Below are 57671 nucleotides of genomic sequence, written 5' to 3'. Positions count from 1 at the left end.
ACCTGCGTGCGCGTGCCGGTCTTCTCCGGCCACTCCCTCCAGGTCAATGCCCGCTTCGCGAACCCGATCAGCGTGGAGCGCGCGTACGAGCTGCTGAAGGACGCCCCGGGCGTCGAGCTCTCGGAGATCCCGACCCCCCTGCAGGCGGCGGGCAAGGACGCCTCGTACGTCGGCCGCATCCGCGTCGACGAGACGGTCGAGAACGGCCTCGCGCTGTTCCTGTCGAACGACAACCTGCGCAAGGGCGCGGCCCTGAACGCGGTCCAGATCGCCGAGCTCGTCGCCGAGGAACTGCGCGGCTGAGCCTTCGACCACGCGTAAAGGGCGGCACCGGTCGGTGCCGCCCTTTACGCGTTCCCGCCGGCCGTCAGGGCCTGCGGGCCTCGAAGAGGAAGCAGCCGAACTCGGTTGCACGGACGTGCACGAGGGCGACCTCCGGGTCGGCGAAGGCCTCCGCCAGCGCCTCCTCCAGTACTGCGTCCGGTTCCTCGCCGAGGGACAGGGCGCGCCCGCCGAGGATCCGGCCCCCGGCGTCGTAGCGGCGCGCCGTGCGCAGTGCGCCGGGGGAGGCGAAGGGGTATCCGGGGGCCCCGGCAGGGCCGCCGCAGTCGGCGGCGTGGATGAACACCGGGCCCTGCTCGTCGTACGCGCCCGGGTCGGCGCCGGTCTCGGCGGCCCAGCGGCGCAGCGGCGCGTACGCGACGAGGGCGATCAGCTCCCCGGGGTGGCTGCGGCGCAGGCAGCAGCGCAGCGGGGCTCCGCCCTCGGGGTCCTCGTAGGGCAGGCAGGGCCGGCCGGCGTCGTCACGGACGCGCAGGCCGGCGAGGACGGCGGGGGCGAGGGGGCGTACGGCGTGGAGCGCCGGTCGGGGCGCCGGTTGCGTGGTCATGCCGTCCAGGGTGCCCGCCCGGACCCGGCGAAGCTGGCGGAAATCGGACGCCGCGTTTCGCCCGTGGATTACTCCAGGGCACCTGGTCTGCGCCACGTGGAAGGATGGCGGGGCAACGTCACCATCGAAGGAGATGAACGCGTGCCTGGCACGAATCTGACCCGTGAAGAGGCTCAGCAGCGGGCGAAGCTGCTCAGCGTCGACTCGTACGAGATCGACCTCGACCTGAGCGGGGCGCAGGAGGGCGGCACGTACCCCTCCGTGACCACCGTGCGCTTCCAGTCCGCCGAGGCGGGCGCGGAGACCTTCATCGACCTGGTCGCTCCGGCCGTGCACGAGGTCGTCCTGAACGGCGAGTCGCTGGACGTGGCCGAGGTCTTCCGGGACTCGCGCATCGCGCTGCACCACCTCGCGGCCGGGGCCAACGAGCTGAAGGTCGTCGCGGACTGCGCGTACACCAACACGGGCGAGGGCCTGCACCGCTTCGTCGACCCGGTCGACGAGCAGGCCTACCTGTACACCCAGTTCGAGGTGCCGGACGCGCGGCGCGTGTTCGCCAGCTTCGAGCAGCCCGACCTGAAGGCGACGTTCCGGTTCACCGTGACGGCCCCCGAGGGCTGGACGGTCATCTCGAACTCCCCGACGCCGGAGGCTGCGGACGTCAAGGACAACGTCTGGCGCTTCGAGCCGACGCCGCGCATCTCCACGTACATCACGGCGCTGATCGTCGGCCCGTACCACGCGGTGCACAGCTCGTACGAGGGCCCGAACGGCCAGTCGGTGCCGCTCGGCATCTACTGCCGGCCGTCGCTCGCCGAGTTCCTGGACGCCGACGCGATCTTCGCCGTCACGCGTCAGGGTTTCGACTGGTTCCAGGAGAAGTTCGCGTACGACTACCCGTTCGCGAAGTACGACCAGCTCTTCGTCCCCGAGTTCAACGCGGGCGCGATGGAGAACGCGGGCGCGGTCACCATCCGCGACCAGTACGTCTTCCGCTCGAAGGTGACGGACGCGGCGTACGAGGGCCGTGCCGAGACGATCCTCCACGAGCTCGCGCACATGTGGTTCGGCGACCTGGTCACCATGGAGTGGTGGAACGACCTGTGGCTGAACGAGTCGTTCGCGACGTACACCTCGATCGCCTGCCAGGCGTACGCCGAGGGCACGAAGTGGCCGCATGCGTGGACGAGCTTCGCCAACTCGATGAAGACCTGGGCGTACCGGCAGGACCAGCTGCCGTCCACCCACCCGATCATGGCCGACATCCGTGACCTGGACGACGTCCTGGTCAACTTCGACGGCATCACGTACGCCAAGGGCGCCTCGGTGCTCAAGCAGCTCGTCGCCTACGTGGGCACGGAGGCCTTCTTCAAGGGCGTGCAGGCGTACTTCAAGGCCCACGCGTTCGGGAACACGCGCCTGTCGGACCTGCTGGGCGCCCTCGAGGAGACCTCGGGCCGCGACCTGACCACCTGGTCGAAGGCATGGCTGGAGACGGCCGGCATCAACATCCTGCGCCCCGCGATCGAGACCGACGCGGCCGGGAACATCACCGCGTTCGCGGTCCGCCAGGAGGCCCCGGCGCTGCCCGCGGGCGCCAAGGGCGAGCCGACCCTTCGGCCGCACCGGATCGCGATCGGCCTGTACGACCTGGACGGCGGCAAGCTCGTCCGTACGGACCGGATCGAGCTGGACATCGACGGCGCGCTGACGGAGGTGGCGGAGCTGGTCGGCCGGACCCGTCCGGCGGTCGTCCTGCTGAACGACGACGACCTGTCGTACGCCAAGGTCCGCCTGGACGAGGTCTCCCTCGCCAACGTCACCGCGCACCTGGGCGACTTCACCGAGTCGCTGCCGCGGGCGCTGTGCTGGGCCTCGGCGTGGGACATGACCCGCGACGGCGAACTGGCCACGCGCGACTACCTCGCCCTCGTCCTGTCGGGCATCGGCAAGGAGTCGGACATCGGCGTCGTCCAGTCGCTGCACCGGCAGGTGAAGCTGGCCGTCGACCTGTACGCCGACCCGGCGTGGCGCGAGCAGGGCCTGGCGACCTGGACCGACGCGACGCTGGAGCACCTGCGCGGCGCCGAGCCGGGCAGCGACCACCAGCTGGCGTGGGCCCGCGCGTTCGCGGCCACGGCCCGCACCGAGGGGCAGCTGACCTACCTGTCCGCGCTGCTGGACGGTTCGGCGGAGATCGAGGGCCTGGTCGTCGACACCGAGCTGCGGTGGGCGTTCCTGGAGCGCCTGGTCGCCACGGGTGTGCTGGACGAGCCGGCCATCGCGGCGGAGCTGGAGCGCGACCGTACGGCGGCGGGCGAGCGCCACGCGGCCACCGCGCGGGCCGCGCGTCCGACGGCGGAGGCCAAGGCCGGGGCGTGGGCCTCGGTGGTGGACTCGGCGGACCTGCCGAACGCCGTGCAGGAGGCCGTGATCGGCGGCTTCGTGCAGACCGACCAGCGCGAGCTGCTGGCCCCGTACACCGAGAAGTACTTCGCGGTGATCAAGGGGATCTGGGAGAACCGCAGCCACGAGATCGCCCAGCAGATCGCGGTGGGCCTGTACCCGTCCCTGCAGGTCTCCCCGGAGACCCTGGCGGCGACGGACGCGTGGCTGGCCTCGGCGGAGCCGAACGCGGCCCTGCGCCGCCTGGTCTCGGAGTCCCGCTCGGGCGTGGAGCGCGCCCTGAAGGCCCAGGCAGCAGACGCAGCCTCCGCCTGACCCCACCCCTGGCGGGCCCGGCCGAGCACGTTCGGCCGGGCCCGCCGGGCACCGGGCTCCGCGCAGCGGGGCCCGAAGGGCTAAGGGCTGTCCGCGGCTTCGCGGAGAGCGGCCAGTGCATGGGCCACCGCCGGCGCGGATTCCGAGCCCCGGCGCGTGGCCGCGATGACGTGCCGGGTCGGGCGGTCATGGGTCAGGACCCGCACCGTCACCCCCGAGGCCCGGCTCGACACCATGCGCGGGACCAGCGCCACGCCCATCCCGGCCTCCACCATCGCCAGGATCGCGGTCCAGCCGGATGCCGAGTGCGCCTGTTCCGGGACGAAGCCGGCCGCCTCGCAGGCATTGCGGGCGATCTCCTGCCACGGCCCGCTGCCCCCGTAGATCCACGGATCGCCGGACAGGTCCGCCAGCCGCAGGACCGCCGCCGCCGCCAGCGGATGCCCCGGCGGCAGCGCGACGTCGAGCGGGTCCTCCATCAGCGTCAGCCGGGTGAACCGCGGGTCCCGGGCGGTAGGGGCGTGCGCCGCCAGAGAGAGGGCCAGGTCGACCGCCCCGGCCGACAGCAGCTCGTACGACTCCGCCGCCTCGGTCTCCCGTACCCGCACCTCCACCCCCGGGTGGCTCCGCCGCAGCGCCGCCACCGCCGGGACCACCAGCACCGGCACGGCGGTGGAGAACGCCCCGATCCGGACCTCCCCCGCATCCCCGGCCAGGTACCCGGCCAGCTCGGCGTCCGCCCGCTCCAGCTGCGCGAACACCGCCTCCGCATGGCGCAGTACGAGGTGCGCGGCATCCGTGAGCCGGACCCGGCGCCCCTGCGCCTCCAGCAGCGGAACCCCCAACTGCCGTGCGAGATTGGTCAGCTGCTGCGAAACGGCCGAGGGCGTCATGTGCAGCGCCTCGGCCGTCGCGGTCACGGTCCCCCGGTCTGCCAGGGTCCGCAGGATCCGCAGCTTCTTGATGTCCCACTCGGTCATGGGGCCGAACCTACCGCCGGGCTCCCAGGCTCACGCCGCCGAGGATCAGCGCCATGCAGAGCAGCTGCGCCGGGCCCGTCCGCTCGTCCAGCAGCAGGAGGCCGAGGCCGGCGACGCACACCGGCTGGATGTAGTAGACGACTCCCGCCCGGGCCGCGCCGATCAGCGAGATGGCCTTGTTCCAGGCGAAGAAGGCGACCGCGGAGGACATGACGCCGACGTAGAGCAGCATGCCGCCGGTGCCCGCGGTGACCTCGAAGCCGCCCTGGACGGTGACGGACACGGCGTACGCGGGGGCCAGCATCAGCGCGCCGATCACGAAGGTGGTGATCAGGAAGGCCAGTCCGCCGAGTTCGGCGGGCTTGCGCTTGAGCAGTGCGCTGTACGTGGCGAACGACAGGGCGGCGGCGAACATCCACAGGTCGCCGGCCCCGAAGTCGAAGCCGAGCGAGCCGTCCCCGACGAGCAGCAGCACGCCGAACGCGGCGAACAGCAGTCCGACGGTGCGCCGGGCGCCGAGCCGTTCGCCGCCGAGGCGGGCGTACAGCGCCATGACGACCGGCGAGGCGGCCATGATCATGCCCATGTTGGAGGCGGAGGTGGTCAGTCCGGCCTGGTGCACGAGCGTGTTGTACAGGGCGACGCCGAACAGCGAGGCGAGGGCGATGAAGCCGAGGTGCCGGCGGATCAGCTCCCGCTGCTGCCAGGCCTGCCGGGCCGCGAAGGGGGCCACGGCGAGGGCGGCGATGATCCAGCGCCAGAACACGGCCTGGACGGGCGGGACGGCGTCGGCCATCCCCCGGGTGGCGACGAAGCTGCCGGACCAGACGACCGTGGCGACCAGGGCGAGGAGTACGCCGAGTCCGGCGGACCCCTTCTTCACCTGGATGCCCGGCTTGTGCTGCGCAACGGTACGGACCCGGTCCATGACGGCCACGGTGTATCTCCCCCTCGGGTGCTGGTCCGACGGTCCGTCCGTCCGACGCGGGTCTACCGTCGCACCGGGCCATCCGTCAGGTCCATCGAAATGTTTCGATGATTCTGTTCAGCAGAACTGAACGATTCTTCGGAGGCGGGGGCGGGGGCGGCGAACAGCTGGCCCGCGACGGTGGCGCCGAAGGCGACCCCCATGCCCACCAGCTGCACGGGCGACAGCGCCTGCCCGAGGGCCGCCCAGCCGATGACGGCCGCGCTGAGCGGGGAGAGCGGGCCGAGCAGGGTGACCGAGGTGGCGGTGAGCCGGCCGATGCCGCGGAACCAGAGCCAGTACGCGATACCGGTGTTGATCAGCATCATGTAGCCGTAGCCGAGGAGGGCGTTGCCGTCGAGCGCGGGCGGCGCCCCCTCGATCAGGGCCGCGACGGGGATGATGACCAGCCCGCCCGCGGTGAGCTGCCAGCCGGCCACGGCCAGCGGGCCGACCCCGTCCGGGCGCCCCCAGCGCTTGGTCATGACCGTGCCCGCAGCCATGGAGGCGGAGGAGACGACACCGGCGACGATGCCGACGAGGTCCAGCCGGGCCTCGGCGGTCAGGACGACCATGCTCACGCCGAACGCCCCCGCGACGGCGGCGAGGACGGTCCGCAGCCGCGCCCGCTCCCCCAGGACGAGGGCGGCGAGTCCGACGACGAACAGCGGGCCGGCGGAGCCGAGGACGGCCGCCACCCCGCCGGGCAGCCGGTACGCGGAGAGGAACAGCAGCGGGAAGAAGGCACCGATGTTGAGCGTGCCCAGGACGGCGGACTTCCACCACCACTGCCCGCTCGGGAGTCTGCGGGACAGGGCCGTGAGCAGCAGCCCGGCGGGCAGGGCCCGCATCACCGCGGTGAACAGGGGCCGGTCGGGCGGAAGCAGTTCGGTGGTCACGGCGTAGGTCGAGCCCCAGGAGACCGGGGCGAGTGCGGTCAGGGCGACGGTGGCGAGACGGTTCATGACAGGGGACTCCTCGGGCGGGCGGGTGAGGAACTCGGGACGGGGCGGAGCCGGACCACCGGCAGACGGCTCAGGCAGGCGGCTCAGGCAGCCGGGGCCTGCGCCTCGGCGGCCGGGGTCCGCGCCCCGGCGGCGGCCACCACGACCGGCGGCTGCACGTACACGGCCTCGATCGGCAGCCGCCGCTCGAGCCGGACCAGCGCCAGGGCGGCGCCGCCCGCGGCGGCGGCGAGGACGGCCCAGGGCAGGCGGCCGTCGACGGCGAGCAGGGCGGTGAAGAGGGACGGGGCCAGCGCGGTGGCCAGCGAGTAGGACAGCTGGTAGGTGGCCAGGTAGCGGCCGCGTACGGCTGCCGGGGCGGCGGAGACCGACAGGGCCCCGCCGGACGGGCTGTGCACGAGCTCGCCGAGCGTGTAGACGACGACGATGGCCAGCAGGGCGACCAGGGTCGCGGTCCGCCCGGGGCGCAGGGTGCCGAGCACGATCTGCCCGACGAAGGCGGCGGCGAAGAGCAGTGCGCCGAGGGCCGCCGAGCGGGTGCGGCGGGCCCCCGAGCGGCGGACCCGGCTCGCGACGAGCACGCCGATCCCGGCGCACAGGGCGGTGTTGACGGTGAACGCGGCTCCGGTGAGGGAGTCGGGCCCGTGCAGCCAGGTGGCGATGTAGAGCGGGAAGAGCACGGACAGGGCCGCGTAGCCCAGTGCGGTCAGGAAGTTGGCGGCGGTCAGCGCGAGGAAGGGCCGGTCGCGCAGGACCATCCGGTATCCGGCGGGCGGCCGTTCGGCGGTGGCGTCCTGCCCGCCCTGCACCGGGCGGACCCGGCGCACGAGCAGTCCGGCGAGCCCGAAGGCCAGCGCGTTGCCCCAGGCGGTGTACGTGAAGGCGGGCGTCCCCCACAGCGCCAGTACCCCGGAGACGATCAGGGCCCCGGCGCCCATCCCGGCGTTCTGCAGGGCCCGCAGCGAGGCCTGGAGCCGGTCCCGGGCGGCGCCGCGCGCCACCTCCCCGATCAGGGACTGCTGGACGGCGGGGAAGGACCGGTCGGCCAGGGCGGTGACGAGCGCGACGGCGGCGAAGGCGGGCAGCGAGCCGGCGAACGGGTAGAGCGCGAAGCCGAGCGCCCGCAGCGCGTAGAGGACCAGGACGATCCGCCGGGCGCCGAACCGGTCGACGGCCGAGCCGGCCAGCGGCATGAACGCCAGTCCGGCCAGGCCGGTGGCGGTCATGACCACACCGACGAGGGCGAAGGAGAGCCCGGTGACGTGGTGGAAGAAGACGAGCGAGAACGGGATGTACATGCCGATCCCGACCGCGCTGACACCGACGCCGACGAGCAGGGACCGCTCCCCCGCCACCCTTGCTTCCTTGGCCATGGCCATGGCTCCTCCCCCAAGTAGGTTGCTGGGAAGTAGCTTAGCTCTAAGCTACTTTCCGTCAAGCAACTTTCTTGCGAACGATCGGAGGAAGACCGGATACTGCGCGCATGACCGAGGCCAGCAAGGACGCCGTCGACGCGATCATCGACCAGTGGGCTGCAGTACGGCCCGACCTGGAAACCGCCCCCATGGCCGTCTTCGGCCGCATCTACCGGATCGCCCGGGCCATGGGCGATGCGATGGAGAAGGCCTACGCCCGCTACGGGATCTCACGCGGCGAGTTCGACGTCGTCGGCACCCTGCGCCGCTCCGGCGCCCCGTACACGCTCTCGCCGCGCCAGCTGTCGGCCACGCTCATGCTCACGACGGGCGGCATGACCGGGCGCCTGGACAAGCTGGAGAAGGCCGGCCTGCTCTGCCGCAAGCCCGATCCGCACGACCGGCGGGGGCTGCAGGTGACGATCACCGACCGCGGGCTCGCCCTCGTCGACGAGGCCGTCGCCGCCGGCCTGGAAGTGCAGCGCGCCGCGCTCACGGGGCTGGGAGACGAGGAGGTCGCCGTCCTGACCGGCCTGCTCCGCAAGCTGATGTCCGGCGTCCCGACGGCCTAGCGCACATCGAAAGCGCCCGGCCGGCGTCCGGAACGCACAACGGGGCGCCGGGGGTCCGCACCGACGCCGACACGGCGTCGATCTGCGGACCCCCGGCGCCCCGGAAGTCTCTGACGGGTACTACCCCCGCGGGGTCAGCCCTGCGTCTGCGGCTTGTCCGACTTGTCGAGGACCATGACGAGGCCCGCGATGATCAGGAACAGCACGATCGGCGTGGCCACGTACAGGCCCAAGGTCTGGGCGACGCTCAGGCCCGGGCCCGGGTCGTCGCCGTCGTCGCGGGTCACCGCGAGCGCGGGAGACGTCATCAGCAGCATCATCAGCGTCGATCCGGCCGTGACGGCGCCGGCGCGCAGAGCGTTCTTCTTGTCCACGGTGCAAACGTAGCGAACACCTAAACGACGCGCGCGCCCGGGGGTGCCGTACGGGCACGCGCCCCCTCCCGCACCGCGCCCAGCAGGGCGTTCGCCCGGGGCGAGGCGGCCAGCGCCTCCAGGGTCAGCGGCCGTCCCGCCGCGTCGGCGACCGGCAGCCGCCAATTGGGGTACTGGTCCCAGGTTCCCGGCAGGTTCTGCGGCCGCCGGTCCCCGACCGCGTCCGGCAGCCATACACCGACCAGCCGGGCGGGGGTGCGCAGCAGGAAGCCGTACAGGGCCCGTACGGCGGCCTCCTCGCCCTTGGTGTCCAGGCCGAGCACCTCCAGCACGTCCAGCCACTGGGCGGTGTCCGCGGCGTCCTGGGCCCGCTCCTGCTCCACCGCTTGGGTCAGCAGGCCGAGCCGGTCGCGCAGTTCCACATGGCCGCCGGCCAGCTTGGCGGCAGTGGGCGGCAGGTCGTGGGTGGTGGCGGTGGCCAGGCAGTCGGCCCGCCAGGCCTCGGGGGCGAGCGGCTGCCCGTCGCCCGCCCAGTCCCGTTCGAACCAGAGCACGGAGGTGCCGAGCACCCCGCGCCGGGCCAGTGCCCGGCGGACCCGCGGCTCCACCGTCCCGAGGTCCTCGCCGATGACCAGGGCCCCGGCCCGGTGGGCCTCGAGCACCAGGACGGCGAGCATCGCCTCACCGTCGTAGGAGACGTACGCGCCGTCGGCGGGCGGGGCGCCCTCCGGGATCCACCAGAGCCGGAACAGGCCCATGACGTGGTCGATGCGCAGGGCGCCGGCGTAGCGGAACACCCCGCGCAGCAGGGCCCGGAACGGCGCGTACCCGGTGGCCTCGAGCCGGTCGGGCCGCCACGGCGGCAGCCCCCAGTCCTGGCCGCGCGCGTTGAAGGCGTCCGGCGGGGCGCCGACGCACACGCCGTTCGCGTAGAGGGGCGGGCCGGAGGTGTCCGAGCCGTTCGGGTGCACCCCGACGGCCAGGTCGTGCACGATGCCGACCGCCATCCCGGCCTCGCGAGCGGTGCTCTGGGCCGCCGCGAGCTGGGTGACCGTCAGCCAGACCAGCCAGCGGTGGAAGTCGGCCCCGCTTCCCGGGTCGTCGCCGGCGTGCCCGGCGCACCACGTGGCGTGCCGGTCCAGCGCCTCGCCCTGCTCGGCGCAGAACTCCCGGTAGGCGGCGTCCCGTTCGGGCGTGCGCGGGACGGCGTACAGCAGTTCCAGGGCGGCGCGCTTGAGTGCCCAGACGGCGTCGCGGTCGATCAGCGCGCCCTTCTCCAGGACCTCGCGGCGCAGCTCCCCGCCCCGGGCGGCGAGTTCGGCGAGGGCGCCCGGATCGGGGCAGTCGGCGTACTCGGGGACGTCCTCGATCCGCAGGTGCACCGGGTCGGGGAAGCGGCGCGTGGAGGGCCGGTACGGGGAGGGGTCGGTCGGGGTTCCGGGCACGGCCGCGTGCAGTGGGTTGACCTGGATGAACCCGACTCCGTGGGTACGGCCGGCCCAGCGGGCGAGCGCGGCCAGGTCGCCGAGGTCACCCATGCCCCAGGAGTGCTCGGAGAGCAGGGAGTACAGCTGGACGAGCAGCCCGTGGGCCCGCTCGGGCGCGGCCGGGGCCCGCTCCGGGGCCACGATCAGGGTGGCGGCCCCGGTGCGGCCGTCCGGAGCCTCGGCGGCGAGCCGGTGCACGCCGAGCGGGAGTCCGGGGCCCCACGCGAGCTCCTCCCCCGTCTCGTCTGCGGCCACCCGCACCCGGGTGCCCGGCGGCAGCCCGGCGGGCTCCGGCGGTACGGGCTCCCCCTGCCAGAGCACCACCGTCCGCGGCAGCAGCCGCTCGGCCGCCTCCCGTACGGCGTCCTCGGCGCACACCCGGACGTCCTCCGCGTCGTCGGCGACGACCCCCAGCAGCCCGAGGAGGGCCTTGACGGTGGCCTCCGGGACCCGGACGGTGACGTCCTCGGCGGGCCGGTAGGTGGTGGCGATGCCGTGCAGGGCCGCGAGCCGGGCGAGGTCGTCCATGTGAATACCTGTGTCCCTGTGTCTAGTCGCCTGCGGCAGCGGCCGCAGCGGGTGGGGTCGGCTCGCTCGTCAGCGGGGCCTCGTCGGTGAGCGGGGGCTCGCTGGTCAGCGGCGCGTGGGCGGCACCGGCGAGCGGGGGCTCGCTGGTGAGGGGTCCTTCGGCGGGCCCGGCCTGCGCGGGCAGGTGGGCGAGCAGCGGGGTGTGCGGCGGGGCGGCGGGGGTGTGCGGGGTGCCGGTTGCGGTGTTCACGCGCGGTTGCTCCTTCATCCGTAAGAGGTGTGAGGGTGGGTCAGGAGTCATGGAACACCGCCGGGAACATCGCAGCCATACCCCGCGGGCAGCGCCGCAATTCCTGCGTATCCAGGTCAGAACGCCCGCCCGCATTGACACTCCGGCCGCACGGGTGGTGGGCTCGGGGTCATTCGTACGGGCGGGTGACGACTCGGGACGGGGAGGCTCCGTGCAGCTCAGGGGCAGGAAGCGGGCGACGGCAGCGGCGGTGGCGGTCATCGGGACGCTGCTGGGCGGCGGGGTGTTCGCCGGTCCGCCCGCCGCGTTCGCGGTGCCGAGCGCGCCGGCCCTCCCGGGACCGGACCCCGCTGCCGGGACCGCGGCCGGACATGCGAACGGACCTGCTGCAGGGCCTGCGACCAGGTCCGCCGCCGCGCCGGGATCCGACCCCGCGACGGGACTGGCTCCTGGGCCCGCGTTCGACCCCGGCTCCGACGCTCCGCGAGCGGCCGCCGAGGGACCGGCCGTGTGGCCGCGGCCGCAGTCGATGACCGCCGACGCCGCGCGCGAGGTCCCGCTGGGCGCCGAGGCCGTGCTGGTGGCGGCGCCGGACGCCGATCCGTACGCGGTCGGGCTGGTCCGCACCGCCCTGCGCGCGGCTGGCGTACGGACCCTGCACGAACCGGCCCCCGGGGCGCCGCTGCCCGAACGGGGCACCGTCGTACGGCTGCAGGGCCCCGACGCGCAGGAGGCCCTGCGGGCGCTGGGCGCGGCCCCGGCGGCGGGGGCTGCGGAGCTGCCGAACGGGGGCTACCGGCTGGCCGTCGGCAAGGCCGCGGGCCGGGACACGGTCGCGCTGGCCGGCGTGGGTGAGGACGGGCTGTTCCACGCGGCGCAGACGCTGCGCCAGCTGCTGGCCCCGGTCGGAGCGGGCGGCGGGAAGGTGCCCGGGGTCGTGGTGCGGGACTGGCCGACCGCGCCCGTACGCGGGATCACCGAGGGGTTCTACGGGCAGCCGTGGACGCAGGACCAGCGGCTCGCACAGCTGGACTTCATGGGCCGGACCAAGCAGAACCGGCTGCTGCTCGCGCCCGGCGACGACCCGTACCGTACGACCGGCTGGCGCGAGGACTACCCGGCGGCGCAGCAGGCGGAGTTCCGGGCCCTGGCCGAGCGGGCCCGCGCCAACCGGGTGGTGCTGGCCTGGGCGGTGGCCCCCGGGCAGTCGATGTGCCTGGCCTCGGCGGCCGACCGGGCGGCGCTGGCGCGCAAGCTGGACGCGATGTGGGACCTGGGCTTCCGGGCGTTCCAGGTGCAGTTCCAGGACGTCAGCTACACCGAGTGGGGCTGCCGGGCGGACCGGGTGCGCTACGGGACGGGCCCGGCGGCGGCCGCGAAGGCGCACGCGGAGGTCGCGGACGAGCTGGCGGCGCACCTCGCCGCGCGGCATCCGGGCGCGGCGCCGCTGTCGCTGATGCCGACGGAGTACCACCAGAAGGGCGCGACCGCGTACCGGACCGCCCTGGCGAGCCGGCTCGACGGGCGGGTGGAGGTCGCCTGGACGGGCGTGGGCGTGGTGCCGCGCTCGATCACCGGGAAGGAACTCGACGGGGCGCGCAGCGCCTTCGGGCAGCACCCGCTCGTCACCATGGACAACTACCCGGTCAACGACTGGGACCCGGGCCGGGTCTTCCTCGGCCCGTACACCGGCCGGGAGCCGGCGGTGGCGGGCGGCTCGGCGGCCCTGCTGGCCAATGCGATGCAGCAGGGCACCCTGGCGCGGATCCCGCTGTTCACGGCCGCCGATTTCGCGTGGAACGCGAACGGCTACCGGCCGGGCGAGTCCTGGGCGGCGGCGGTCTCCGACCTGGCCGGGCCGGACCAGGCCGCCCGCCGGTCCCTGGCCGCGCTGGCCGGGAACACGGCCTCCTCGGGCCTCGGCCACCAGGAGTCGGCGTACCTGCGCCCGCTGGTCGACGAGTTCTGGCGCAGCCGCGGCTCGGGCGACCCGGCGGCCGGTGACCGGCTGCGGGCGGCCTTCACGGCCCTGCGGGAGGCGCCTGCGCGGCTGCCCGGGCTGTCGGCCGAGGCGGGGCCGTGGCTGGCGCGGCTGTCGGCGTACGGAACGGCGGGCGAGCTGGCGGTGGATCTCCTGCGGGCCCAGTCCCGCGGGGACGGGGCGGCGGCGTGGAAGGCCTCGCAGGACCTGTCGGCTGCCCGCAAGGCACTGGCCGAGCCGGGCGCCGCCCGGCTGGACCAGACCGTGCTGGACCCCTTCCTCGCGCAGGCGGTGGCGGAGGCGGACGCGTGGACGGGAGCGGCCCGCCGGCCGGGCACGGTGTCCCAGGAGCGGGACTCGTACACGGTCCGGCTGGACACGGTGCGGCCGGTGTCGGTGGTGACCGTGATGACGGACCCGCTGCCGCCGGGCGTCCGGGGCGCGGCGGTGGAGGCGCATGTGCCGGGCGAGGGCTGGCGCAAGGTCGCGGAGGCCTCGGCGTCGGGCTGGACGCAGGCGGACGTCGGCGGCCTGGGCGCGGACGCGGTACGGCTGTCGTGGGCGGGGCCGGCTCCGGCGGTGCACCAGGTGGTGCCGTGGCTGGCGGACGGGCCCTCGGCCTCGTTCGAGCTGCCGGAGACCGTGGAGGTGGAGATCGGCGGGGCCGCGCAGGTGGTGCCGGGCCGGCTGTCGGCGCTGAGCCCCGGCGGAGTCCGGGGACCGCTCTCGGCGGCGCCGCCGCAGGGGGTCGATGTGAAACTCCCTGCGGAGGCCGCTGCTCCGCGGGGTACGCAGGTCACCGTCCCGGTGTCGGTGACGGTCCCGGCGGGCACCCCGGCGGGCAGCTACCCGGTGCCGGTCACGTTCGCGGGGCAGACCCGGACGCTGACCGTCCGGGCGGTCCCGCGTACGGGCGGGCCGGACCTGTTCCGCTCGGCGCGGGCCTCGTCGTCGGGGGACGAGACCCCGGCGTTCCCGGCCTCGGCGGCGGTGGACGGCTCCCCGACCACGCGCTGGTCGTCCAAGCCGGTCGACGGCGCATGGTGGCAGGCGGAGCTCCCGGCGGCGGCCCGGATCGGCAAGCTGGTCCTGCACTGGCAGGAGGCGTACCCGTCGGCGTACCGGGTGGAGACCTCCCCGGACGGCGTCACCTGGCACCCGGCGGCGACGGTCCCGGCATCCCGCGGCGGCCTGGAGACGGTCCGTCTGGACGCGTCGGCCCCGGCCCGCTTCGTCCGCGTCACCTGCGAGAAGCGCGCAACCCGGTTCGGCTGCAGCCTCTTCGCGGCGGAGGCCTACGCGGTCGCCCCGTAGCCCCGGCCGGGGGCCGGGGCTACGGGGCGAGGAGTCAGGAGGCTGCCGCGCCGATGCGGTCCAGGGCGTCCTCCGCGCCGTACGGCTGGAGGTACGGCATCCAGCGCGGATCCCGGTGGCCCGTGCCGATGATCCGCCAGGCCAGCCCCGACGGCGGAGCCGGCTGGTGCCGCAGCCGCCAGCCCAGCTCCAGCAGGTGCCGGTCCGCCTTGACGTGGTTGCACCGCCGGCATGCGGCGACCACGTTGTCCCATGCGTGCTGCCCACCCCGGCTGCGCGGGATCACGTGGTCGACGCTCGTGGCGACCCCGCCGCAGTACATGCAGCGGCCGCCGTCGCGGGCGAACAGCGCGCGGCGGGTGAGTGGAACGGGCCCCCGGTAGGGGACCCGCACGAAGCGCTTGAGCCGGACCACGCTGGGCGCGGGGACGACTCTCGTCGCGCTGTGCAGAAAGGCGCCGGATTCCTCCAGGGAGACAGCTTTGTTCTCCAGTACGAGGACGAGCGCGCGGCGGAGCGGTACGACGCCGAGCGGCTCGTACGACGCATTGAGGACCAGGACGTGCGGCACGGACTGCCTCCTTGTACGTCGGCGGCGCGTGGCTCGCGCCGGGACGATCTGCTCTCCAGTCTCTCCTTACGGCTGGTCGAAGCGCCACCACGCGCCCGTAACGGGTCCGAGGTGTTTTCAACCACACCCGGTTCATCCCCAGGTGAGTCTGGTCTCTCCCTCGAACACGGCAACGGGGTCACACGAATGCCCCGTTAGTGTGGTTGGTCTGTCCCGCACACCCGCACACCCTCCCCCGGACTCCGTCCGGGGGTACCCCCATCCGCGGGCAGACCGCTACACCTGGAGGTTCCCGTCGTGCCCTGGCCTGCCGCCCTGCTGCCCCTGGCTGCCGACAACCCGGACCCGGCCGCTTCGGTCAAGGAAGCCCACGAGAGCGTCACGAACGCCGCCAGTTTCATCGAGGAGAACTGGGCCGGATGGCTGTACCTCGGCCTGAAGATCCTGCTGATCCTGGTGATCGCGGCAGCCCTGCGCTCGCTGGTCCGCAAGTCGCTGACCAAGCTGATAACGCGGATGAACCGGGGCGCCGAGGCCGTTGAGGGCATGGCGCTCGGCGGGCTCCTCGTCAACGCGGAGCGCCGGCGGCAGCGCTCCGAGGCGATCGGTTCGGTCCTGCGTTCGGTCGCTTCCTTCCTGATCCTCGGCACGGCCGGGCTGATGGTGCTCGGCGCCCTGGGCATCAACCTCGGCCCGCTGCTCGCGAGTGCCGGTGTGGCCGGTGTGGCGATCGGTTTCGGTGCGCGGAACCTGGTGACGGACTTCCTGTCCGGCGTGTTCATGATCCTCGAGGACCAGTACGGCGTCGGCGACAAGATCGACGCGGGGGTGGCCTCCGGCGAGGTCGTCGAGGTCGGCCTGCGCGTGACCAAGCTGCGCGGGGACAACGGCGAGATCTGGTACGTCCGCAACGGCGAGATCAAGCGGATCGGCAACCTCAGCCAGGGCTGGGCGACCGCGGGCGTGGCCGTCCAGGTCAAGCCGTCGGAGAGCCTGACCCACGTCCGCGAGGTGGTCAAGCACGTCGCCGACGGCATGGCGAAGGAGTCCCCGTGGGACGAGCGCCTGTGGGGCCCGGTGGAGGTGCTGGGCCTGGACGAGGTACTGCTGGCGTCGATGACGGTGAAGATCTCCGCGAAGACGATGCCGGGCCAGCAGTTCGCCGTGGAGCGCGAGCTGCGCTGGCGGATCAAGGAGGCCTTCGACGAGGCCGGCATCCGGATCATCGGCGGTCTGCCGGCCGCCGACGCCGAGGAGGACGAGGCCCCGGCCGACCCGTCGGCCGCCGTGGCGGCGCCGTCGGCGCTCGCGAACCCGGCTTCCCCGCAGTCCCTGGCCACCGCCCCGATCCCGGCGCCGGCCGCCGGCGGCCCCCGGATCAGCAAGTAGCCCGTTCCCCCTTCTCCCTCACCGCTGCCCCCGCAGGTTCATTTCTGCGGGGGCAGCGGCATTGACACAGCTCAAACACCGATAGGAAACTTACCTAACAGTTCCTGACCACGGCGTGAGCCGATGACGGAGAGAGCGCTCATGACCGGCACCACCCCCGGAACGCCCAGCCTGCTGCGCGTCATGAACGACCGCGCAGCGCTGGACCTGCTGCTGGAGCACGGGCCCCTGTCCCGCACCCGGATCGGCCGGCTCACCGGGCTCTCCAAGCCCACCGCCTCCCAGCTGCTGGCCCGCCTCGAAGCCGCCGGGCTGGTCGTGGCCACCGGCACCGCCGGCGGCCGCCCCGGACCCAACGCCCAGCTGTACGGGGTCAACCCGCGCGCCGCCCACGTCGCCGGACTGGACGTCACCCCGAGCGGCATCGTCGCGGCCGTCGCCGATCTCACCGGCGAGGTGATCGGCAGCCACGAGCTCCCGTACGCCGAGGGCGCCGGGGCCGTCGACCGGGTCACCCGGGCCCTCGGCGGGGCCGTCAAGGACGCCGGGCTCGAGCGGTCCGCCGTCCACCGCGTCGTCATCGCCACCCCGGGATCCTTCGATCCGCACACCGGGGCGCTGCGCTACGCCGAGCACCTGCCCGGCTGGCACTCCCCCACCCTCCTCGAGGAGCTGGCGGCGGCCCTGCCGATGCCGGTCGGGTACGAGAACGACGTGAACCTCGCCGCGGTCGCCGAGCAGCGCCTCGGCGCGGCCCGCGGCCACGGGGACTTCGTCCTGCTGTGGAACGAGGAGGGCCTCGGCGCCGCCCTGGTGCTCGGCGGCCGGCTGCACCGCGGCTGGACCGGCGGCGCGGGCGAGGTCGGGTTCCTGCCCGTGCCGGGCCACCCCCTGGTCCGGCAGGTCACCCGGGTCAACTCCGGCGGCTACCAGGCGCTGGCCGGCGTCGAGGTGGTGCCCGGGATGGCGGCCGCGCTGGGCATCGGGATGCCGCCCGGGGCCGAGGCGGGGACGCCGGTCGCCGCGGCGGTCTCGCTGCTGGCGCGGGCCGCCGGGCATCCCGAGGGGGCGAACCTGCGGCTCCTGCAGCAGTACGCCACCGCGCTGGCCACCGGACTCGCCGCGCTGGTCGCCGTACTGGACCCCGAGATCGTGGTCCTCTCCGGCGCGGTGACCGCCGCCGGCGGGGACGTGCTGCGCGAGCTCGTCGAGGCCGAGCTCGCCGATCTCGCCCCCTCCCGGCCCCGCCTCGTGTCGGGCACGGTGCGCGAGCGGCCCGTACTGCGCGGCGCACTGGAGAGCGCCCTCGCCGCCACCCGCGACGAGGTCTTCGACACCTCGCGCCGCTGACCGGCCCGGCCCGGCCCCCGTACGTACGACCAGCGCCTCCCACCCCTGCCGGCTCCCCCGGCGTCGCCGGCCCCACCCGCGTCACCGAACCCGTCGTCGCACCCCCTGGCACACCTCCGGAAGTTCCTCCTGCAGAGAGCGAGCACCGTCATGCCCAGAAACCGCCGTCTGACCGTCGTGGCCACCGCCGTCGCCGCGATATCCGTCCTGGCCACCGCGTGTACGGGCCAGAGCGGCAACGCGGCCGCCGACGACCCGGACAAGGAGGTCACGCTCAACTTCTGGCACGGCTGGTCCGCGCCGAGCGAGGCCAAGGCGATCGAGGAGAACATCGCCCGGTTCGAGAAGGCGCACCCGAACATCAAGGTCAAGGTCACGGGCAACATGACCGACGACAAGATCAACCAGGCGCTCCGGGCAGGCGGGGACAAGGCCCCCGACGTGGTCTCCTCCTTCACCACCGACAGCGTCGGCAAGTTCTGCAACTCCGGCGCCTTCGCCGACCTGAACCCCTTCCTGCAGAAGTCGGGCGTCGACAAGGCGAAGGTCTTCCCCAAGACCCTGCTGGAGTACACCCAGTTCAACGGCAACCAGTGCACGCTGCCGCTACTGAACGACGCGTACGGCCTCGTCTACAACAAGGACGCCTTCAAGGCCGCGGGCATCACCGAACCGCCCAGGACCTGGAGCCAGTTCACCGAGGTCGCGCAGAAGCTGACCAAGTCCGACGGGGACTCGTACGACCAGCTCGGCATCATGCCGACGTACCACGGCTACGAGACCGTCCCCATGCGCCTGGCCGCGCAGTGGAGCCCGAAGTACTTCGGCGCCGACGGGAAGTCGAACCTGGCCAGGGACCCGGGCTTCGCGAGCATGCTGAGCGCGCAGAAGGACCTGGTTGCCAAGCTCGGCGGCTACGAGAAGCTCGAGAAGTTCCGCAGCACCTTCGGCGACGAGTGGAGCGCCGAGCACCCCTTCCACAAGGGCCGGGTCGCCATGCAGATCGACGGCGAGTGGCGGGCCGCGATGGCCAAGGAGGCCGGGGTCACGTTCGAGATCGGGACCGCGCCGCTGCCGGTGCCGGACGACCAGGTCGCCGACTACGGCAAGGGCTACCTCTCCGGCACGATCATGGGCATCGCCTCGGGCAGCAAGAAGCAGAACGCCTCCTGGGAGCTGGTGAAGTACATGACCACCGACACCGAGGCGGTCGTGGCATTCGCCAACGCCATCCACAACGTGCCCTCCACCCTGGCCGCCCTGGAGTCCCCGAACCTCCAGGTCACACCGGAGTTCAAGACCTTCCTCGACATCGCCCGGCACCCGAAGTCGAACACCACCCCCGCCCAGGCGGACGGCGGCACCTACCAGCTGACCTTCCAGGACCTCGCGTACGCGGTCGAGAAGGGCGACGTCGCCGACATCCCGGCCGGCCTCGCCAAGGCCGACCAGCAGATCGACACGGACATCGCGAAGGCGAAGTAGCCTCCGATGACCGCCGCGATGCCGAGCACAGGCACCATCCCCACCGCACGCGCCCTGCGGGCGAAGCGACGGCGGTCCGCCCTGCGGACCGCGGCCTTCATGTCGCCCTGGCTGATCGGGTTCGCCGTCTTCTTCGCGTACCCGCTCCTCTCCACCGTGTACTTCTCCTTCACGAAGTACGACGGCTTCCGCCCGCCCGTCTTCAACGGCCTGGACAACTGGACGTACGTCTTCACGGACTATCCGCTGTTCTGGCCGGCCATGCGCAACACCCTGTGGCTGGTCGTGGTGATGGTCGTCAGCCGGGTCGTCTTCGGCCTCGGCATCGGCCTGCTCATCACGAAGATCAAGACGGGGGCGGGGATCTTCCGGACCCTGTTCTACCTGCCCTACCTGGCCCCGCCGGTGGCAGCGACGCTGGCCTTCGTCTTCCTGCTCAACCCCGGCACCGGCCCGGTCAACACCCTGCTGGAGGGGGCCGGCCTGCCCGCCCCCGGCTGGTTCACCGACGCCGACTGGTCCAAGCCCGCGCTGACGCTCCTCGCCCTGTGGGGGATCGGCGACCTGATGGTCATCTTCATGGCCGCGCTGCTCGACGTACCGAAGGAGCAGTACGAGGCCGCCGAGCTGGACGGGGCCGGCGCCTGGCAGCGGTTCCGGCACATCACGCTGCCGAACATCTCGCCGATCATCCTGTTCGCGGTGGTCACCGGGGTCATCCAGGCCATGCAGTCCTACACGCAGCCCCTGGTGGCGGGGAAGGTCGCCGCGGGTGTCATCGGCGGCTCGGGCCAGCAGTTCGAGCCGGGCTACCCCGACAAGTCCACGCTGACCCTCCCCCAGGTCGTCTACAACGTCGGCTTCCAGCGCTTCGACTACGGCACCGCATGTGTCGTCGCGCTGGTCCTCTTCGCCCTCTCCATGGCCTTCACCGCACTCCTGATGCGCCGCCGTGGCGGGCTGATCGGAGCAGGTGACTGAGCATGCGCCGAAACCGCAAGGCCGTCCTGCACTGGGTCGGGGTGCACGCCCTCGGCGTCGCGGCCGCCCTGTTCTTCGTCCTCCCGTTCGTCTTCCTCCTCCTGACCTCCCTGATGAGCGACCAGCAGGCGCTGACCCGCGACCTGGTGCCCGACACCTGGGAATGGGGCAACTACGCCAAGGTCTGGGACACCCCCGGCTTCCTGACCTGGTGGCGCAACACCCTGCTGTACGCGGGGCTGGGCACGCTGCTGACCGTGGTCTCCTCGGTGCCCGTCGCGTACGCCCTCGCCAAGTTCCGCTTCCGCGGGCGGCGGCTCTCGCTGCTGCTGGTGATCGCCATGATGATGCTGCCGCCGCAGGTGGTGGTCATCCCGATGTACCTCTTCTGGGCCAAGCAGCTGGACCTGTCCGGCACGCTGTGGCCGCTGATCATCCCGATGGCGTTCGGCGACGCGTTCTCCATCTTCCTGCTCCGCCAGTTCCTGCTGACCATCCCCGACGAGTACCTGGACGCGGCCAAGGTCGACGGCTGCGGCGAGGTCCGCACCCTGCTGCGCGTCGTCGTGCCGATGGCCAGGCCGGGCATCGCCGCCGTCGCGCTGTTCCAGTTCTTCTGCGCCTGGAACGACTACTTCGGCCCGCAGATCTACGCCTCGGACAACCCCGCCGCCTGGACGCTCAGTTACGGACTGGAGTCCTTCAAGGGGGCTCACCACACGAACTGGAATCTGACCATGGCCGCAACCGTGCTGGTCATGGCCCCCGTGATCGCCCTCTTCTTCTTCGCCCAGAAGGCGTTCGTCGAAGGCGTCACCCTGACCGGAGTGAAAGGCTGATGACCATGAAACTCGCAGTGGTGGGCGGCGGTTCCACCTACACCCCCGAGCTGATCGACGGATTCGCGCGGCTGCAGGGCACCCTGCCGATCGGCGAGCTGGTGCTCATCGACCCTGCCACCGAGCGGCTGGAGCTGATCGGCGCGCTGGCCCGGCGGATCTTCGCCAAGCAGGGGCATCCGGGACGGGTCACCACCACCGCCGATCTCGACGCGGGCGTCGAGGGCGCCGACGCGGTGCTGCTCCAGCTGCGCATCGGCGGGCAGGCGGCCCGGCTGCAGGACGAGACCTGGCCGCTGGAGTGCGGCTGCGTCGGGCAGGAGACCACGGGCGCCGGCGGGCTCGCCAAGGCGCTGCGGACGGTCCCGGTGGTGCTGGACATCGCCGAGCGGGTCCGGCGGGCCAACCCGGACGCCTGGATCATCGACTTCACGAACCCGGTCGGGATCGTCACCCGCGCCCTGTTGCAGGCCGGGCACAAGGCGGTCGGGCTGTGCAACGTCGCCATCGGCTTCCAGCGGAAGTTCGCGGCGCTGCTGGACCTGGCCCCGGCCGACATCCACCTCGACCACGTGGGGCTCAACCACCTCACCTGGGAGCTGGGCGTACGCAAGGGCGGCCCGGACGGCGAGGACCTGCTGCCGCGGCTGCTCGCCGAGCACGGGGAGGCCGTCGCCGCGGACCTGCACCTGCCGCGCGCGGTACTGGACCGCCTCGGCGTCGTCCCGTCGTACTACCTGCGGTACTTCTACGCGCACGACACGGTGGTGCGTGAGCTGGGCGGCAAGCCTTCGCGGGCCGCCGAGGTGGCCGCGATGGAGAAGGAACTGCTCGCCCTGTACGCCGATCCGGCGCTGGACGAGAAGCCGGAACTGCTGGCCAAGCGGGGCGGGGCCTTCTACTCGGAGGCGGCCGTGGACCTGGCGGCGGCGCTGCTGGGCGACGGCGGCCCGGGCCCGGCGGCACTGCAGGTCGTCAACACGCGGAACGACGGGACGCTGCCGTTCCTCCCGGACGACGCGGTGATCGAGGTGCAGGCCCGGGTGGACCGGTCCGGACCGGTGCCGCTGGCCGCGGCGCGGCTCGACCCGCTGTACGCCGGGCTGGTCGCGCACGTCACGGCGTACGAGGACCTGGCGCTGGACGCAGCCGTACGAGGCGGCCGCGAACGGGTCTTCAAGGCGCTGCTGGCCCACCCGCTGGTCGGCCAGTTCGACCTCGCCGAGGGGCTGACCGACCGGCTCCTCGCGCACAACAAGGAGCACCTGGCATGGGCGTGAACCCTCCCGCCCCTCCCGCCCGTCCCGCACGGTCCGCCGTCCTGGCCGTCGACGCGGGCAACAGCAAGACGGACGCGGCCCTGATCGCCGCGGACGGCACGGTCCTCGGCACCGGGCGCTCCGGCGGCTTCCAGCCGCAGCGCACCGGTGTCGAGGCGGCGGTGGACGTACTGGCCCAGGCGGTCGCGGGGGCCGCCGAGGCGGCGGCGCTGCCCCTGCCGGGGCACGGTGTGCCGTACGCCGACCAGGTATCGGCCTGTCTGGCCAATGCCGATCTCCCGGTGGAGGAGCGGCAGCTCGCGGACGCGATCGGGGCGCGCGGCTGGGGCGCGGCGACCCGGGTGTTCAACGACACCTTCGCGATCCTGCGGGCCGGGCTCTCCGGGGGCGGGCCGCCGCGCGGGGTGGCGGTGGTCTGCGGGGCCGGCATCAACTGCGTGGGGATGCTGCCCGACGGGCGCACGGCCCGGTTCCCGGCGCTCGGGCAGATCTCCGGGGACTGGGGCGGCGGGGGCGGCCTGGCCGCGGAGGCCCTGTGGTGGGCGGCGCGGGCGGAGGACGGCCGCGGCGGGCCGACGGAGCTGGCGGCGGCGCTGCCGCAGCACTTCGGGCTCGCTTCGATGGCCGGGCTGATCGAGGCGCTGCACCTGGGGACCCTGGCGCAGCGGCGGACCCACGAGCTGGTACCGGTGCTGTTCGCGGTGGCCGCGGCGGGTGATGCGGTGGCCTCGGCGATCGTGGAGCGGCAGGCGGACGAGGTGGTGGCGCTGGCATCGGTGGCGCTGGCCCGGCTCGACCTGCTGGACGAGGAGGCTCCGGTACTGCTCGGCGGCGGGGTGCTCACGGCCGGGCACCAGCAGTTGGACGAGCGGATCGCGGCGGGGCTGGCACGGCGGGCCCCGCGGGCCCGGGTGTCGGTGGTCGCGGCCCCGCCGGTGCTGGGCGCCGGGCTGCTGGGGCTGGACGCGCTCGGGGCCCTGCCCGAGGCCCATGGAAAACTCCGTGCCCATTTCGGGTGAACCTGCCCCGGGAGGCCCCGGTTCTGGAACCGTGGCGGCCGTGGAGTCGTATTCACGGTGAAGGGGTGGGGGTCGGCGCGCACGGGGGGTGGATCGCCAGGATCCGGCACCGGGTGCTGTGGTTGACCGCCACTACGGCCATACTGCTGCGGAGCAGAGGACCAAGGGGGAGGTCACGGTGGCCATCACATCACGCGCGCCCGCGCCCGGGGGCGGTCTCGCCGTGCCGCCCGCGGGTCCGCCGCAGGCGCCTCCCCGGCCCGGTACGGCCTGGGCCGAGGGTGTTGAGCGGCTGCGCGCGGCCGCGACGACCGAGCCCGGCCGGCTGCGCATCATCGGCGCCGTCCTGGCTGCCCTGGTACTGCTGTTCGGCGCGGTGACCGTTCTGGAGATCTCCGGCCGGGTCGGCGCGGCGGAGGACGTGGTGGGCCGCAGCCAGCCGCTGAGCGCGGACGCGGCGAGCATCTACCGCTCGCTCGCGGACGCCGACACGGCCTCCTCCAGCGGGTTCCTGGCCGGCGGCGACGAGCCGCGGGAGGTCCGCCAGCGGTACGAGAAGGACATCTCCAACGCCTCGAAGCTGCTGGTGAGCGCGGCCGCCAACACCGGGGCGAACGAGGACTCCCGCAAGCAGATCGCGCTGCTCAGCGAGCAGCTGCCCCGCTACACGGGCCTGATCGAGCAGGCGCGGGCCACGAACAAGCAGGGCCTGCCGCTGGGCGGCGCCTATCTGCGGTACGCCAACGAGCAGATGAGCACCCAGCTGCTGCCCGCCGCGCAGCGGCTGTACGAGGCGGAGACGGACCGGCTCTACACGGACTACGACGACGCCCGCTCGCTGCCGCTGGCCTCGCTCGGTACGGGGCTGCTCGCGCTCGCCGCGCTGGCGTGGGCGCAGCGCCGCAACTACCGGCGGACGAACCGGGTCTTCAACCACGGTCTCGTGGCGGCGACGGCCGCGTCGCTGGTGGTGCTGATGTGGCTGGCCGTGGGGCACACGGTCGCCCGGTCGGAGCTGGCGGAGGCCAGATCGGACGGGCAGGAGTCGCTGAAAGTGCTGAACGACGCGCGGATCGCCTCGCTCCAGGCGCGCGCCAGTGAGAACCTGACGCTGATCGCGCGGGGCGCCGTACTGGCCGCGGACAACAAGTCCGACAAGTACGACGTCGACTTCACGACCGAGATGAAGGAGCTGGACACCGGGCTGGCGACGGCGCTGAAGCTCGCCGACGACAGCAGCGGGCGGGATCCGGTCGGCCGCGCCGCGGACGGTGTCAAGCAGTGGAAGCAGCGGCACGCGGCGGCCCGGGAGACCGACTTGCGCGGCGACTACCAGGACGCTTTGCCCCAGGTCATCGGGGACAAGGACCACAAGGACAGCAGCGGGGCCTCGTTCGACACGGTGGACGCGTCCCTGGAGCAGGCAGTGGCGCATGAGCAGAAGGAGTTCACCCGGGCGGCCCGGGGCGGGCTCGGTGCGCTGGGCGGTTTGGTGACGGGTTCGGCGGCCCTCGCGGTCGTCGGCGCCGCGGCGGCGCTGCTCGGCATCGGGCGCCGGCTTTCGGAGTACAGGTGAGAGCGATGCGGATACGCGTGAAGTCCCACGGCGAGGGCCACGGCGAGGGCCACGGCGGCGGAACCGGCCTGCGCCGGCTCGCGGGGCGGCTGCGCGGCTGGGGCGGGGTGAGCGCCATGGCCGCCGCCTGCGCGGTGACGGCCGCGGCCGTCCTGCTGCCGCTGGCCCATGCCGCCCCGGACTCCGGTCACCCTGCCCCGGTCCGCGAGCCCGCCTCGATGGCGGCCGCCCCGGCACCCTGGTCCCTCACCGACACCTGCCAGGACCCGGAGGCCAGCCTGCGCCCGTCCGGCGTGGACGGGCCGGCCATCGACCGGATCCGCAAGGCGGGCAGACTCGTCGCGGGCGTGGACCAGAACAGCTTCAAGTGGGGCTACCGCAACCCGGTCGACGGCCGCCTCGACGGGTTCGACATCGCCCTGGTCAAGGCCATCGCGAAGGACATCCTGGGCGACGAGAACGCGGTCATCTACCGGGCCATCCCCACCAGCCAGCGCGTCCCCGCCCTCCAGGACGGCCGCGTCGACGTCGTCGTGCGGACCATGACGATCAACTGCAAGCGGCTGGAGGACGTCGCCTTCTCGACGGCGTACTTCGAGGCCGGGCAGCAGGTCCTCGCCCCCAAGGGCTCGCCGATCACCGGGTACGACGCCTCGCTGAACGGCCACCGGATCTGCACCGCGGCCGGCTCCACGGCCGAGGCGGCGCTCAAGGCCCAGCCGTACGGCTCGGTCCCGGTCAGCGTGCCCAACCAGCTCGACTGCCTGGTCCGGCTCCAGCTGGGCGAGGTGGACGGCATCATCACGGACAACGCGCTCGCGGCCGGCCAGGCCGCGCAGGACCCGTCGGTGCGCCTCGTCGGCTCCCCCTTCACCAAGGAGTTCTACGGGGTCGCCATGAACAAGGACGCCTCCGACCTGGTGCGCCGGGTCAACAAGGTGCTGGAGAACTACCGCGCCGGCGGTGACAACAGCCCCTGGATGCAGGCCTACGTGACGCACCTCAAGCCCGTCCTGCCCGGAGTGGCCGGACCGCCCGCGCCGAAGTACCGGGACGGCTGAGGCAGGTGGCAGAGTCGGAGCCCGATGTCAGGAAAGCGGAGGCGGGGTCTTTGGAAGCGCAGTCGGCAGTGATGGACCGGGACGACGTCGACCGCGCCCTGGCCCGGCTCGGCGCGGAGCACGAGGCCGTCGAGACCTCGCTGCTCGCCCTCCAGGACCACGCCGGGCGCCGGCTGCTGGAAGGGGCCGGCCTGACCGGCGTCACCAAGGAGCGGTGGGTGGAGGCCGACGCCGCCATCACCCGGCTGTGGACGTACTTCGACGCCTACAGCGGGGCGCTGGGCGCTGCCCGGGAGATCCGCGAGCGGCGCCGCTGGCCGGGCCGCGAGGAGCTGATCGAGCTGACCGAGCGGCTGCGCGGGCCGGGGGTGCTGATCGCCGGGGCCGCGGCGGAGGGTGTGGCGCTGGCGGAGCGGCTCTCGCTCGCCGAGCTGGTGTCCCGGATGAACGAGCTGTACGCGAGCTCGCTGGACGTGGTGGTGGCCGCCGACTCGGTGTGGTCGGCGCTGCCCGCCCGCATCGACCTGCTCGCGGCCGAACTGCACCGCACCCGTTCACTGGCCCACTCGGTGGGGGTCCGCCCGGGTGAACACCCCTCGGGCGACGACCTGGAGGACATCACCGCCGAGCTGACGGGGCTGCGGGCGCAGGTGATCGCGAATCCGCTGGCGTTCTGGCAGCCGGTGGCGGGGAGCTCCGCGCCCGGCGGCGGCCGTCCGGACACCACCCGCTACGACCGGGCCGCGGTCGCGCTGGAGGACGTACGCCGGGAGATCGAGGCGGTCCTGGCCGTACGGCAGGACGCCGAGCAGCGGCTGATCAGCCTGCGGGACGTGCTCTCGCGGGCCGACCGGACGCTGGCGGAGGCCCGGACCGCGCGCGGCGAGGTGCTGGCGAAGATCGCGGCGTCGGAGGTCCCGGTGGTCAGCGGCCCGCCGACGGCGCTGCAGGAGCAGCTGGCGGCCGCGGCCGAGTACCGGCGCCAGGCCCAGTGGCACCGGCTCTCGCCGCTGCTGGAATCGCTGGAGGAGCGGGCCGAGGAGGAACTGCGCCGGGCCCGCGAATCGTTGACGGCAGTGACGGCTCCCCTGGCGGTACGGGCCGAACTGCGCGGGCGGTTGGACGCGTACAAGGCGAAGGTGGCCCGGCACGGGATGGCGGAGGATCCGCTGCTGATCGAGCGGTACGACACGGCCCGGCGGATGCTGTGGAGCGCGCCCTGCGATCTGCGGGCCGCCGAGCAGGCCGTGCTGCGCTACCAACAGGCGACGGCCGAGTCACTGGCACCGCCGCAGCCGCAGTACCGGCCCGAGTGGCCGGGGAAGGAGGACGCATGAGCCTGGTCGGAACCCCGTGCGTTCGCCCCGGCTGCCCGGGGTCGTACGAGGACATGGGCGACGGCGAGCTGTACTGCGACACCTGCGGTCTGGCGCCGGTCGGCTCCGTCGCCGCGGGCGCGGAGGAGCTGGTCTCACCGCCGACGGGGATGACGAGCGCGGCCCGGCACGGCGACTCCCAGGGCTCGCAGGGCTCTCACGGCTCGGCCCGGTCGGGCCGGTCGGGGTCGACCTCCGCGCGCTCCTCGCGGTCCTCGCGTTCGTCGTCCTCGCGGCGCTCGGTGTCGGGCCGGCTCTCGCGCTCCCTGTCCGGGGCCCGGTCCACCCGCTCGGTGTCGGTGCGCAGTTCGGGTTCGGCGGCCGGGCCCTCGGGGCGCAGCCGGCTGGGCGCCGGGCTGGTCAACGTCCCGGAGGTGCCGCGTCCGGATCCTTCGGCGGCGGTGCTGGAGAACCCGGAGGTGCCGGAGCGCAAGCGGTTCTGCTCGCGCTCGGACTGCGGGGCTCCGGTGGGCCGGGCCCGCGGGGACCGGCCGGGCCGGACCGAGGGCTTCTGCACCAAGTGCGGCCACCCGTACTCCTTCGTGCCCAAGCTGCGCGCGGGAGAGGTCGTGCACGGCCAGTACGAGGTGGCGGGCTGTCTGGCGCACGGCGGCCTCGGCTGGGTGTACCTGGCGGTGGACCGGGCCGTGTCGGACCGGTGGGTGGTGCTCAAGGGCCTGCTGGACACCGGGGACCAGGACGCGATGGCCGCGGCGATCTCGGAGCGGCGCTTCCTCGCGGAGATCGAGCACTCCAACATCGTGCGGATCTACAACTTCGTGGAGCACCTGGACCAGCGGACGGGTTCGCTGGACGGGTACATCGTCATGGAGTACGTCGGCGGCAAGTCGCTGAAGGAGATAGCGAACGAGCGGCGGCGGCCGGACGGCCGCCGTGATCCGCTGCCGGTGGAGCAGGCCTGCGCGTACGGGATCGAGGCGCTGGAGGCGCTCGGGCACCTGCACAGCAGGAACCTGCTGTACTGCGACTTCAAGGTCGACAACGCGATCCAGCAGCAGGACCAGCTGAAGCTGATCGACATGGGCGCGGTGCGCCGGATGGACGACGAGGAGTCGGCCATCTACGGCACGGTGGGCTACCAGGCGCCGGAGGTGGCCGAGCTCGGCCCCTCGGTCGCCTCCGACCTGTACACGGTGGCGCGGACGCTGGCCGTCCTGACCTTCGACTTCCAGGGCTACACCAACGTGTTCGTGGATTCGCTGCCGGATCCGGAGCACATCGAGGTGTTCGGGCGGTACGAGTCCTTCTACCGGCTGCTGGTCCGGGCGACCGACCCGGATCCGGGCCGGCGGTTCTCGTCCGCGCAGGAGATGGCGGACCAGCTGACGGGCGTGCTGCGGGAGGTCGTCGCCCTGCAGACGGGCCACCCGCGGCCGCAGGTCTCCACGCTCTTCGGGCCGGAGCTCCGGGTGCTGGACACCCGGCTGTTCGCCGACGTGGCCGGGGCCGAGGTGTCCCGGCTCGGGGCGCGGACGCTGCCGGCTCCCGCGGCGGGACGCAGGCTCGGGCGCAGGCCGGTGCCGCCGGCGCTGCCGCCCGCTCCGGCGGCTGCCGTGGCCGCGGCCCCTGCGGGGGCCCCGGGGGCGGCAGCCCTCTCGGCGCCGCTCGGGACCACGGCGACCCACCGGGCCGGCGGCCCGGCGGCAGGAGCGGTGCCCGCAGGTACCGTCCCGGCTCCGCGCCAGGCCCCGGCGCCGGCCGGCCGGCACGCCCCGGGGGCGGGTCCGGCGGCGGCCGGACCCGTGGCGGTGCCCCCACCGGCCCTGCGCCCCGGCGAACTGGCCGCGCTGGACGCCCGGGACATGGCGCTGGCCCTGCCGGTGCCGCTGGTGGACGCGGGCGACCCCAACTCCGGCTTCCTGGCCGGACTGCTGGCCTCCGCACCGGGCGACCTGCTGGGCGCCCTGCGCTCGGCGCCCGCCGACTCGGCGGAGCTGCGGCTGCGCGAGCTGCGGGCCCGCCTGGAGCTCGGCGAACTCGCCGCGGCCGGCGGCGCCCTGACCGACCTGGAAGCCCGGCATCCGGACGACTGGCGGGTGGTGTGGGCCCGCGGGATCGCCTCGCTGGCCACCGGCGAGGACGAGATAGCGGCCCTGTCCTTCGACGCCATCTACGACGCCTTCCCGGGCGAGCCCGCGCCGAAGCTGGCGCTGGGCCTGTGCGCGGAGATCCTGGGCCAGCTGGACAACGCCGCCGAGTACTACCGGCTGGTCTGGATCACCGACCCGGGATTCGTGAGCGCGGCCTTCGGGCTGGCCCGCGTCCAGCTCGCCGCGGGCGACCGGTCCGGGGCGGTGCGCACGCTGGAGTCCGTGCCCGAGGCGTCGATCCACTACACCGCCGCACGGGTGGCGGCGGTACGGGCACGCCTGCGCGACCGGTCTCCCGAGGAGGCCCTGCTGCCGGATCTGGCGGCTGCTGCCGCGCAGGTGGAGGCGCTGGAGCGGTTCGGCCTGGACGCGGTGCGTCACGAGCGGCTGTCGACGGAGGTTCTGGGCTCGGCCCTGGACTGGGTACTGTCGGGTAGCCGGGGTTCCGACCCCGGTCGGACCTCGCTGCTCGGCAGTCAACTGGACGAGCGGGGCCTGCGCTTCGGCCTGGAGCGCTCGTACCGCGTACTCGCGCGGCTGGCGCAGCGGGGCGAGGACAGGATCGAACTGGTGGAGCGGGCAAACCGTTTCCGTCCCCGGACGTGGGTGTGAGTGATGTCGATGCATCGGCCGTCTGGCTGCCCCAGCTGCGCGGAGCCCCTCGAGGAGGGTGACCGTTTCTGCGGCGTCTGCGGCTCCCCCGTGTCCGCCGCGCCTCCTCCCGTGTCCCGGGACAACCCGACCCTCCCGATCCCGCCGCTCCCGGCGGGTCCGGCCGGCGGGTACGCCCTCGCGGAGCCCGCGCCCGGGTGGGGCAGTGTCGCGGCCGGTGCGGCGCCCACGCTGGTCGGGGACACCGCCGGCTGGTCCGCACCGGCGGAGCCGGCCGCCGAGCCCGGCGCGGAGCCGGCCGCGAGGCCGATTCCCGACGCGGCTGCCGCCGCGCGGCCGGTCGCCCCTCCGGTCACCGCGCCCGTCGCCGAGGCCTCCCCCGTACCGCCGCAGGGGTCCTCGTACGGGACGCCCGTGCCTGCGTACGGCGGCGTGCCCGATCCGGCGGCCGGCGGCGAGATCCGCCACGACCGGCCCGGCAGCACCCCCACCCCTCCCGAAGGGACCCCCTGGGGCGCGGCCGAAGCCGCGTACGGCGCCGCCGGCCCCGGGCACGAGGACCCGTACGCCTCCGCCGCGCAGGGCAGCAGCCCCGCGGCGGCCGACGGCGGGAAGACCTGCGTGGCCTGCCGGGCCGGGCGGGTCGACACCGACGGGTACTGCGAGCACTGCGGGCACGCCCAGCCGCGGGAGCGGGACCACCTCGAGGAGGAGCTCGGCAGCGTCGCCGCCGTCAGCGACCGGGGGCTGCGCCACCACCGCAACGAGGACTCGTTCGCGGTCGCGGCCACCGCCCTGCCCGACGGCTCTGCCGCCACCGTGGCCATCGTCTGCGACGGCGTCTCCTCCGCCAGCCGCCCCGACGAGGCATCGGCCGCCGCGGCCGGCGCCGCCAACGAGGCCCTGCTCGAAGCCCTCCCGCGCGGCGCCCACCCCCAGGAGGCCATGCACGACGCCATCCTGGCGGCGGCCACCGCCGTGAACGCCCTGGCCCCGGAGGTCGCCGGCGCGCAGAACGCCCCCGCCTGCACCCTGGTCGGCGCCGTCGTCAGCGGCGGCCTGCTGACCATCGGCTGGGTCGGCGACAGCCGCGCGTACTGGGTCCCCGACGACCGCGACGCGCTGCCGCGCCGCCTCACCGAGGACGACTCCTGGGCGGCGCAGATGGTCGCGGCCGGGCTGATGGGCGAGGCCGAGGCCTACGCCGACGTCCGCGCCCACGCCATCACCGGCTGGCTCGGGGCCGACGCGTACGACCTGGAGCCGCACACCGCCACGTTCAAGCCGGACCACGCGGGCGTGGTGGTCGTCTGCACCGACGGCCTGTGGAACTACGCCGAGTCCGCCCAGGACATGGCCCAGGTACTGCCCGCGGACGCCGCCACCCGCCCCCTGCACAGTGCGCAGGTCCTGGTCGGGCACGCCCTCGACGGGGGCGGCCACGACAACGTCACGGTCGCCGTCGTCCCGTTCGCCGCGCCGACCGGGCCGGGAGCAGCAGAGCCGGCAGCAGCCGCGTCGAGGCCGGAACAGCCGCAAGCGGAATCGGAAACGGAAGCGGAAGTACGCCCTCAGGGCTGATCCGCCCGCCGCGTCCCCCGTCCCTCTCCTAGGAGTCCAACCGATGGCGAACTTCGCCAAGCCGAGCGCCCCTCGCTTCAGCGTGGAGGTGTACCAGAACGAGTTCCTCCCCGAGGGCGGGCGGGACGTCCACGCCATCGTCACGGTCGCGTCCACCGGCGGCGCCGCCGCCACCCGCGCGGCGGCCGCCCACGGCTCGGCCGCCGTCGTGATCATGGTGGACTGCTCGGGGTCCATGGAGTACCCGCCGGACAAGATGCGCGGCGCCCGCGAGGCCACCGCCGCCGCGATCGACACCCTGCGCGACGGCACCGCGTTCGCCGTCATCGCCGGGACGCACGTGGCGAAGGAGGTCTACCCCGGCCAGGGCCGCCTCGCCGTCGCCGACCCGGCCACCCGCGCCCAGGCCAAGGAGGCCTTGCGGTCCCTGAGTTCCGGTGGCGGCACCGCCATCGGCACCTGGCTGCGCCTGGCCGACGGCCTGCTGCGCCAGTCCTCGGCCGCCATACGGCACGGCATCCTGCTCACCGACGGCCGCAACGAGCACGAGGAACCTGCCGTGCTCCGCGCCACCCTCGAGGCCTGCGCGGGCCGCTTCACCTGCGACGCCCGCGGGGTGGGGACCGACTGGGAGGTCAAGGAGGTCACCGGCATCGCGAGCGCCCTGCTCGGCTCGGCCGACATCGTGGCCGATCCGGCGCACCTCACCGAGGACTTCACGCGCATGATGGAGAACGTCATGGGCAAGGAGGTCGCGGACGTCGCGCTGCGCCTGTGGACCCCGGTCGGCGTGGAGATCCAGTACGTCAAGCAGGTCGCGCCCACCGTCCAGGACCTCAGCGACCGCCGCACCGGGGCGGGCCCGCGCGCCGGCGACTACCCGACCGGGTCGTGGGGCGACGAGTCCCGCGAGTACCACGTGTGCGTCCGGGTCCCGGCCGCGTCCGTCGGGCAGGAGATGCTGGCCGCCCGGGCCACGCTCCTCCTCCCCGGCGCGCCGGGCGAACCGCCGGCCACGCTCGCGCAGGGACTGGTCCGGGCGGTGTGGACGGACGATCTGGCCGCGTCCACCGCCATCAACCCGCAGGTCGCCCACTACACGGGGCAGGCGGAGCTCGCGCAGGCTATCCAACAGGGCCTGGAAGCGCGCAAACTGGGCGATGTCGACGGCGCCACGGCCAAGCTCGGCCGTGCCGTGCAGCTGGCCAGTGCCTCCGGAAACGCAGACACGGCCAAACTGCTCGCGAAGGTGGTGGATGTCGTCGATGCCGCGGCGGGTACTGTGCGGCTGAAGGCGAAGGTCGCGGATGCCGACGAGATGACCCTCGAAACGCGTTCGATCCAGACCGTCCGAGTGAAGAAGACCTGAGAGACCTGAGAAGACCTGACGCGATGACGCAGGCTGAAGGGGGAAGAGCCGCCATGCCGACCTGCCCGAACGGGCACCAGTCCGCCTCCGACGACTGGTGCGAGGTCTGCGGCCACCGCATGGCTGCCGCCACGGGTGCGCCCGCGGCGCCCTCCTACGGCTACGGCTACCCTCCCACCGCCGGTGAGCCGACCGCCCAGGCTGAGCTCTGCCCGCAGTGCCGGACCCCGCGCGAGGCCATGGCCCCGTTCTGCGAGGAGTGCCGGTACAACTTCCTGACGCGTTCGGCGACCTCGTACGCGCCGCTCGGCACCGATGGCGGAGCCGTCGGCGGGACCGGCGCCGGGGCGACCCCGCCGCCTCCGCCTCCCGCGCCGCCGGCTCCTGCCCCGGCGCCGTTCTCCCAGGACCACTTCGAGTACCAGGGCTCCCGGCCGTCCCGGGTCAACCGGCCGGCGGAGCCGCTGCAGCGCGAGGACGACTGGCTGCTGCCGCCCCCGGCGCACGAGCAGCACCAGGCCCAGGCCCAGGCCCAGCAGCAGTACCGGCAGCAGCCCCCGCCGCAGCAGGAGTACCGGCAGCCGGAGTACCCGCAGCAGCACGAGTACCAGCAGTCCCACCAGGCTCAGCAGCAGCACCAGTCCCAGCCCCAGCAGCCGTTCCCGCCGCAGAGCACCGGCGCCTGGAGCGCGACGATCGGCCCCGACCGCTCGTACTTCATGGCGATGATGCAGCGCAGCGGCCCGGAGGCGGCCGGGCTCAACCTGCCCGCGTACTCCCCGGAGCAGCATCTTCCGCTCTCCGGCGGCCAGATCACCATCGGCCGCCGCCGCGCCTCGACGGGCGAGTCCCCGGACATCGACCTGTCGGTGCCCCCGGAGGACCCGGGCGTCTCCCACCAGCACGCGGTGCTCGTCCAGCAGCCCGACCTCAGCTGGGCGGTGGTGGACCAGAACTCCACCAACGGCACCACGATCAACGGCGGCGAGGACCCGATCCAGCCCTACGTCCCGATCCCCCTCACCGACGGCGACCGCGTCCACGTGGGCGCCTGGACCACCATCACGATCCGCCGGGGCTAGGCCGTCTCTCCTCCCCCAGGGGCCATACGTACGGGCCCTGGGGGTCGTCGAGCCAGCACCACTGGCCCTCCGTGCTGACCGTCACCCCGAACCGCTCGCGGCCCGGCCTGCCCTCGCCGCGCCACAGGTCCAGGGCCTCGCGCGGGTGCAGCGCGTCCGCCGTCAGCACGAGCATGAACTGGAAGCGCTCGTTCTCCACCAGCTCGTACGGGAGCCCGTACGGCAGCCCGGGCGCGGTCGGCGAGGCCTTGGCCCCGCGCAGCGGGACGAAGTACGCCGGGGTGTGCAGGAAGCGGCCCTCCGCGAGGTCGGCGTCCCGGACCGTGAGCGCGATCAGCCCGGTCGACAGCGGAGCCAGGATCCGCGCCCCGGGCCGGCACTGGCCGAGCCAGGCGTGCGGGATCAGCGGCAGCGTGCACGTCACCAGGATCCGGTCGAACGGGGCCCGGGAGGGACAGCCGCGCGCCCCGTCCCCGGTGACCACGGTCGGCCGGTAGCCGAGCCGGGCCAGGTGCGCCCGCGCGGACTCGGTGATCTCCTCGTCCAGGTCCACCGTGGTGACGTGTTCGTCGCCGAGCCGGTGGCAGAGCAGCGCGGCGTTGTAGCCGGTGCCGGCGCCGATCTCCAGCACGTCGTCCCCGTCGCGGACGTCCAGCGCCTGCAGCATCTTCGCCATGAGGGACGGCTGGCTGCTGGAGGAGACCAGTTCGCCGTCGCGCAGCCGGGTGGCGAGCGGGCCGTCGGTGTAGACCCCGCGCAGCCAGCGGGCGCGGTGGGCCGGGTCCGGGTCCTCGCCCCACAGCCGCTCGTGGCCGGCGCCGCGGCCGGTGAAGAAGTACGGGACGAAGACGTGCCGGGGCACCGCCGCGAAGGCGGAGCGCCAGGCGGGATCCTGCAGCACTCCGGCAGCGGTCAGCTCCCGCACCTGCGCGGCGTGGGCGGCGTCCCTCAGGTCCCGCGTCTCGGCGTGGGCGGCGTGCGCGGGGTGTGCGGGGCGTGCGGAGTGTGCGGCGTGTGCACCCATGGCTCCACTGTCCTGCGGCCGGGCCCGGGAGGCGAGCGGTGGCCGTGGGAGCCGGGCCTGTCGCGGGAGCCGGGGGCCGTGGAAGCCGCTGGTCCTAAGTCCCCGGTCCTCCGTCCGGGCGTCTGAGACGATGGTCGGGTGAATGAGATTCCGCGGGGCACGCTTCAGGAGCAGACGTTTTACGAGCAGGTGGGCGGCGAGGAGACGTTCCGCCGCCTGGTGCGGCGCTTCTACCAGGGGGTCGCGGAGGACCCGCTGCTGCGCCCGATGTACCCGGAGGAGGACCTCGGCCCCGCCGAGGAGCGGTTCGCCCTGTTCCTGATGCAGTACTGGGGCGGCCCGAACACGTACAGCGAGAACCGCGGCCACCCGCGCCTGCGGATGCGGCACGCCCCGTTCCAGGTGGACGCGGCGGCGCACGACGCGTGGCTGGGGCACATGCGCGTGGCGGTGGACGAGCTGGGCCTGGCGCCGGAGCACGAGGCGCAGCTGTGGCGGTACCTGACGTACGCCGCCGCATCGATGATCAACACCGCGGGCTAGTCCGTACGCGAACCCGTACGAGCGCCCGTACGCGGAACGCGGAACGCGGAACCCCGAGCGGAAGCCTAGACCGGCCGGACCTGGAGGGCGCCCAGGCCTCCGTTGCCGCCGGGGCGGCGCATCGCGATCGAACCGTACGGGGTACGCAGCCGGAGCCAGCCGCCCGAGGCGAGCAGGGCCACCGGCTCGGGGGCGCCGGGTGCGGGGGCACCGCTCGGCACGGCCGACCGGATCGGCCGCAGGAAGCCCAGGGACTGCGCGGCATGCACGGCGCGCAGCGGGAGCTCGGTGTCGCCCAGCGTCCGGGACCAGATCTCGCGGCCGATGCGGTCCCGCTCGGACCGGGTCCGGTGCTGCGGGGGCAGGGCCTCGTCACGGGCCCGGAACTCGGCGACCGAGGCCGCCACGGCGGCCCGTACCTCTTCGGGGCCGGGCAGCCCGGGCAGCTGCCGCCAGCCGCCGCGGGGCGGGAGCACCCCGGTCCAGGGCGGGCCGGTGACCGGCCCGGGCACGGCGGCGCTCGCGGTGGCCTCGTCGACGGACTCCAGGAGCTCACCGGCGGACACCGTCACGTCCAGCGGCCCGGAGACGGGCACGGCGAGGCGCACCGTACGGATGGCCAGCACCTCGAAGGACGCCGGCCGTCCGAAGACGGCGAGCGCGCCGCCGCCCGCCTGCGCTTGCAGGCGGACCGCGGCGGCGCGGTCGTAGTGCACCAGCCGGCCCAGGAAGGCGGCGAGGTCGGCCGCCTCCCCGGAGTCGGCGAAGCGCAGCTGCTCGGTCATGCCGCCAGGCGCCCTTCGGAGGCCTTGGCCTTGCCGGCCGGCTTGGCCGGCTCGTCGGCCTCGTCGACGTACCTCTGGAGGAATTGCCTCTCCTCGGCCGTGATGCGGCGGGGCCGCCCCTCGGCGAGGTTGTACGGCACGACCACGGTCTCGGCGCGCACGTACACCGTCTCGGGTGCGTCCTCGGTCGCCTCGTCCTTGACCTCGTAGCGGATGGTCAGGGATGCGGCGCCTATCCGGGTCACCCAGGATTCGATGAGGACCGGCTCATGACGGTGCACGAGGGGCAGCTTGTAGTCGATCTCGTGGCGGGCCACGACGGAGCCGCCCGTGAAGGACTCGCTGCCCTCCCCCGGCGCGAGGCGGAACATGAAGTCGATCCGCGCCTCCTCCAGATAGCGGAGGAAGACGACGTTGTTGACGTGCCCGAAGGCATCCATGTCCGCCCAGCGCAGGGGGCACCGGTAGTGGTGTCTGGCCATGATTTCGGCCTCAGCCTCGCGTGAGCTTCTTGTAGGTGGCACGGTGCGGACGGGCCGCGTCCGGGCCGAGACGCTCGATCTTGTTCTTCTCGTACGACTCGAAGTTGCCCTCGAACCAGTACCACTTGGACTCGCCCTCGTACGCCAGGATGTGCGTGGCGACCCGGTCGAGGAACCAGCGGTCGTGGGAGATGACCACGGCCGCGCCCGGGAATTCGAGGAGCGCGTTCTCGAGCGAGGACAGGGTCTCGACGTCGAGGTCGTTGGTGGGCTCGTCGAGGAGCAGCAGGTTGCCGCCCTCCTTGAGCGTCAGCGCCAGGTTGAGGCGGTTGCGCTCACCACCGGACAGGACGCCGGCCGGCTTCTGCTGGTCCGGGCCCTTGAAGCCGAAGGCGCTGACGTACGCGCGGGACGGCATCTCGACCTGGCCCACGTTGATGTAGTCCAGCTCGTCCGACACGACCGCCCAGAGGGTCTTCTTGGGGTCGATGTTGGCGCGGGACTGGTCGACGTAGCTGATCTTGACGGTCTCGCCGACCTTGACGGAGCCGGCGTCCGGCGCCTCCAGGCCCTGGATCATCTTGAAGAGCGTGGTCTTGCCGGCGCCGTTCGGGCCGATGATGCCGACGATGCCGTTGCGCGGCAGCGTGAAGGACAGGTCGTCGATGAGGACCTTGTCGCCGAACGCCTTGGAGAGGTTGTTGACCTCGACCACGATCGAGCCCAGACGCGGGCCCGGCGGGATCTGGATCTCCTCGAAGTCCAGCTTCCGCATCTTGTCCGCCTCGGCCGCCATCTCCTCGTAGCGGGCGAGACGGGCCTTGGACTTGGTCTGGCGGCCCTTGGCGTTGGAGCGGACCCACTCCAGCTCTTCCTTGAGGCGCTTCTGCCGCTTCTCGTCCTTGCGGCCCTCGACCTTGAGGCGGGTGGCCTTCTTCTCCAGGTAGGTGGAGTAGTTGCCCTCGTAGGGGTGCGCGCGGCCGCGGTCGAGCTCGAGGATCCACTCGGCGACGTTGTTCAGGAAGTAGCGGTCGTGGGTGACGGCCACGACGGCGCCCTTGTACTGCGAGAGGTGCTGCTCCAGCCAGTTCACCGACTCGGCGTCAAGGTGGTTGGTGGGCTCGTCGAGGAGCAGCAGGTCCGGGGCCTCGATCAGCAGCTTGCAGAGCGCCACGCGGCGCTTCTCGCCACCGGAGAGGGTGGTGACGGCCCAGTCGCCGGGCGGGCAGCCCAGGGCGTCCATGGCCTGCTCCAGCTGGGCGTCGAGGTCCCAGGCGTTGGAGTGGTCCAGGTCCTCCTGGAGCTTGCCCATCTCGTCGAGGAGCGCGTCCGAGTAGTCGGTCGCCATCAGCTCGGCGACCTCGTTGAAGCGCTTGAGCTTCTTCATGATGTCGGCGGCGCCGTCCTGGACGTTCTCCAGAACGGTCTTCGACTCGTCGAGCTTGGGCTCCTGCATGAGGATGCCGACGGTGAAGCCGGGCGACAGGAACGCGTCACCGTTGGACGGCTGCTCGAGGCCAGCCATGATCTTCAGAACGGTGGACTTACCGGCACCGTTCGGGCCGACCACACCGATCTTCGCGCCGGGCAGGAAGTTCAAGGAGACGTCATCAAGAATCACCTTGTCGCCGTGCGCCTTGCGCGTCTTGCGCATGGTGTAGATGAACTCAGCCAAGAGAAACCGTCCGGCAGATCGATGGGTGGGCAGATACACCCCATCTTGCCGTACGTCCATCCCCCGGGGGAAACCCGTATGGTCCCGCGGACCTCGCCGGGGGCGGCCCCGCGAAGGGACTTCGGGCAGGTCAGCGGAGGCGGAGGGCGCCCGGGACCTGCCCCTCGAAGATCTCCGTCAGGAAGTCGAACAGTGTGGGCCCGCAGCCGGCGCGCGCCCGTGCCAGCTCGTCGGCGACGCGCTCGCGGTTCGTCGGGTGACAGCGCGTGAGCACTCCTTCGAGGTATCGCGCGGTCTCGGGGTGGCCGAGTGCCCGCCGGGACGCCTCGTGGTCGCGCCACTCGATCGCGAAGTCTCCGTCGTCGGGGGTTCCGAAGCCGCCCCGAAGACAGTCGTTGAGGGAGTCGAGGTTCCGCCCGAAGTACCCCCCGGTCCCGTTGACGGCTTCCCCGATCAACACCCAGAACTCCTCGAGCCCCCCGATCCGGCGGCCGTCGAGCACGTAGATCGTCGTCACGCCCCTGAGCCTAGGCGGGGGGGCGTGGGGGCGGTGGGGGCGGGGGGCCGGGGCGGGGAGCCGCGGAGGCAGGGGTGCGGAGGCCGGGAGGCGCCGAGCCGCCGGGTGCGCAGGCACGGGGGCCCGGAGGCGCGGCCGCGTGGGAGTCCGCCGGGACGCGGTGGGGCGTCGGGCGGCGCAACTGTGGGGGGCTCCATTCAGCGGGGGCGGTACACCGTCAGGGCGTTCGGGAGGGCGTCGAGAACGAGCGCGGCGGGGGCGTGCGCGTACTCCCCGTCGTACGCCAGCGGGGTACCGGCGGGAATCTCCGCGAGGCGCAGGCTGCGCAGGCGGGTGGCCGTGTGGACGGGGGAACGGCTCAGCGGGCCCGTGAGCGCGGCGGCGAGCAGGCGCGGGCCGGGACGGCCGCCGCCGTGCACGAGGCGGATGTCGAGCAGGCCCTCGCCGAGGCTGTCGCGGCGACGCGGGGCCGGGCCGGTGCCGTGGTAGGTGCCGTTGCCCGCGAACAGCAGCCAGACGCTCCGGGGCCGCCCGGCCAGCCTGAGCCGTACGGGGCGCTCCGTACGCAGCACCTTCCAGGCGGCCAGGAGCGCGGCGGGCCCGCCGCCGATCCTCGGCGCCCAGTACAGGCGGTGGCGCAGCAGTTCCGGGTACGCGCCGATGCTGAAGGTGTTCAGGAAGTGGCCGGAGCGGCCGTCCTCGGGGTCGGGGCCCGGGGTGAAGCGGCCGACCGCGGCGTGGACCGCCTGTCCGGCGGCGAGGGCGCGGCAGGTGTCCTCGGCTCCGGCGAGGCCGAGGTCGAGGGCGAAGTGGTTGAGCGTGCCTCCGGGAAACACCGCGAGCGGCACCCCGGCCCGCAGCGCGGCGGTGGCGGCCGCGTTGACCGTGCCGTCGCCGCCGCACACCCCGAGCACGGTGGCCCGGGCGGCCGCCGCCGCCAGTTCCGCGGCCAGCTCCGGGCCCTCGCACTCGACCACCTCGGCCTTGGGCAGCCGGGCGCGCAGGACGCCGAGCCCCTCGTCGGCGGCCGTGCCCGACCCGGTGTTGACCACCACCGTGAGCCCGGCCCCGTCCGGCAGCGCAGGCGCCTGCGCGGCCGTCCGCTCGTCGCCCGGCACGGCCCGCGCCTCCTCGACGCCGCGCGCGAGGCGGCGTACGACCAGGCCGGCGGCCACGCCCAGCGCCGCCCCCGCGACCACGTCGGACGGGTAGTGGACCCCCGTGTACACGCGGGAGAACGCCACCGACACGGCCACCGGGGCCAGCACGGCGCCCCAGCCGGGCGCCTCCAGCGCGAGCCCGGTGGTGAACGCGAAGGCGGACGCCGAGTGCCCGGACGGGAACGAGGTGGTCGTCGGCTGCGTCATCAGCCGCCGCACCTCGGGCACCCCCTCCAGCAGCGGCCGGGGCCGGCGTACGGACCATTTGCCGACGGTGTTGACGGTCGCCGAGGCCAGTGCCAGCGAGGCGGCTCCGCACAGCGCGGCCTTACGGGCCCCGGCGGTGCCCAGGACTGCGATAGCCGCGGCGGCCCCGCCCCACAGCACCCCGTGGTTCGCGGCCCGCCCGAGTCTCGGCAGCACCCGGTCGGCCGCGGGCCAGTGCCGGCGGGCCACCCCGTCGAACAGCATCCGGTCCCACCGCGCGGCGGCGCCCCGCCAGGTCAGCTCCTGATCGGCCATTGCCTGCGCCTACCCGAAACGTCCGCCCCGGAACCAACGCCTCCACCAACCGGCCCTCCGGAACACCCGCACTCCGCGCGCCGGAGCCACCTCATGGGTGACATGCCGCTGCCTCTGGCCTCGTCTCGGGCACCCCGACACAGGACGGACGTCATCGGCAGCACGCCGCTGCCCCTGGGACCCGTGCCCAGGGCATGTGGATGCCCTCCTACGCCTGGTCCTCCTCGTCCAGTGGGCGCTTGCGGAGCAGGAGGACCACCAGGCCGCCCAGTACCACCAGGCCCACCGCCAGCGAGGCGATGACCGGGGTGGCGGCGGAGCTGCCGCTGGTGGCAAGCCGCTCCTCGTCCGGGGTGGACTCCGACGAAACCGCAGCCGCAGCCGCAGCCGAGGCCGAGGCCTGCGTCACGGCGGGCCCGTCGCCGGTGGTGCCGGCCTCGGCCACCACGGGCTGCGGCCAGACCGCGTTCGCCGAGGCCGCCGCCGCGGACTCGCTGGAGCCCGCCACGATCTGCGCCTGGGCGGGCACCCCGCTGGTGAAGACCCGCCCGACCGGCACCTTCGTGGAGCCCTGGACGGTGACCGAGGCCGCGCCGTCCGGGGTGCCCGCCGGCACCTCGAAGTACAGCCGGCTCCCGTTGGCCGCGGTGGTGAGCGGTCGCCCTTCGGCGTCCACCACCCGCACCCCCATCGCCACGGCCGCCGCGTCCGGGGTGACCGTCACGCTCTGCGCCCCGGTCCGCACGGTGACCGGCCCGAGGCGGGTGCCCACGGGACCCGACACGTTCTCCGGGTCCAGCCCCAGCGAGGCCGGCGGCTCCGGCAGCTTGCCCGCCGACCGCTGGAGGTAGTCGGCCAGCTTCTCGGCCGCCGGGTCGGCGGCCTCCACCTGCGCCCCGTCCGCGAGCCGCCAGATCGCGACCTGGGTCCCGGCGGCCGCGCTCTCCGCGGTCAGGGCCCCGGCCCCGGCCGCCTTGGCCAGTCCGGCGAGATCGTTCAGCTGCGGATAGGAGTGCTCGAGGACCCAGCGGATCCGGCCCGCCTCCCCGTTCCCCGCGAGCAGGGTGCCGCTCCAGCCGCTCTCCGTGTACCGGGCCTGCGGCTGGGCGTTGCCCGCCACGCCGACCCCGTAGGTCTGGAGCATCCCGCCGCCGTCGACCCGCATCTCGTAGAGCCCGGCCGGAATCTGCCGGACCGACCCGTCCTTCGCGTGCAGGACCGCCTGGCCGTACGTCTTCAGCCCGTCCAGCACGGCGCTCGCGCCCTCCGGTGTCCGGGGCGCAGGGGTCCCGGAGTCGGCGGCCGCCCGCGCGGCCGGGGCGGCGGCCAGGGCCGCGGCCAGCAGCGCAGCCGCCAACGGCCGCCGCGCGGAAGCCCGTACAGCCGCCACCGCCGCAACCGCAGTGGCCGGTCTCGCGGAAGCGAGCGCAGCAGACAGCGAAGGAGGAACGGAATCAGGAGCGGAGGATGCGGGAACGGCAATCGACACAGTCTTCCCCTTCGGGCCAATGACCCAGGTGCCCGTGAGTACCGGGGAATCCTAACCGCCTCGAACACTCAGACCACCGCCGCCTTCTGAGTGACCATCAGTGGGGGATCCGCCTTGACGACCCGCCGGAATGCCGCCGTCCCCCGGTTCAGGTCGTGGCCGACGGCGGTCGCGTCGATCTCCGCCGAGAACCACCGGTTGCCCTCCCCGTCGGGCGGATCCTCCCGTACACGGAGCCGCCCGTGCACCACCAGCGGCTCGCCCACCGCGACGGATCCGGCGAGGTTCACCGCGAGCGTGCGCCGCGCCCACACGGTGTAGAAGCTGGTGGTCCCGTCCGTCCAGGTTTCCTTGCGCCGGTCGAAGTACCGCGGCGTCACGGCGAACCGGAACCGCGCCGACGGCCCGTTCACCGTCTCCTTGTAGTCGATCTGCGTGGCCACATGGCCGATCAGCGTCACCGTGGTGTCGTTCATCCCGGCAGCCCTCCCCGCATCCGTACCCGCACGGACCATCCGTGCGACCCGCACGGACCATCCGCACGACCTGCACAGACCATCCGCACGACCCGCACGGACCATCCGCACGAGGTACGACCCATGCTGGCGCGGCCTCCCGATTCCCGCTCCGGCCTGTGGACTACTGGCGGGTTGTGGACAACTTCGTCCCCCCTGAGGCCACCGTCGCGTACTGCTCGCGCACCTCCCGGTAGCGCAGCAGCTCCGCCGCCACCGGCTCCAGCACCCGGGCCCGCCCGCAACCGGCCGCCGCCTGCCGCAGCCGCCGCTCCGCGTCCTGCCCGCACCTGCGCGCCGGGCCCCGGGCCGCGATCGAGCAGGTCCACTCCACCAGCGGCCCGCCGACGATGCCCGCCACCATCAGCAGCACCGGCGGCATCAGGCGCGGCTCCAGGACCCCGACGATCTGCCCGACCAGCCACAGCCCGCCGTGGATCTGCAGCAGCGTCATCGCCGCCTGCGCCAGCACCGCCGCCGGCCACCACGCCGGCCGCGGCGGCCGGGCGCTCGGCACCGTGACCGCCGACCCCAGCGTCACCGCGATTTCGTCCAGCGACTCCGGGAGCTGTTCGGCGCCGCGCACCGCGGTCTCCCGTACCGCCTGCGCCCAGGCGTCGGGCAGCCCGTCGGCCGCCGCGTCGGCGACCGCCCGAACGGCCTGTTCCACCCGCTGGCGCGCGGTCACCTCCTCCTCGACCGGCGTTTGCGCGGTCGCGGGCCCCCGGCCGCCGATCGCCGCCAGGGCGGCCAGCCCGGCCAGCGTGCGCGGGGCGCGCCGGCCCTCGTACCACCGCCACAGGCGCAGCCACGGGGTGCCGCACGCCTTGCCGGCATTGCGCCGCCAGGCCCGCTCGGCGGCCAGCCCGGCCGCGTACGCCCCGACCGCCTCCGCGAGCCGGTCCTCGAACTCGGCGCGCGCCGCCTCCCCGATCTCCGGCCCCGGATGGCCGTCGGCCACGTACAGCGGGCGCAGGCGCATGGCGGCCCGGTCGACATCGGCGGAGATCCGCCGGGTCGCGGCGCCCTTCTCCTGGGTGAACTGTGCGAGGAGGTCGCGGAGTTCCCCGACGCCCTCGCCGGTCAGCGCCGACAGCCCGAGGACGGTGGCGCCGGGCTCGTCGTGCTCGCCGAGGGCGATGCCGTCGTCGTCCAACAGCCGCCGCAGGTCGTCCAGTACGAGGTCCGCCGACTCGCCGGGCAGCCGGTCCACCTGGTTCAGCACGACGAACGTCACCTCGGCGTGCCCGGCCAGCGGCCGCAGGTACCGCTCGTGCAGCACCGCGTCGGCGTACTTCTCCGGGTCGACCACCCACACCACTGCGTCGACCAGGGCGAGCACCCGGTCCACGTGGTCGCGGTGGGCGCCGACCGCCGAGTCCAGGTCCGGCAGGTCCACGAGGACCATCCCGCGCAGCGCCCCGGTCTCCGAGGTCTCGCGCGGCCGGCGCCGCAGCCTGCCCGGGATCTCGAGGCGGTCGAGCAGCCCGGCCGCGCCGTCCGACCAGCTGCACGCGATGGGCGCGGCGGTCGTCGGCCTGCGCAGCCCCGTCTCGGAAATCTGCACTCCGGCGAGTGAATTGAAGAGTGTGGACTTGCCGCTTCCGGTGGCCCCGGCGATCGCGACGACCGTGTGCTGCAGCGACAGCCCGCGCCGCGCGGCCGCCTCGTCGAGCACCCGGCCGGCCTCGGCGAGGGTCTTTCCGTCGAGCCGGGTCCGTGAGAGCCCGACCAGCTGGCGCAGCGCCTCGAGGCGCGTGCGCAGCGCCTGTCCCTCGGGGCTGGGCGGCGGCGAGGGCGCCTTGCCCCCGTCGCTGCCGGCGCCGGAGACGGCACGGACGAGCGCGTCGTCGCCCTCGTCCCCGTCGTCATCGGCGTCGAGGTCAAGGTCGACGTCGATCCCGCCGGCGCGGCGCGAGCGTGCGATGAATCCGTCGTCCCAGCGGTCGTCGGTGCGGTCGGTCAAAGCGGTCACCGCGTCACCTCTCCTTCTGCAGTAGGGACAGCGCGGCGATCAGCTCGGCCTGTGGTTCCGGCGTCACCTCGAGCGCCTCCAGCGGGGCCAGGCGGCGGTCCCGTTCGGCCCGCAGCACCTGCTCCAGGTGATGCGCGACCAGTTCGCCGCCCCGGTCGCGCAGCCGTACGGCGGCCTGTACGCCGATCCGCTCGGCGAGCTTCTCCCCGGCGGGCCGGGCCCGTTTGCCGCCGAGGAGGGCCGCGACCAGCAGGGCGGCGATCCCGTCGGGGTCGGGTGCGGGCTGCTTGTCGAGCCGTGCGACCTCCTCCTCGGCGAGTTCCTCCAGTACGCGCCGCCAGCGCCGTACGGCCATGCCGATACGTTCCGCCGCGTCCCGGTCGGGCCCGGGCAGCTGCACCGCCCCGGCGGCCGGCTCGCGCCGCCAGGCCTGGGCGATCCGCTCGTCGGCGGCGGCCACCGCGCACTGGAGGAGCGCGGCGAGCGACTCGGCGAGCGAGTCGAGCAGTTCGTCGGCGCTGGTGTCGAGGGGGTAGCCGCGCCACCGGGTCAGCGCGTCCCCGGCCAGTACGGCGCCCTGGTCGAGCCGGTTGCGGACCCGCTTGCCCTCCCTCCGGTACGCGTCCTCCACGGCCGAGGTCAGCCGTACGGAGGCGGCGTACTGGGCGGCGACGGCGGATGCCAGCTCCGGCATCCGGCGCCCGAGGGAGTCCAGCGCGCCGAGCGCGGTGCGCCCGACGGCGTACTGCCGGGCGGCCGGGTCCTGTGCGTGGTGGGCGAGCCACGCGAAGAGCGGGGCGACGGCGCTGGCGGGCAGCAGCCCGCCCCCGCCGGCCGATTCGGGCAGCTCGGGCACCGTGAACCGGGGTACGTCGCCCAGCCCGGCCCGGGTGAGCAGGGCCCCGTACTGGCGCGAGACCTCGGCGAGCACCTGGTGCGGGACCCGGTCGAGGACGATGCCCAGGGTCGCCTTGTACTGCTTGGCGGTGCGCAGCAGGTGCCAGGGCACGGCGTCGGCGTACCGCGAGGCGGTGGTCACCATGACCCAGACGTCGGCGGCGCAGATGAGCTCGGCGGCGAGTGTCCGGTTCTCGACGACGAGGGAGTCGATGTCGGGGGCGTCGAGGATGGCGAGCCCGCGCGGGAGGCCGGCGACGGTCTCGATCCGCAGCTCGCGGGTGGCGGCGGTGTTCCCGAATGCGCGGGGGGAGCCGCGGTGGGGGGCGGGGAGCGGGTCGTCCTCGCCGGGCGGGGCCCAGACCCGCATCAGGTCGGGGAGCACCCGCATTCCGGCAAACCAGTGATGGTCATCCGGATGGCAGACGAGTACGGGGATGCGGGTGGTGGGGCGCAGTACGCCGGCCTCACTCACCTGGCGTCCCACGAGAGAGTTGACGAGAGTGGACTTACCGGCCCCGGTGGACCCGCCGACGACGGCGAGCAGCGGCGCCTCGGGCGCCTTCAGCCGGGGTACGAGGTAGTCGTCGAGCTGCGCGAGCAGCTCGGCTCTGGTCTGGCGGGCGCGCGGGGCGCCGGGCAGGGGCAGCGGCAGACGCACGGACGCGACCCGGTCGCGCAGGGCGGACAGGGCATCGAGCAGCTGAGGCCGAACATCCAAGGTCACCACATGCGAAGAATGCCCAATTTGGGACCATTTTTGAAGCTTATACGCCCTCTGCGCGCCGACCGCGACTCCAGTGGGACCTTTTGGACACAGCGGACGAGTGGGGCGCAGGCATAACGAGTGCACAACACCAGGGGCGCCGCGGCGCAAAAGCGGTGCGAGAATCGCACCTGCCTGCGATTATCGGGACCGCTTCACCGAACCTCCACATCGTGGCACGCGGGTGAAGCAACCGGGACAAGGCGGCCGGAGCCCTATCCTTGACCCGGTCCGGACGACAGTCCCACCCCCACCCCGGGGCTCCAGGCCACCACGGCCACCTTCCGGCCCCCGTAGCTCAGTGGATAGAGCAGGTGCCTTCTAAGCACTTGGCCGCAGGTTCGAGTCCTGCCGGGGGCACTCTTCACGTCCCACCCCAAGCCCTCCCCCCGGGGAGGGCTTTCGCGCAGGTCAGGGCCGCCTTTTCAGGTCCGCTGCATCAGCCAACTAGCCCCCGGGCCGCCCTCGGCGTGGGCTGGGGACGGTCCGGGCATGTCCGGCTGTCACCGGGTTTCTACGGGTGGCTGCGGAGAATACGCGGTGAAGTTTTCTGGCCCCTCTCAGGTCTAGGCGCCCACATCCGGCAGATCTCCACCCTCCTCGATCCGTCGCTTCATATCGGCCAGCTGCCCGTCGATGCACCGTGCGTAGGTCGCCAGGAGGACTGGAACGCTGTTCCCGGCCCAGTCAGCTACTTGGGCCGGCGGGATGCCCCCGTTGAGCCAGTTCGTCAAGCAGGTGTTCCGCAGGTCGTACACCCTTCTCCCGAGCGGCGACTCGAACTCATGCGGAGTAAGAACCTTCTCGCGAGCCGTACGCCAGGCTCGGCGGATGACAGAGCCCGCGAGCATGTCCCCCTTCTCCCCCTGGAACAGCAGGTCACCCGGCTTGAGGCCCTCGCGCTCAACGTGCTCGCGCAGGATCCTGGTCAAGGCCGGACGGCAAGGCACGGACCGCATGTCGTCTGCGGCCCGGCCTTTGAGCCCGCGCTCTTCGTGGATCTCACCCGAATCCGTCCAGTTGCCACCCACCTCGGGCTGGGCCGTATGGATCAACAGTTCGCCCCACTGGTCTACGTCCCCTTCCACCGGCAGGCGTGCATCGGAGACGGCCAGTGCCACCGCCTCCTCAGGGCGAAGGCCCAGGTAGTACAACGTGGCGAAAAGGGCGTGAAGTCGCTCTCCCCCGCGGGGACGCCGGCGGATCGCGTCCAACAGGAGGGCGGCCTGTTGCGGGTTCACGAGGGATCGCTTGTCCACAGCCGAGGAGGTCTTTGGTGAGGTACCTCTCCCCTTGGGCAGCGGGTTCTCGCGAAGGATCCGCTGCTTGACCGCATACTCCATCGCAACGTTGAGAACCCGTGTGGTGCGCTTGACAGAGCTCAGTGCGACCGGCTTCCCGTCCAGCTTGGCCGAAAGGGCACTCAATACGGCCTCCACCTTGGCCGGACCTTCCCAAGCCGCCATCGACGGCGTGTTGCGCTCGACCCATCTGAGAATCGCGATCGTCTCCGGCGCGGCCTGGTCGCGACGCTTCATGTTGAAGGCGAACTCGCGCAGCGCCGTACGTAGATCAACCACGGCAATGTGACTCGGCACCGGAGCGCGGAGCAGGGCGATGGTGGATGCCATCAGCACCTTGGCGACGACTTTCCGGTTGTTGGCCGACGTGCGCGCCCACTGGGCATCGGCGAACTGCACTGCGAATCCGTACCAGTCGACGGCATTCGCGGCGGACTGCTGTGAGAGGGGCCGCCCCGTCGTGGTACTGAAAGCTTCACCACGACGGGCGGCGACGACAAGCTGCGAGCGGAAGGACTCTGCGAGAGCAGCGGTTCCGAACGGCTGCCGCCACTCCCGTCCGTCCAGCTCCCAGCGGACGGTGTGCGTGGTCTTGCGGGCGCCCTTGTAGACCGAGGTCTTCCAAAGCTTGATGTTGAACGTGCTGTCCATCAGGCAGCGTCCTCACAGTCGTTGAGCCACGCTTCCAGGTCGCCCCGACGAACCCGGAGGTCACCGTTCGGGAGCTTGATGCAGCGCGGGGCACGCCGCTTCTGGCGCCAGTCGTAGAAGGTCGACCGCGAGACGCCGAGTTCGTCGCAGACCTCGGGGACAGTGAGCATCCCGCGCTTTCGGGTGTGGTTGGTCAAGGCCGCCTCCAAGGCATCGCTCTGGCCTTCCTGTCAGGTCCGCTACCTCCGCTACCTCCGCTACCGCCCTGGTCAGGGGCATGATCGAGGTAGCGGATAGGGGTAGCGGTAGCGGATGGATCCGCTACCGGCCCCGGGCGGGTGCCACAGGGCTGGTAGCGGGGGTAGCGCTCAGGTAGCGGACGCGTGGAGGCCGTCCGCTACCTTTTCGGTGCCGTTGACCTGCGAGGTAGCGGAGGTAGCGGAAGTAGCGGACTCCCCGGGGGGTGGAGGGCAGTACCGCTGCCACGCATCGTGGAGATCTGCGGCGTAGTACCCCTTCAGGACCCCGCCGCCGGTCTTGATGTTGCGGGCCTTGATCGGGGTATTGGCCCCGGTCATGTACTCCCCGAGCAGCTTGGCGAGCGTGCGGGAGTCGAGCGGCCGGCCGCTCATGTCGGCCCAGGGGGCTTCATCGAGGGAGCAGAGCCGGTCCAGTACAGCCACGGTGGGCAGACGGTCGATGCCGCTCAGAACCTGGTCGCGGAGATCGGTCAGCAGCCGGATACCGATGCTGCCCTTGTCGTCGGCCTTGGCCGCGTTCACCAGCTCCAGACAGGCGGCACGGGCCCGGGCGGGCCAGTGCCCGCCCGCAGCGTCCGCGACCGCGAGGAGCGGCTCCCACACGTCCGCCGGCCGGTCGGTGACCTCCGGCGGCATCTCGGGCCACGCGTCCTGGACCCGCTCGCGGACCGAATCAGCCCACTCCCCCAGCCGCTTACGCAGGGCGTTACCTTCGGCTTCGTTGGTGCGCTGACGGTAGGGCTCGACCTTCTCGTTCCGGGCCCGCCGGCGCATGCGGATGATGACGGACCGGGTCAGGATCGTGTCCGGCAGCGAGCCGAGGCCGGCCACCGCGACCGCGCAGAAGGAGGGAAACTCCTGTACCTGCTGGTTGGAGCCGTCACCAACGCACCGGTACATGACCCCGATCCGGCGGTACCCGGCGTTCAGGAACCCGCGGAGCTGCTCGTTCTCCCCCGCCTTGGGACCGAACACGGTGTCGATCTCGTCGAAGAGGATCGTGGGCCTGGCTTCCAGTCCGGACACCGCCCGGAACAGCGCGGAAGCGGACGCGTTGACCGCGACCATCGGCTGCGGCACGAGGGTCTCCACGATCTCCAGGGCCCTGGTCTTGCCGCTCGCCGGTTCCGGGGAGAGGAACGCGAGACGGGGAGTGGAGTCGAAGCAGTCGAGCAGGTGCGTGTGCGCGTCCCACAGCGTGACCGCCACGAACGCGGCTTCGGTGGGGAAGACGTTGAACCGTCGGTGGAACGCCTCGATCTCGTCGAGCAGGGCGGCACCATCGATGGTCTGCTGCGCGGTCATGCGGCGTTCCTCCTGTCATCCAGGGCGTGCCGCAGGGGCACGGTCGTGTGCGGGTCAGGGCGAAGAGCTGTACGGACGCCCTGACGGGCGACGACCCTCGGCGCGCCATTGCCGTCCGTGGCGGGGGCCGGTCCGGCGCTGCTGATGCCGTCCGGGGTGTTCGTGGGGCCTTCCAAGCGGGGATGGGGGTGGGTGCTCATGCCGTCTCCCGGGGCCGGGCCTGGCGGATGGAGCTGTCGAGAGCACTGCGGATGGTGGCGCGGCACTCGGCAACGGTGAGTCCCCGCGCCTCCCCCGCCGCTTGGAAGGCCTCCTCGACCTCGTGCCGGGGGATGTCGCCCCATGCGACGAACCGCCCCACCTTGAAAGCGCATCGGTTGAGGGTGTTGTTCGCCTGCTTCGGCGGCGCGGTGCGGACCACGTCGCACTCCCGCTCCAGGGCTGCGTTCGCTGCCAGGCTGCCGCTGACGGCCGGGAGCCGCAGCGTGGTGACCACGGCGGGCTTGGGCGGCTCGAGCAGGCTCGGAATCCAGGCGGGCAGTTCCGCGACGGGGGCCGGGTCGATGACCTCGTACATCCCGGCGGGGGTGGTGCTGCCGGGGGCGACGACGTATCCGCCGTGGGCGCGGGTGTCGATGAGCGGGCCGAGCCTGCCCGCGGTGTTCCCGAGCCGGAGTCCGGCTGGGGCGGTGAAGTACAGGTGCTCTCCACCGCTGGGGGTCCGCACCCGGTAGGTGGTGGGGACGGCCTGCCCGGCGCGCTCGCAGAGCGCCTTGAAGGTCGCCGCGCCGTCAGGCGCGTCGCTCTTGCTGTTCGCCTTGGGCATGTCCAGGTCCACCACGACCAGCCCGGCCGGCCTGGTCGCGATGCCGACGTTGTACGGCTTGTGGGTCCAGCAGCGGACGATCGCGGCCCGGTCGGTGGTGGCGCGCTGCTCCCACTTCACGTGCCCGCCCGCGCACGGACCGGTCAGAGCGCACTGATCTTCGCCGTGCAGGGCGGGCCGCTTCTGTCCGGGGCGCAGGGGGAAGACGGGCCAGCCGCGAGCGGCGGCGGTGAGGGCTGCGGCGAGCAGGTTGGCGCTCACGCTGCCACCGCCCCGCGGACCGAGGCACTGGTGAGGAAGGCGTGACCGATCCATTCGGTGAATGTGGGCGGGATGGCCTCGGTGAGTTCCTCACGGACGTCGGTCCAGTCGATGCCCATCGCCTGCTGCATCTCGGGGACGGTGGCTTTACCGCCGCCGGATCCGTATGCGGCGACGTACGGACCGTCGAAGTATCGACCGTGGCGCCAGCCGCGCACGCGGCCCCGGTGCTTTCGGTGCGCCGGCCGGTTGGTGCTCCAGCCGCCCAACTCGAAGTTGCGGTGCCGGAGCACGCCGAGGCCGAACATCTCCCCGCACAGGGAGAGATCCTTGCGGATGGCGGCCCTGCCGTTGGGCTGCTCGATCACGTACGCCAGGCCGGATGCGTCCAACAGGTCACGGGTGGGGGCGACGAGGTCGACGTGCTCGTTGCCCCAGCCGCGGGAGGTGTTCGTCCCGACCGTCAGGGCGCATCCCTTCTGGCAGGGCGGAGAGGCGTGCACCATCGCGTAACGCTCGATCTCCCCGGAGGCGATCAGCTCCGCGAGGACGTCGAGCGCATCCGCCTGGCGGTGAGGGAAGGGGTAGTTCGGTCGGGGGGCGATATCGACGCCGGTGACGGTGAATCCGGCACGGTGGTAGCCCATGGCGGCGCCGCCGGCGCAGCAGAACAGATCCAGTAAGACCGGGCGGTCGGCGTCTCGCCGGATGGGGACGGTGTGGGTCATGCTGGTGCTCTCCAGTTCTTGAGAGTGCTGGAAGACGAGAGCGGTCCGGCTTTGGCGAGACGGGGCCGCTCTCGTCGGTTCATGCGGCGAAGAGTTCGAGGGGCCCGTCGTCCGGGCCGAGCGGGCGCAATTCAGTGACGGTCGTGGGGCGCAGGGTTGGGGTGTTGGGGCCGTCGTTGTGGAAGCGCCAGGTGCCGACGTCATGCTGCGGCTTGCGCTTGACGGGGAGGGTGTATCGGCGCGGCTGGTCCGGGCTGGTGGCGTTCCAGTCCTCGGCGCACACCTTGTGGACGGGCTCGCTCGCGTGGGAGCGGAGCGGGGTGGGCCTGCCGCAGAGCACGCAGGGCAGGTCCCGGGTTCGGTCGTAGTGGCTGGCATCGCCCCAGTTCAGGTACTGGTACGCGGCCATGCCCGGCTACCGGTGGCCGATGCTGCCGTGGGCCCGGCCGAACAGACCGGTCGAGGTGATGTGCTGCGTGATGTGGGTGGAGGCCGGCGCCCGGCGGGTGCGGCCGAGGAGGAGGGCGGCGCCGCCGGCGGCGATGAGGGCGACGGCGGCCCAGAGGGCTTCAGTCAGGGCGATCAGCCCCGGGGCGGCGTAGGCGAGGCCGACGGATGCGGCTCCGATGCCTCCCCCGACGGTCGGGGCGAGCAAGGCAGTGGTCTTCGCCCACACCGGGACCCGCTGGGCCGGGACCGGCTCGGCGGGGGTGGTGGAGGTGTAAGCGAGGGTGCGGGCGCCACCGGGGAGGATGACGTACTGGACGCCGGGCGGTATCTCGGCCGGCAGCATCCGCGGCTCGGGAACGGCGGGCGGGTAGAGGACAGCCTCCCCGTACCGGAGGGGCACGGGCGGAGTCTCGTGGGACATGACAGGGCTCCCTGGGAAAGAGGGCGGGGCCCGTGCCGGATGGCTCGGGCCCCGCTCAGGTACGGGTGTCAGGGGTGTCAGCGAGAGGTGTCAGACGCGTCAGACACCCGTCTGACACCCTCACGCACGCGTATGACCTGTGTTTTGGCGCTGTTCGGCGTCAGGGGTGTCAGACGCGTCTGACACGTCAGGCCGCGATCCGGTACGGGACGATCCGGTAGCGGCCGACCTCGTTCGTCTCGGCCAGACGGCCGGCCATGACGAACGCGGAGACCTGTCCGGAGACCCATGAGCGGGAACGGCCGTGGCGGTCGCAGTGCTCCATGAAGTCCGCGGGGCGGACCATCTCGCGGCCCTCCTCCTCGAACTCGTCGAGGAGGTCCTCCATCGCGGCCCGGGCCTCGGCCAGCGTGAGCTTCACCCGCGGCGCCTCCTCGACAGGCTGAGCAAAGTCGACGACGTTCTCGACCTCGGGCAGCTCCGCCTCGGGGTCGGTGAACTCCTCCTCAGCGTCGTACACGTCGCCCTCCGGGCCGTCGTAGTCGTCCTCGTCGCCGCCGTAGCCGTGTTCGTCGTAGCTGTCGTCCACGTAGGGCTCCAACTCGGCGGTGCCGGGCAGGGGGTAGCGCGTGCGGGCGGTGAACGCGCGGTCCACGGCGCGAGCAGCTGCCCCGGCCGTGACCGGATCGATCTGTGCCCGTACATCGGCGAACGTGAGGACGACCCACCGGAGGTAGTCCACGCTGCACAGGTAATCGCGCAGGGGCGTGGCCCAGGCATCCTCGGGGATGCCGTTGGCGACCAGGTAGGAGTAGCCGGGCTTCTTGTCCTTCCAGACGTGCGGCGCCGCGCCGGCGTCCAGCACCTCACCGTCCAGAGCGAACTGTGCGTCCCGTTCGGTGCGCACGCCGTGGCACCAGGAGGAGCCGAGGGAGGCGCGGGTGTCGGTGGAGACCTGGTTGCCGGAGGCGCGCTGCATGGAGATCACCACGGAGACCCCGGAGGAGCGGGCCTCCTGCGCGATGCCGGTCAGCGCGTCCTCGTCGATCTCGCGGAGCAGCTTGGCGGCCTCCTCGAACCAGGCCACCAGGTAGGGCATGCCCGGGGCCCCGTCGGCCTGGACCTCGGCACACGCGGGTTCCCACTGCTTGTAGCCGTACTTCGCCAGCCACGCGGTCCGGGCGGGGATGACGGCCTTGAGAGCCTCGACCATGGCCACGGTGGAGGGCATGTCGAGTGCGGCCCAGTCGATCGCCGGAAGGAGCGGGCCCAGGGTCTGGTCTGCCTTGGCCGGGTCGGATGCCCACACGATCACGTCGCGGCGGGTGAGGATCTCCGCGAGGGCAGTCAGGCCACCCTCGGACTTTCCGGAGCCGGTCATCCCCATGAGCAGGAGCATCATGGCGTTCCGGGCAGCCTTCGGATCGCCGGGGAACCACATCGGCACCGGGGTGCCGTCCTCGTAGATCCCGACGATTACCGCGTCAGCGATCGACCCGCCCGGGCTGGACGGTCCGGGGCAGGGCACGGTGTTCTTGAGCAGGTCCAGCGGCACCACCGTGAGGGTGACCCGCGATGCCGAATCCGGATTCTCTTGGACCCGGATAGCGTTCTTCGGCACGTCCAGGGCCCCCGCGATGCGGGTGATGTTCTTCGAGACGTCCTCGGGAGTCAGCTCTCCGCGCGGGAGCTGCAGGTCGAACGTGGCTTTGTTCGGGCCGACCTCGGAGCGGACCACCTGCGTCTTGGCCAGCCCGACCTTTTCCAGGAACCCGCCATCCGCACCGGCGCTAGGGCCGTCCACGTTGCGGCGCAGGATCTGGCGGATGTTCCAGGACAGGGCCAGAGCGGGGGCGCCGATGAAGTACAGCTCCCCCAGCGGGCCTGCCGCCGGTCCCGCGATGGCGGCCGCCGTGAACCACGAGGACGCAGCGGCGACCGTGACGGCGGAGTGCAGGCGCCGCTGCTGCGTGGTGGAGCGGCCGGCCCACCAGGTCAGCCCGGTCAGGCCGACCGAGGCGAGGGTGAGGCCGGCGGTGACGCCGGCCTCACCGGACCAGAAGTAGTGGGCGGGCAGGGAGGCCAGGCCGACGCCGAGGCCGGACAGCCACGGGGGAAGGTGCGGCTTCGCCCGGTGGAGCAGGTATTCGCCCACCCCGCCCCCGTCGCCGTGGGCGGCGCGCAGTCTCTCGTCGTACTGCTGGTCCTCGGTCTTCGTGCTGGACATGGCCTGACCTCCTTACCGGTCTTGGGATGTGGGTTAGGAGCCGAAGTCGAAGCGCCGGCCGCCCTGGCGGGGACGCTTCGACTGGTAGGGGGCGAGCTCGGGGTCGAACTCGCGCTGGAACGCCGCATACGTCGCGGCCAGGTTCTTGGCGGTGTCCCGGGCGTCCTCCGCGGCCTTCTGCAGCCGCTTCGACACCCGGCGGGCCCGCATCCGAGAACCGAACGCACGGCCCTCGGGGTCGGGTACCTCCTTCAGTACCGCGTTCAGCAGCTCGGCGGCGTTGGCGAGCTCGAACGACATCTGCAGGAACAGGCCCCGGCCGCTCTCGCAGTAGTTGCGGATGTCGACGTTGGAGAAGAACTCCGGATCACCGAGCGGGCTGTGAACCCGTCCGCCGCCGCCCTGGCCCCGGCCCTGACCGGCACGGCCGCCCTGCTGGCCCCCGCCACGGGCGCCACCGCCGTTGTCGTTGATGTGGAAGTGGTACTCCCGCGACTTGCTCCGGTTCGTCGTCCGCGACCGGTTGGCACCGCCCTGGGCAGCGCCAGCGCTCTGCTGTCCGCCGCCCTGCGGGGTGGTCCTGCGCTGCCCGCTGGTCGGGGGATTGGTGGGGCGCTGAGCGCCGTTGCCGTTGGTCGGCATCCAGGAGTTGTTGGCCATCAGTTGGACCCCTTAGCGGCGAAGCGGCCGACGGTCAGCCACAGGATCTGAACGGTGAGGGCGGTCAACGACCACAGGCCCATCAGCGCAGCGCTGAGGGGGCCGAACCACAGGGCCAGCGCAAGCCAGCCGAGGCCGGCCAAGGCCAGGGCGGCGAGGGAGATTCGCCAGGCCCACACGGTCTGGCTGGCCGGGCGGGTCTTGGCCATCCATGCCAGGTACCCCAGCGGTGCGAGACCGGTCACAGCAACTACCAGACCCGTCCACGGGGCGAACAGGTGCAGGATCGCGGCCACCACGAGCAGCCCGACGGCGACGCCGGTGGGTGCCCAGGCGCGGCAGTGGCGCCACATGAACCGGCCAGTCGCGACGGTGGCGCGGGCAGTCCAGGTGGGCTGTTCGGAGACGACGACGATGACCTGCGGCGCCTGACGGCGCCGGCCCCGCTGCCGGGGAATATGCACGGTGGCGGGAGCAGCCGCCTGAGCGGCCTGCGAGCGAGTACGGCGAGACACAGCAGAACTCCTTCAAGGCAGAGCGGAGATTCAGGCGGCGCACTGATCAGTTCGGTCATGGCAGGGCACGCACACGCCGAGCGAGACCGGGATGACGTATCCGGCATCGCGTCGGCAGGCCGGGCAGCGGCGGCGGGCCGCATTCGCCCGCTCCAGCGCCACCCAGCGAGCCGGGGTCATCGGCCGGACCGGCCTGGCCATGTCGACGCGATACAGGTAGGCCACCAGCGGGCCGCGCCGGCGCCGCGGACGCTCCACCAGCGCGACCACATCCTGACCACCCGGCCGAAGCCCGGAGGCGCGAAGCTGACGGCGAGTGGCCAGCCCCTCCGGGGCCAGACGCCACCGGTAGACGGGGAGCGAGCTCACGGGGCGCTCTCTTCCTGCGCCATCAGCGTGCCCCAGGCGGTGCGGATGCGCTGCTCACCGCCGACGAACCCGGCGTCACGGAAGGCCGTGACGGCCTGCCGGTAGGACAGCGGCGGGTCGGCGGAGTAGCGCAAATGCCGCAGCACCACCACGAGCTGCGCGTCCGAGAGAGCCTCAGCCGGGAGGGGCGTGGGCACGCCCGCCACAGTCGCAACCTCGGCCAGCGTTACGGGCGTGACACCCTTCCCCACAGCTTCCGGCGTAAGGGCGCTGACCTGCGTGCCTTCTCCGTCACGGGGCACCGTGACGGTGTCAGCTTCGACGGCGGCCGGGGCGGGCGGCGTCTGCGGCTCCGGGCCCGAGGGAAGGGCGGGCGTCACGGGGGCCGTGACGGCGTGACGCTCGGGTGTGACGGCCACAGCGAACATGTCCGCCAGTGCGACATCCGCGCCGGTCGTGAGCCGCTCGCGCTGCACGTCCAGAAGACGCGAGCCGAGTGAGGCATCCCCCGTGCCTACCTTTCGGGCCAGCCTCCACGAGGTGCGCTCAGAAGACTTCCGAACGCGGGCGTCGGGGTGGTTCGCTGCACGGGCTCGGTGGAAGGCCAACGACCTGACCACGGCGGCGGCGCGGTGCTCGGCTTCGGCATCCCAGCCGTCGGTGTGGACCACGATGCGGCGGGCCAGAAACGCCATGCCCTCCGCGGACACGCACATGCCCATCGGAGTGACCGCGTAGATCACCGTTCGGGCCGCATCCGGCGCGGCCATCGCTGCCATGACCGCAGCAGCCGCGGGCAGCGCCCACAATCCAATCCGCACGACGCGGGGCGAGGACTGGCCAAGCATGGTCAGGCCCAGCAGGACCAGGGCAAGGACGGCGGTGGCACCCTCGCCGGCAGCGACCGCGCCCAGCGCGGTCCCTGAGCCATAGGCGCCCTTGACGTTTGAGAAGGCGCCCGCTCCACCCGCGGCGCCGGTGGCGAGCATCGGCACAAACGCGGTTGTGAGGACAATCTTCTGAGGCCGGGACAGGCGCCGGGCGGTGCTCACGCCGCCTCCAGCGGACCCTGGCGGTTGGCCAGGTCCCGGCGGGCGGTCCACACGCGGTTGTGGGCCCGGCGGATCCGGCCTGCGTCGAACTCACTGGCCGGCCGGTCCAGCAGCGCGATCAGCGCGTCCAGCAGCTCGACCTCGGCAGAGATGACCGGCATCTCCGCCTC

General features: G+C 73.1%; 51 protein-coding genes and 1 tRNA gene (2 of these 52 only partly in view). 20 read left to right on the top strand and 32 right to left on the bottom strand.

The window, feature by feature from the left end; genetic code table 11:
- Window positions 1–303 carry the end of an aspartate-semialdehyde dehydrogenase gene (locus OHT74_RS25315; RefSeq protein ID WP_266667023.1) on the top strand. It extends 726 nt beyond the left edge of the window, so only the last 303 of its 1029 coding nucleotides appear in the window; its start codon lies beyond the left edge, outside the window; its stop codon occupies window positions 301–303.
- A 64-nt stretch (window positions 304–367) separates the two neighbouring features.
- Here the strand turns inward: OHT74_RS25315 and OHT74_RS25310 are convergent, their stop codons facing one another.
- A complete protein-coding gene (locus OHT74_RS25310; RefSeq protein WP_328621488.1) occupies window positions 368–889 on the bottom strand; it encodes a DUF1203 domain-containing protein in 522 nt (173 codons plus the stop codon).
- A 141-nt stretch (window positions 890–1030) separates the two neighbouring features.
- Between OHT74_RS25310 and pepN the strand changes: the two genes are divergently transcribed.
- Window positions 1031–3610, top strand: a complete 2580-nt coding sequence (gene pepN / locus OHT74_RS25305) for an aminopeptidase N (RefSeq protein ID WP_328621487.1) — start codon at window positions 1031–1033, stop codon at window positions 3608–3610.
- 80 nt (window positions 3611–3690) lie between these two features.
- On the opposite strand, the gene OHT74_RS25300 is transcribed toward pepN, so the two are convergent.
- The 4 genes from OHT74_RS25300 to OHT74_RS25285 form a co-directional block, all read right to left on the bottom strand.
- The gene (locus tag OHT74_RS25300) at window positions 3691–4590 is read right to left on the bottom strand and encodes a LysR family transcriptional regulator (protein ID WP_266667017.1); all 900 of its coding nucleotides are present in this window, start codon (window positions 4588–4590) and stop codon (window positions 3691–3693) included.
- Between the two features lie 10 nt (window positions 4591–4600).
- Window positions 4601–5527, bottom strand: a complete 927-nt coding sequence (locus OHT74_RS25295; protein ID WP_443047533.1) for a DMT family transporter — start codon at window positions 5525–5527, stop codon at window positions 4601–4603.
- A 53-nt stretch (window positions 5528–5580) separates the two neighbouring features.
- Window positions 5581–6522 carry an EamA family transporter gene (locus OHT74_RS25290; protein ID WP_328621486.1) on the bottom strand — a complete coding sequence of 314 codons (942 nt, stop codon included), beginning with the start codon at window positions 6520–6522 and terminating at the stop codon, window positions 5581–5583.
- 83 nt (window positions 6523–6605) lie between these two features.
- Window positions 6606–7895, bottom strand: coding sequence for an MFS transporter (locus tag OHT74_RS25285; protein WP_328621485.1), 1290 nt, complete (start codon window positions 7893–7895; stop codon window positions 6606–6608).
- A 110-nt stretch (window positions 7896–8005) separates the two neighbouring features.
- On the opposite strand from OHT74_RS25285, the gene OHT74_RS25280 reads away from it, so the two are divergent.
- Entirely contained in the window at window positions 8006–8509 is a 504-nt protein-coding gene (locus tag OHT74_RS25280) for a MarR family winged helix-turn-helix transcriptional regulator (protein WP_266667011.1), read from the top strand.
- 134 nt (window positions 8510–8643) lie between these two features.
- Here OHT74_RS25280 and OHT74_RS25275 read toward each other — a convergent pair whose 3' ends face one another.
- Genes OHT74_RS25275 through OHT74_RS25265 form a run of 3 tightly spaced genes read right to left on the bottom strand, consistent with a single transcriptional unit; the run spans window position 8644 to window position 11148 of the window.
- Window positions 8644–8883, bottom strand: coding sequence for a hypothetical protein (locus OHT74_RS25275; protein WP_266667009.1), 240 nt, complete (start codon window positions 8881–8883; stop codon window positions 8644–8646).
- Window positions 8884–8903: 20 nt separating this feature from the next.
- Window positions 8904–10898 (bottom strand): 4-alpha-glucanotransferase, encoded by a 1995-nt coding sequence (locus OHT74_RS25270; RefSeq protein WP_328621484.1) that lies wholly within the window; start codon window positions 10896–10898, stop codon window positions 8904–8906.
- Between the two features lie 22 nt (window positions 10899–10920).
- Complete coding sequence (locus tag OHT74_RS25265; protein ID WP_266667005.1) at window positions 10921–11148, bottom strand: hypothetical protein; 228 nt, start codon at window positions 11146–11148, stop codon at window positions 10921–10923.
- 211 nt (window positions 11149–11359) lie between these two features.
- Here OHT74_RS25265 and OHT74_RS25260 point away from each other — a divergent pair, with 211 nt between their 5' ends.
- Window positions 11360–14443 carry a beta-N-acetylglucosaminidase domain-containing protein gene (locus OHT74_RS25260; RefSeq protein WP_328621483.1) on the top strand — a complete coding sequence of 1028 codons (3084 nt, stop codon included), beginning with the start codon at window positions 11360–11362 and terminating at the stop codon, window positions 14441–14443.
- Window positions 14444–14477: 34 nt separating this feature from the next.
- On the opposite strand, the gene OHT74_RS25255 is transcribed toward OHT74_RS25260, so the two are convergent.
- Window positions 14478–15014, bottom strand: coding sequence for an HNH endonuclease (locus OHT74_RS25255; protein WP_266667001.1), 537 nt, complete (start codon window positions 15012–15014; stop codon window positions 14478–14480).
- Window positions 15015–15311: 297 nt separating this feature from the next.
- Between OHT74_RS25255 and OHT74_RS25250 the strand changes: the two genes are divergently transcribed.
- From OHT74_RS25250 to OHT74_RS25185, 14 genes are all read left to right on the top strand, one after another.
- Window positions 15312–16403 (top strand): mechanosensitive ion channel family protein, encoded by a 1092-nt coding sequence (locus tag OHT74_RS25250; protein WP_328621482.1) that lies wholly within the window; start codon window positions 15312–15314, stop codon window positions 16401–16403.
- Window positions 16404–16544: 141 nt separating this feature from the next.
- On the top strand, window positions 16545–17753 hold the full coding sequence (locus OHT74_RS25245) for an ROK family transcriptional regulator (RefSeq protein WP_328621481.1): 1209 nt from the start codon (window positions 16545–16547) through the stop codon (window positions 17751–17753).
- A 150-nt stretch (window positions 17754–17903) separates the two neighbouring features.
- Window positions 17904–19238, top strand: coding sequence for an ABC transporter substrate-binding protein (locus tag OHT74_RS25240; protein ID WP_328621480.1), 1335 nt, complete (start codon window positions 17904–17906; stop codon window positions 19236–19238).
- A gap of 6 nt (window positions 19239–19244) precedes the next feature.
- A complete protein-coding gene (locus tag OHT74_RS25235; RefSeq protein WP_328621479.1) occupies window positions 19245–20219 on the top strand; it encodes a carbohydrate ABC transporter permease in 975 nt (324 codons plus the stop codon).
- A 2-nt stretch (window positions 20220–20221) separates the two neighbouring features.
- Window positions 20222–21058 (top strand): carbohydrate ABC transporter permease, encoded by an 837-nt coding sequence (locus tag OHT74_RS25230; protein WP_266666991.1) that lies wholly within the window; start codon window positions 20222–20224, stop codon window positions 21056–21058.
- Between the two features lie 5 nt (window positions 21059–21063).
- The gene (locus OHT74_RS25225) at window positions 21064–22338 is read left to right on the top strand and encodes a 6-phospho-beta-glucosidase (RefSeq protein WP_328621478.1); all 1275 of its coding nucleotides are present in this window, start codon (window positions 21064–21066) and stop codon (window positions 22336–22338) included.
- Complete coding sequence (locus OHT74_RS25220; RefSeq protein WP_328621477.1) at window positions 22329–23357, top strand: N-acetylglucosamine kinase; 1029 nt, start codon at window positions 22329–22331, stop codon at window positions 23355–23357. Before OHT74_RS25225 ends, OHT74_RS25220 begins: the two co-directional genes overlap by 10 nt.
- A gap of 223 nt (window positions 23358–23580) precedes the next feature.
- Window positions 23581–24933: a hypothetical protein gene (locus tag OHT74_RS25215; RefSeq protein ID WP_443047729.1), complete on the top strand. Its 1353-nt coding sequence runs from the start codon at window positions 23581–23583 to the stop codon at window positions 24931–24933.
- A gap of 5 nt (window positions 24934–24938) precedes the next feature.
- On the top strand, window positions 24939–25994 hold the full coding sequence (locus OHT74_RS25210) for a glutamate ABC transporter substrate-binding protein (protein ID WP_443047531.1): 1056 nt from the start codon (window positions 24939–24941) through the stop codon (window positions 25992–25994).
- A gap of 71 nt (window positions 25995–26065) precedes the next feature.
- On the top strand, window positions 26066–27331 hold the full coding sequence (locus tag OHT74_RS25205) for a hypothetical protein (RefSeq protein WP_328623387.1): 1266 nt from the start codon (window positions 26066–26068) through the stop codon (window positions 27329–27331).
- Window positions 27328–30093, top strand: a complete 2766-nt coding sequence (locus OHT74_RS25200) for a serine/threonine-protein kinase (RefSeq protein WP_328621476.1) — start codon at window positions 27328–27330, stop codon at window positions 30091–30093. Before OHT74_RS25205 ends, OHT74_RS25200 begins: the two co-directional genes overlap by 4 nt.
- Before the next feature lie 3 nt (window positions 30094–30096).
- Entirely contained in the window at window positions 30097–31674 is a 1578-nt protein-coding gene (locus tag OHT74_RS25195) for a protein phosphatase 2C domain-containing protein (RefSeq protein ID WP_328621475.1), read from the top strand.
- A 43-nt stretch (window positions 31675–31717) separates the two neighbouring features.
- Window positions 31718–33043, top strand: a complete 1326-nt coding sequence (locus OHT74_RS25190) for a vWA domain-containing protein (protein ID WP_328621474.1) — start codon at window positions 31718–31720, stop codon at window positions 33041–33043.
- Window positions 33044–33096: 53 nt separating this feature from the next.
- A complete protein-coding gene (locus tag OHT74_RS25185; RefSeq protein ID WP_328621473.1) occupies window positions 33097–34125 on the top strand; it encodes an FHA domain-containing protein in 1029 nt (342 codons plus the stop codon).
- On the opposite strand, the gene OHT74_RS25180 is transcribed toward OHT74_RS25185, so the two are convergent.
- Window positions 34106–35149, bottom strand: coding sequence for a methyltransferase domain-containing protein (locus OHT74_RS25180; protein ID WP_328621472.1), 1044 nt, complete (start codon window positions 35147–35149; stop codon window positions 34106–34108). The two genes, OHT74_RS25185 and OHT74_RS25180, sit on opposite strands and share 20 nt — an antisense overlap.
- Before the next feature lie 138 nt (window positions 35150–35287).
- Here OHT74_RS25180 and OHT74_RS25175 point away from each other — a divergent pair, with 138 nt between their 5' ends.
- Window positions 35288–35692 (top strand): globin, encoded by a 405-nt coding sequence (locus OHT74_RS25175; protein ID WP_266629170.1) that lies wholly within the window; start codon window positions 35288–35290, stop codon window positions 35690–35692.
- 65 nt (window positions 35693–35757) lie between these two features.
- On the opposite strand, the gene OHT74_RS25170 is transcribed toward OHT74_RS25175, so the two are convergent.
- The 9 genes from OHT74_RS25170 to OHT74_RS25130 all read right to left on the bottom strand — a co-directional run bounded on the left by OHT74_RS25170 (window position 35758) and on the right by OHT74_RS25130 (window position 46430).
- Window positions 35758–36477, bottom strand: a complete 720-nt coding sequence (locus OHT74_RS25170) for a hypothetical protein (protein WP_266666973.1) — start codon at window positions 36475–36477, stop codon at window positions 35758–35760.
- Window positions 36474–36959: an acyl-CoA thioesterase gene (locus OHT74_RS25165; RefSeq protein ID WP_266666971.1), complete on the bottom strand. Its 486-nt coding sequence runs from the start codon at window positions 36957–36959 to the stop codon at window positions 36474–36476. Before OHT74_RS25165 ends, OHT74_RS25170 begins: the two co-directional genes overlap by 4 nt.
- A gap of 10 nt (window positions 36960–36969) precedes the next feature.
- Entirely contained in the window at window positions 36970–38634 is a 1665-nt protein-coding gene (gene ettA, locus OHT74_RS25160; RefSeq protein WP_266666969.1) for an energy-dependent translational throttle protein EttA, read from the bottom strand.
- Between the two features lie 130 nt (window positions 38635–38764).
- Window positions 38765–39151 (bottom strand): barstar family protein, encoded by a 387-nt coding sequence (locus OHT74_RS25155; protein WP_266666967.1) that lies wholly within the window; start codon window positions 39149–39151, stop codon window positions 38765–38767.
- 197 nt (window positions 39152–39348) lie between these two features.
- A complete protein-coding gene (locus OHT74_RS25150; protein WP_328621471.1) occupies window positions 39349–40833 on the bottom strand; it encodes a bifunctional phosphatase PAP2/diacylglycerol kinase family protein in 1485 nt (494 codons plus the stop codon).
- Between the two features lie 208 nt (window positions 40834–41041).
- Window positions 41042–42223 (bottom strand): thioester domain-containing protein, encoded by a 1182-nt coding sequence (locus OHT74_RS25145; RefSeq protein ID WP_328621470.1) that lies wholly within the window; start codon window positions 42221–42223, stop codon window positions 41042–41044.
- Between the two features lie 167 nt (window positions 42224–42390).
- Window positions 42391–42798 carry a single-stranded DNA-binding protein gene (locus OHT74_RS25140; RefSeq protein WP_328621469.1) on the bottom strand — a complete coding sequence of 136 codons (408 nt, stop codon included), beginning with the start codon at window positions 42796–42798 and terminating at the stop codon, window positions 42391–42393.
- A gap of 163 nt (window positions 42799–42961) precedes the next feature.
- Window positions 42962–44812: a GTPase gene (locus tag OHT74_RS25135; RefSeq protein ID WP_328621468.1), complete on the bottom strand. Its 1851-nt coding sequence runs from the start codon at window positions 44810–44812 to the stop codon at window positions 42962–42964.
- Between the two features lie 4 nt (window positions 44813–44816).
- Window positions 44817–46430 (bottom strand): GTPase domain-containing protein, encoded by a 1614-nt coding sequence (locus OHT74_RS25130; protein ID WP_328621467.1) that lies wholly within the window; start codon window positions 46428–46430, stop codon window positions 44817–44819.
- 332 nt (window positions 46431–46762) lie between these two features.
- Between OHT74_RS25130 and OHT74_RS25125 the strand changes: the two genes are divergently transcribed.
- A tRNA-Arg gene (locus tag OHT74_RS25125) sits at window positions 46763–46835 on the top strand.
- A gap of 206 nt (window positions 46836–47041) precedes the next feature.
- Here OHT74_RS25125 and OHT74_RS25120 read toward each other — a convergent pair.
- From OHT74_RS25120 to OHT74_RS25060, 13 genes are all read right to left on the bottom strand, one after another.
- Window positions 47042–48427, bottom strand: a complete 1386-nt coding sequence (locus tag OHT74_RS25120) for a tyrosine-type recombinase/integrase (protein ID WP_328621466.1) — start codon at window positions 48425–48427, stop codon at window positions 47042–47044.
- Window positions 48427–48597, bottom strand: coding sequence for a helix-turn-helix transcriptional regulator (locus tag OHT74_RS25115; protein ID WP_266673038.1), 171 nt, complete (start codon window positions 48595–48597; stop codon window positions 48427–48429). The genes OHT74_RS25120 and OHT74_RS25115 overlap by 1 nt, the downstream gene beginning before the upstream one ends.
- A 198-nt stretch (window positions 48598–48795) precedes the next feature.
- A complete protein-coding gene (locus OHT74_RS25110) occupies window positions 48796–49992 on the bottom strand; it encodes a DUF3631 domain-containing protein (protein WP_328621465.1) in 1197 nt (398 codons plus the stop codon).
- Window positions 49993–50188: 196 nt separating this feature from the next.
- On the bottom strand, window positions 50189–51079 hold the full coding sequence (locus OHT74_RS25105; RefSeq protein ID WP_328621464.1) for a bifunctional DNA primase/polymerase: 891 nt from the start codon (window positions 51077–51079) through the stop codon (window positions 50189–50191).
- The gene (locus tag OHT74_RS25100; protein WP_328621463.1) at window positions 51076–51807 is read right to left on the bottom strand and encodes a DNA methylase; all 732 of its coding nucleotides are present in this window, start codon (window positions 51805–51807) and stop codon (window positions 51076–51078) included. Before OHT74_RS25100 ends, OHT74_RS25105 begins: the two co-directional genes overlap by 4 nt.
- Before the next feature lie 79 nt (window positions 51808–51886).
- Entirely contained in the window at window positions 51887–52216 is a 330-nt protein-coding gene (locus OHT74_RS25095) for a hypothetical protein (protein ID WP_328621462.1), read from the bottom strand.
- Between the two features lie 6 nt (window positions 52217–52222).
- Window positions 52223–52678, bottom strand: a complete 456-nt coding sequence (locus OHT74_RS25090) for a hypothetical protein (RefSeq protein ID WP_443047527.1) — start codon at window positions 52676–52678, stop codon at window positions 52223–52225.
- A 187-nt stretch (window positions 52679–52865) separates the two neighbouring features.
- Window positions 52866–54905 carry a plasmid transfer protein TraB gene (gene traB / locus OHT74_RS25085; RefSeq protein ID WP_328621461.1) on the bottom strand — a complete coding sequence of 680 codons (2040 nt, stop codon included), beginning with the start codon at window positions 54903–54905 and terminating at the stop codon, window positions 52866–52868.
- Between the two features lie 33 nt (window positions 54906–54938).
- Window positions 54939–55565: a plasmid transfer protein TraA gene (traA, locus tag OHT74_RS25080; RefSeq protein WP_328621460.1), complete on the bottom strand. Its 627-nt coding sequence runs from the start codon at window positions 55563–55565 to the stop codon at window positions 54939–54941.
- Window positions 55565–56080 carry a hypothetical protein gene (locus OHT74_RS25075; RefSeq protein WP_328621459.1) on the bottom strand — a complete coding sequence of 172 codons (516 nt, stop codon included), beginning with the start codon at window positions 56078–56080 and terminating at the stop codon, window positions 55565–55567. Before OHT74_RS25075 ends, traA begins: the two co-directional genes overlap by 1 nt.
- A gap of 30 nt (window positions 56081–56110) precedes the next feature.
- Window positions 56111–56449, bottom strand: coding sequence for an RRQRL motif-containing zinc-binding protein (locus tag OHT74_RS25070; protein WP_328621458.1), 339 nt, complete (start codon window positions 56447–56449; stop codon window positions 56111–56113).
- Window positions 56446–57438 carry a hypothetical protein gene (locus OHT74_RS25065; RefSeq protein ID WP_328623385.1) on the bottom strand — a complete coding sequence of 331 codons (993 nt, stop codon included), beginning with the start codon at window positions 57436–57438 and terminating at the stop codon, window positions 56446–56448. The genes OHT74_RS25070 and OHT74_RS25065 overlap by 4 nt, the downstream gene beginning before the upstream one ends.
- A 59-nt stretch (window positions 57439–57497) precedes the next feature.
- Window positions 57498–57671: the 3' portion of a DUF6284 family protein gene (locus OHT74_RS25060; RefSeq protein WP_328621457.1), read on the bottom strand. Its footprint extends 84 nt past the window's final position; the window shows 174 of its 258 coding nt (coding positions 85–258); the start codon falls outside the window, past its right edge — the gene reads right to left on this strand; it ends in the stop codon at window positions 57498–57500.

The organism is Streptomyces sp. NBC_00354 (genome assembly GCF_036106915.1).
GTDB lineage: Bacteria > Actinomycetota > Actinomycetes > Streptomycetales > Streptomycetaceae > Streptomyces.
Note: the sequence above shows the minus strand (reverse complement) of the source record. Positions and strands in the feature narration are given on the sequence as shown.

Coding starts and splice junctions, on each gene's coding strand:
- OHT74_RS25285 (WP_328621485.1), bottom strand. CDS start 7,895: ATGGCCAAGGAAGCAAGGGTGGCGGGGGAGCGGTCCCTGCTCGTCGGC.
- traA (WP_328621460.1), bottom strand. CDS start 55,565: ATGGCCAACAACTCCTGGATGCCGACCAACGGCAACGGCGCTCAGCGC.
- OHT74_RS25245 (WP_328621481.1), top strand. CDS start 16,545: ATGACCGGCACCACCCCCGGAACGCCCAGCCTGCTGCGCGTCATGAAC.
- OHT74_RS25225 (WP_328621478.1), top strand. CDS start 21,064: ATGAAACTCGCAGTGGTGGGCGGCGGTTCCACCTACACCCCCGAGCTG.
- OHT74_RS25240 (WP_328621480.1), top strand. CDS start 17,904: ATGCCCAGAAACCGCCGTCTGACCGTCGTGGCCACCGCCGTCGCCGCG.
- OHT74_RS25220 (WP_328621477.1), top strand. CDS start 22,329: ATGGGCGTGAACCCTCCCGCCCCTCCCGCCCGTCCCGCACGGTCCGCC.
- OHT74_RS25110 (WP_328621465.1), bottom strand. CDS start 49,992: ATGACCGCGCAGCAGACCATCGATGGTGCCGCCCTGCTCGACGAGATC.
- OHT74_RS25190 (WP_328621474.1), top strand. CDS start 31,718: ATGGCGAACTTCGCCAAGCCGAGCGCCCCTCGCTTCAGCGTGGAGGTG.
- OHT74_RS25310 (WP_328621488.1), bottom strand. CDS start 889: ATGACCACGCAACCGGCGCCCCGACCGGCGCTCCACGCCGTACGCCCC.
- OHT74_RS25200 (WP_328621476.1), top strand. CDS start 27,328: ATGAGCCTGGTCGGAACCCCGTGCGTTCGCCCCGGCTGCCCGGGGTCG.
- OHT74_RS25185 (WP_328621473.1), top strand. CDS start 33,097: ATGCCGACCTGCCCGAACGGGCACCAGTCCGCCTCCGACGACTGGTGC.
- OHT74_RS25235 (WP_328621479.1), top strand. CDS start 19,245: ATGACCGCCGCGATGCCGAGCACAGGCACCATCCCCACCGCACGCGCC.
- OHT74_RS25270 (WP_328621484.1), bottom strand. CDS start 10,898: ATGGACGACCTCGCCCGGCTCGCGGCCCTGCACGGCATCGCCACCACC.
- OHT74_RS25165 (WP_266666971.1), bottom strand. CDS start 36,959: ATGGCCAGACACCACTACCGGTGCCCCCTGCGCTGGGCGGACATGGAT.
- OHT74_RS25290 (WP_328621486.1), bottom strand. CDS start 6,522: ATGAACCGTCTCGCCACCGTCGCCCTGACCGCACTCGCCCCGGTCTCC.
- OHT74_RS25280 (WP_266667011.1), top strand. CDS start 8,006: ATGACCGAGGCCAGCAAGGACGCCGTCGACGCGATCATCGACCAGTGG.
- OHT74_RS25095 (WP_328621462.1), bottom strand. CDS start 52,216: ATGGCCGCGTACCAGTACCTGAACTGGGGCGATGCCAGCCACTACGAC.
- OHT74_RS25150 (WP_328621471.1), bottom strand. CDS start 40,833: ATGGCCGATCAGGAGCTGACCTGGCGGGGCGCCGCCGCGCGGTGGGAC.
- OHT74_RS25195 (WP_328621475.1), top strand. CDS start 30,097: ATGTCGATGCATCGGCCGTCTGGCTGCCCCAGCTGCGCGGAGCCCCTC.
- OHT74_RS25140 (WP_328621469.1), bottom strand. CDS start 42,798: ATGAACGACACCACGGTGACGCTGATCGGCCATGTGGCCACGCAGATC.
- OHT74_RS25090 (WP_443047527.1), bottom strand. CDS start 52,678: ATGTCCCACGAGACTCCGCCCGTGCCCCTCCGGTACGGGGAGGCTGTC.
- OHT74_RS25210 (WP_443047531.1), top strand. CDS start 24,939: ATGCGGATACGCGTGAAGTCCCACGGCGAGGGCCACGGCGAGGGCCAC.
- OHT74_RS25205 (WP_328623387.1), top strand. CDS start 26,066: ATGGACCGGGACGACGTCGACCGCGCCCTGGCCCGGCTCGGCGCGGAG.
- OHT74_RS25230 (WP_266666991.1), top strand. CDS start 20,222: ATGCGCCGAAACCGCAAGGCCGTCCTGCACTGGGTCGGGGTGCACGCC.
- OHT74_RS25170 (WP_266666973.1), bottom strand. CDS start 36,477: ATGACCGAGCAGCTGCGCTTCGCCGACTCCGGGGAGGCGGCCGACCTC.
- OHT74_RS25300 (WP_266667017.1), bottom strand. CDS start 4,590: ATGACCGAGTGGGACATCAAGAAGCTGCGGATCCTGCGGACCCTGGCA.
- OHT74_RS25065 (WP_328623385.1), bottom strand. CDS start 57,438: ATGCTCGCCACCGGCGCCGCGGGTGGAGCGGGCGCCTTCTCAAACGTC.
- OHT74_RS25120 (WP_328621466.1), bottom strand. CDS start 48,427: ATGGACAGCACGTTCAACATCAAGCTTTGGAAGACCTCGGTCTACAAG.
- OHT74_RS25180 (WP_328621472.1), bottom strand. CDS start 35,149: ATGGGTGCACACGCCGCACACTCCGCACGCCCCGCACACCCCGCGCAC.
- OHT74_RS25100 (WP_328621463.1), bottom strand. CDS start 51,807: ATGACCCACACCGTCCCCATCCGGCGAGACGCCGACCGCCCGGTCTTA.
- traB (WP_328621461.1), bottom strand. CDS start 54,905: ATGTCCAGCACGAAGACCGAGGACCAGCAGTACGACGAGAGACTGCGC.
- OHT74_RS25115 (WP_266673038.1), bottom strand. CDS start 48,597: ATGCTCACTGTCCCCGAGGTCTGCGACGAACTCGGCGTCTCGCGGTCG.